Below are 56,611 nucleotides of genomic sequence, written 5' to 3'. Positions count from 1 at the left end.
AACTGCAACAGAGTGAATATAGCGCCGGCGGCCCGTTCTATCGCTTAAGTCAATGGTTGACGCAGCATGCTGCGCAGTATGGTTTCTTTTTACCGTATCGCGAGTTTCAGGGCGGGGTCGCGGCTGAACCCTGGCATCTGAGCTATCAACCGCTGGCCACGCGCTGCCAACGGGCGCTGACGCTGGAACAACTGCGCTTAGTGCTGCAACAGCACCCTATTGCCGAACAACAGACTGTACTGGCACATTTACCCGAGCTGTACCGGCGCTTTATCTGTAACATTTGCGAGGCACCAAAATGAACTGGCCATTATTCTGGGCGCTGTTACTGGCCTTTGGTTTTATTATCGGCAATGTGCTGTTGGTTAAGCACTCAGCCAAAATGAAAATGCCGCCGTTAAAAGCCCTGCCAGAAGCCTTACCGAAACAACCGATGCCAGCCGATACCACGGCGGCAGCGTCAGACTCTGCCACCTCTGCTTCAGCACCAGCCGCATCCGCTACGACTGCTCAAAAGCCGAGTAGCCCTGAAGAAAGCGCTGCAGCTGATCGCGCAGATTAGGCGGGGTGCCTTTGATCACCAGGGTATCGGTTTTCAGATCATAACTAATTCGCTCGCCGAGCAGCTTTTCATCAAAGCTGAGCGATAAGCCACCGCCGGCACCGTTAAATTTTACCAGCTTTTTCAGCTCTTTAACCTCTACCGGGAACTGCTCCGCTACTGCCAGCTGTTGCTCGGCACAATAGTGCAGGAAGCCGTTTTCCTGCTCCGGATCGACCACGGCAGACAGCTCAGCTAACACCACTTCTTGTCCGGCTTTCGCACGCTCTTCGCAATAATCAAATACCTGGCGCCTTGCTGCGGTTTTTTCTTCCGGCGCAAATTCTGCCGCCCCCAGATATTCCTCCACCGAAGCTAACACCAGTTGACTGTTTGCTTTGGCATCAGTGCCTTCGGCACAACCCAGAAAATCCAGAAAGAAATCCGCGACCTTACGTCCGGCGCGGCCGCGGATAAAACTGATGTAATGCCCCTGCTCACGATTTACCGCATATTCGGTCAGATCCAACCGCGCTGCCAGCTGCATCCGGCTGATATCCAAATGGCGGGAAGTTGCCAGCTCCAGCTGCTCAGTTAATTCAAAGTGATCTTTGCTGCCCAGCAGGCAGATCAATAAGAATTCGCTGGCCAGGTAGCGGTAATGTGCCAGCAGTAAATAACCGGTCTCCGGCAGTTGATGCTGGGATAACTCCTGCACTAGCGCGTCGGTGGTAGCACGGCTAAACCCCAGATAATCACTGTTGCCGCTTTGCCAGTCAGCCAGCGCCAAAGCCACCTTGGGTGACTTTTCAGTTTCAAAGGCAGCGTAGCCTTTGGCCGGCTTGCCGTTATAAGCCAGGTGAAGCTGCTCGACCAAATTCGCTACGGCACCACTACGCCCTATCAGTGCTTCCCGATAGTGGGCCTGATGCTCACCACTGTCTGTTAGCGCAATATAATTAATGGCCAGATGCTGCATCTCTACCGACATAAATTTTCCTGTTTATTCTGAATTCTGTTACTATTCTATCTGTTTATGCGTCTTTAATCTGAGTAATCCATGCCGATTGTATCAAAATATTCCAGTAGCCAGATTGAAAAGCTGGTCAATCAACTGCTCGACACCCTGCACCAGCAACACGCCACCACTGAGCTAAGCCTGATGTGTTTGGGTAATGCGGTTAGCCATATTATCAATACCTCTGTGCCGGCAGCGCAACGTGCTGCGGTCGCCAGCAGCTTTAGTCAGGCTCTGACTGACGCCATTCAAAGCGACAAGCATTAAGCCTTATGGTGCTGGAACAAAACCTGTCCTTAGTCAAAAAAGTTAACCGGTTACTAAACTGGGGACACTGGTTTACCTTTTTCAATATTTTGCTGGCACTGGTGATAACTAGCAGTTTCTGGTGGTCAGAGCCCCTGCCACAAACGGTGTTGGGCAGTGTGTATCTGCTGGTTAACTGGTTAGGGCATACCGCATTTCTGTGCTTTATGTTCTTTATTCTGACGATATTCCCACTGTCGCTGATCTTTCCTTATCAAAAACATGTCCGCGGCCTGGGCGCAACTCTGGCCACCATTGGCATGGTATTGCTGATTTTTGATGCCTATGTCTATAACCAGCTTGGGTATCATCTTGGTAGTGCATCTTTCGACCAAACCCTGGCCTTACTCAGGGCGCAGGTGGTCACTAACTTGCGCAATTTTGTATTAATTGTCACGCTGGTCGGTGCGCTGTTGCTAACGCTGCAGATCTGGTTAAGTAACTTTTGCTGGAAAAAAATCAGCCGCCTTTCGGCCTCAGGTATCGGTCAACCGGCTTTGGCTCTGTTCTTTGGTAGTTTTATGCTTAGCCATCTGCTGCACATCTACGCCGATGCCCGCTTGAATTTTGATATTACCCGCCAGGATAATGTGCTGCCGTTTTCCTACCCGGCCACAGCGAAAAGCTTACTGGCACGCTATCAGTTGGTAGATTTAACCGAACGCGCCAAACGCCAGGCCGATAAGCTCAGTCTGGAACACGCTAATCGCAGCAGTCAGCTGTTAAGCTGCCAGGCCGGCGCTACCGAACCGACCTTATTATTGGTTACGGCCAGCATCACAGCGGAGCAATTGACCTTATTACAGCAACAAGGCCTGCGCAGCCATGATCAGCATTTCGCTCCAAACAACGCTGCTGAAGCGCTGTTAAACCTGCTGTACGGTCAGTTTAAAGCAACAGCGGATGCCGCCAGCGCACTGCAGACGATACCGGCCTGGCTCAACAGCGTTAATACCTCTGATGTGCAAGTGGTTAACCGCACGCCAGAGCTGAATTCGTTATTACCCTGGGCCAACACAGCGCTTACCCCTGCCAGGCTAAATATCGTATTTGATGCGGACTTTTCCCGGCATTGGTCAGAATACCAGCAATTTAGCCGGCTAATCGTCGTGCCGTTACATAGTGAAAATGCCAAGTTTCAGCTGGCGCCGGTTACAGCCTATCTGCGCTGGCCGGCGCTGTTAAGTCAGGCCCGGCAACATGGTAGTCAGCAACTGGACTGGTTACCGACCTTATTGGGCAGTATTGGCTGTGAAACGGAAAACCGCTGGCTGGGAGACAATTTATTTCAGCCGGAAACCCTGCCCAAACTGAATATCAGTCAGCAGGATATTATCAGTATCCGCAAAGATAAGATGATGATCTTGCGCCAGGACGGCAGCTACGGCGTCTGGTCGGCGGGTACCCTGGTGCCGCTTAACGATCCGCTCAATGTGCCTATGCTGGTGGACGCCTTAAAGCGACTCGAGGAATAAGCCGTTACTGTAACGAGGTCGGAGCCTTAATTCTTGGCCGGCGCCCCGCCAGCTCTAATTCAGCCAAATGATACAGGTTGGTTAACGCAATTGGCGGTGGTGGCTCGGCAAAACATTCGATATAAGCGACTTCTGCTTCCTTGGTCAGTTGCTGAAAAATTTGATCATACACACTAAAGCCGTCGTAGCTAAAAGGCTCATCTAGCTCTGCCACTTTCAGCTCCTGCTGGCGGCGCATAAAATAATTCATCAAAAACTCGTACTGCTTAATATCCAGTAATTGCCGACAATCCACCTTGCCACCTTTTTCTCTATTGCACGAACCTGCGCGAACCTTGCCATTTTACGCTGCCCGAGCACGAAAGATTCATCACATTTTCTGATTAACACAATTTTATTTATTCACTTTAATTAATAATGAGAACCGCTATCATTTACTTAAGCAGATGATTCGGGAGACCCGTTATGATTAAAACCATTACCTTTGCCATTATGCATTTTAGTATTGCCTTTGGCGTAACTTACCTGATCACCGGTGATTTGGTGTTAGGCGGTCTGGTGGCCATTATCGAGCCGGCTGTTAACACCGTGGGCTACTTCTTTCACGAGAAAATCTGGCAGAAGTTTGATCGGAAAAAAGCACCCGCTACGCCGTTATTGACTAAAGGTTTTATCAAGTTATAGCCCTGCTGCTGCGATTATGCAGCAGCAAAGCGCTAAAACCGCTATACTAGCCGCTATTTGATTGTAATAAGGCAAAAATAGCGATGATGTCACTGGGTACCCTTAATACCCTAACCGTAAAGAAACAGGTTAAGTTCGGTTTTTATTTGGATGGCGCAAGCTGGGGCGAAATTTTACTGCCCAACAATGTCGCGCCTGCGGGTTTACAGCCAGGTCAGCAACTGAATGTGTTTCTGTATCTCGACTCCGAAGATCAATTAATCGCCACTACCGAGCGTCCGAAAGTGATGGTGGGCCAGGTTGCCTATTTACCGGTCGTCGCCAGCACTAAAGTCGGTGCTTTTTTAGATTGGGGCCTGAAAAAAGATTTGTTGGTGCCCTTTAGTGAACAACAAACTCCACTAAAAGTCGGCCAGCACTATCTGGTGTATTGCTATGTTGATGTCAGTAACCGCATTGTCGCCTCAACCAAGCTGGATCGCCATCTGCATAAAACCGCTGCCCCCTATAAAGAGGGTGACAAGGTGGAAGTGATTATCAGTGAGCAGACCGATCTCGGTTACAAAGCCGTCGTTAATCATCAGCATTTTGGCGTGTTATATAAAAATGAAGTATTTAAGCCGCTGCGCCGCGGTGACAAGCTGACCGCTTATGTTGTGAAGGTTCGTGATGATGGTAAGCTCGATTTACGGCTAAACAAAGCCACTTTTGAGCAAGCTAACGTGCTGGGTAACCAGATCTTAAAGCAGTTAAAAGCGAACGGCGGTAAACTGGCGTTAACCGATAAGAGCGCGCCTGAGCTGATTTATCAGCAGTTTGGCGCCAGCAAGAAAGCCTTTAAACAAGCCATCGGCACCCTGTATAAAGAGCGCAAAATTGTGATCACTGAACAAGGTTTGCTGTTAGTACCGGAACAACCGGCTGCTGATACCTGACAGGGTTAGTTTTAAACAACAACGCCGGCAATAATGCCGGCGTTGTTGTTTCTTTAAAGTGGGTTAAAACACACTGCGGTTCTGCGGTTTACTGAGCACTAAATGCACCGCACTGGTGGCGCGCTCACGAAAGCCCCCCTCGCAGTAACACAGGTAAAAGTGCCACAGCCGGATAAAATTATCGTCATAACCCAGCTGATGCACTGCATCACGCTGTGCCATAAAATTATCACACCAGTCTTTTAACGTTCTGGCGTAGTCAAAACCGATGTCCTGTACCTGACGGATCACCAGATCGGTTTTATTGGCTACGGCACTGGCCATCCGGCTAATTGAGGGTAAACAACCGCCCGGAAAAATATAGCGTTTAATAAAGTCGACCTCACGCACATACTGTTGATAACGGTGATCGACCATCGTAATCGCTTGCAGCACCATAATGCCGTCTGACTTTAACAGGCTGCTACACTTTTCAAAGTAGTTATCCAGGAAATCATCGCCGACGGCTTCGATCATTTCAATGGAGACTAACTTATCGTAGGTACCGGTTAGTAAGCGATAATCTTCAAATAGTAAGGTGATTTTATCCTGCAGGCCAAGCTCAGCTATCCGCGCCTTAGTATAATCGTATTGTTGCTGTGAAATCGTGGTGGTGGTGACTTTACAACCATAGTGCTGGGCGGCATAGATCGCCATACTGCCCCAACCGGTACCAATTTCAAGCAGGTGATCAGAGGCTTTTAACTGCAAACGTTCACAGATCTGCTGTAACTTATGCTGTTGTGCCTGCTCTAGTGTACTGTCTGCCGTTGGATAGACCGCGCTGGAATACATCATGCTCGGATCCAGAAACAGCTGATACATGGCATTACCCAGATCATAATGGGCAGCAATATTGCGTCTGGACTGTGAAATCGTGTTGCGGTTACGGAAATTCAGCAGCTTAAGCATTGGCCGGCTTAAGCGCGCCCAGGTGGAATCCATCTTATCCAGAACATCAAGGTTACGAGCAAAGATTTGCACCAGCGCAGTTAGGTTATCGCAGCGCCAAAAACCGTGAATATAGGCCTCGCCCCCGCCCACTGAACCGGCCAGCACCAGTTTTTGATAAAAAGCCGGATCGGTGACCGTAATAGTTGTGTTTAATTCGGCATCAGCATCACCAAACTGCTGTGCTTCACCGGCTTCTATCACGGTAATACTGCCATGGCGTAACTGACTTAAAAAATTCAGGGTAAATTTGCGACACAGCCGGTCAAACCAGCCTAAATTATCAAACACCGCTTTTTCGCTTAGCGATAAACTCATGACTCAGAACCTCAGGATTTAGGATAGGCATACACCGGAACGCGTTTTATCAAAAGCTTCAATGCCTGCCAGTAGATGCGACTCATAATCTGTACGCTTTGCCACGGCTGCCGGATCAGGATCCGCCGGCGTACCGCCTGGGTCAGCGCAAAGCGTTGTAATTTAAACCAGGCGCTAAATACCGCCTGCTGTTGCTTTAAATTGGTAATACTGCAAAACAACTGTTCGGTAGGCGCCTCAATTTGCCAGCGATACTCCATATCCAGCGGATTAAACGGCGAGACATGAAAAGCTTTTTGATGCTGATACTGCTGCTGTTCGCTACTTAGCGTCTGCAGATAATAGTGCCGCTCATTCCACGGCGTATTGGTGACCTCACAGAGCAAATAACGCAACTCACCACTGTCGTTATAGCAGTAGTACAGCGTCAGCGGGCTAAAATAAAGCCCCAAACTGGCCAGTGGTGACAGTAAAAATACCTTGGCGATTGGTTCAATACCACCCAGCAGCTGCACCTTATCGCGTACCGCCTGCGCTAAATCAGCATCACCCGCCAGATAATCGGCACGGCGAAAACTAATGGCACCAAACCGCTCAGCCTGAATACCCACCGCGGTTAAGCTGGCAGGGGTCAGTTGGCTGCAGTCCAGCCAGTAGGCAGCATAGGGATAATCAAAACCATGCTGCTTTGGCAAAAAGCGTTTATGACCGACCCGGCCACAATAGACAGCGTGACCGGGCTGCATCAATAGTCCACTCCCAACAGGGCGGCAACGTCAACTGCGCTACGGGCGCCATCTTCATGAAAGCCGTTATACCAGTAGGCACCGCAGAAATAGCTATGCCGCTGACCGTTAATTTGGCTGCGTTGCTGCTGACAAGCCAGGGTCATATGGTTATACACCGGATGGGCATAGTGATAGATCCCCAAAATCTTATCCTTAGCAATACGTTGGGTATTATTCAGCGTAACACAAAAGGTGACCGGTGCCTGCAAACGCTGCAGAATATTCATATTGTAAGTCAGGGTAGCGCGATCGCTATGCTGGCTGTCCAGGTTATAGTTCCAGGAGGCCCAGGCGGCTTTACGCACCGGCAACAAAGAGGTGTCGGTATGCAACACCACCTCATTTTCCTGATAGGCAATACCGCCGAGAATTTGCTGCTCCTCGTTACTTGGATCCTGCAACAGCTTTAATGCCTGATCGCTATGGCAAGCAAACACGACTTTGTCATACTGCTCGGTATGACCGTCCGCAAATTGAATGGTCACGCCCGTCTCGTCACGGCGTACACCGCTGATCTGCTGATTTAAGCGAATGCTATCAGTGCCTGCCTTTGCCAGCAGTGCGTCAACATAGCTTTTAGAGCCGCCTTTAATGACCGCCCACTGTGGCCGTTCATTGACATTAAGCAGACCATGATTGTTAAAGAAACGCAGGAAAAAGCGCACCGGAAATTTTGGCATTTCGGTCAAACCGGCTGACCAAATCGCCGCGCCCATCGGCATTAAATAGTTATCTCGAATACCTTTACCAAAGCCATGTTTATCCAGAAAGGTACCGAGATCCAAATCTAGATCCGCATGATCTTCAGCAACCAACTGCTTACCAAGCTTGTTAAAGCGCACAATCTCCAGCAGCATTTTCCAGAACGATGGCCGCAGGATATTTCGCTTCTGCGCAAATAACGAGGCGAAGTTATTGCCGTTATATTCCAGATTATGTTGGGTATTTTTAACGGAAAAGCTCATCTCAGTAGGCAGCGATGCCACACCAAGTTCGGCAATAAACTTATTAAACACCGGATAGGTCCAGTTATTAAACACAATAAAACCGGTATCGATAGGATAGGTTTTACCTTGGTATTCCACCAGCTTGGTCGCGGTATGGCCGCCCAGATAATCATTGGCTTCCAGCAAGGTCACCTGGTATTTTTGCTTCAGTAAATACCAGCTGAGCATACCGGCGATACCGCCACCTATTACTGCTATACGCATAAGATCCCTTATGAAATACTTATCATCAATTTAAGTGACATAAGCTGCGACTATTAGCTCGCAGCGATTTTTTGTTTAACCTGCCGGGTTAACCAGCCCAACAGCGGAATATGCTGATAGACCATTTCAGTCAGATCATAGTAATCGCGGTGATAACAAATCCGGCCATCCTGCCAGGCCAGCTCGGTGCTACCGTGCACCAGAATTTCCTGCCCTTTGGCAAAGGCCGGGTGACTAAAGCGCATCTGCCAGCTCAGAAAACCCCGCTCGCCCTGACACAGGCCGCTTACCGGCGTAAAGCGGGCATAATTTAAGCGCTGATAACCATGAGCCAGATAGTGTTGTAACGCCGAGCGGCTATTAATTTCATGCACCGGATCAATAAACTGTACCTGTTCCGCATAATAGTCAGCGATGGCATCCAGACCATTCGCAGACAGACTGTTATAAAAATCTAAAAACGCTTGTAGTTTAGGGTCAAGCATCGACTGCCTCCGCCGCCTTACCTTTTACTGCTGCAAACAGCGCCAGCGTCTGTTTACGGGCCTCATTATGATCAACTATTGGCTTTACGTAGCCTTTGGGGGTAACCAGCCGGTGTGGCCAATGTAAATCCTTGCCAGTTTTCGCCGAGAGCTCTGGCACAAATCGCCGGATAAAGTCACCGCTAGGGTCAAAACGCTCACTTTGGGTTACCGGATTAAAGATCCGGAAATAAGGTGCCGCATCCGTGCCGGTAGACGCGGCCCACTGCCAACCGCCATTATTGGCCGCAAAGTCACCATCGAGTAGCTTTGACATAAAATATTGCTCGCCCCAGCGCCAATCAATATGTAAATCCTTAACCAGAAAGCTGGCAGTAATCATCCGCAGCCGGTTATGCATCCAGCCGGTTTGATTCAGCTGGCGTATGGCGGCATCCACGATCGGATAACCGGTTTCGCCGCGACACCAGGCAGTAAAGCGTGCCTGCTCGTTTGGCCATCGGATCAGATCGGTCTCCGCCTGAAACGCGCGGTGTTTGATTAAGTGAGGAAAGGCGACCAGGATATGCTTATAAAAATCGCGCCAAATCAGCTCAGACAGCCAGACCGCCGCGCCGCTTTTCTCCTGCCACATCGCCTCTTTGGCCTCCAGTTGCAACCGGGCGACACACTGCTGTGCTGATATCACGCCGATGGCTAAATAAGGCGATAACTGTGAGGTACCGGCAATGGCCGGAAAGTCCCGCTCTTGCTGATAAGCGCTGACCCGCTGCTGACAAAAACTGCGCATCCGCGTCAGGATCTCCGCTTCGCTAACCGGCCAGTCGCCTGAGCTCTGATCCGGCGCTTGCATCGGCGCTAATGCCGGTAGCGACAATGTGTGTTCCGTCTGCAGCGTAGGCTTCGGATAACACTGAATACCGTCGGACGCCAGGCGCTGTAACCAGTTGCGCTTAAAGGGGGTAAAGACCTTATAGATCTCGCCTTGCTGGGTGCGGATACTACCAGGCGGCATAATGCAAAGCCGGTCAAACCAATGTGCGGCGACACCCTGCTGTGCTAATAAGGCGCTAACCTGCTGGTCGCGCCGCTGCTCGCGCAGTTCATATTCAACTTGCGCATACAGCGCCTTAACACCAAGCGGCAATAACGCTGCGATTAGTGGCGCGCAGCTGGCATAGTCAGTGCCCTCAACTGCCAGCAGAGGAATATTCAACGCCGCCAGCTCTGTTTGCATCGCCTGCACGCGACGACGCAGCAGGTCCTGACGCAGCGGCGCCATCTGATGCGCGTTCCAGCTTAGTGGTGTGGCGATAAACAGTGCCAGCACAATGCCCTTGTCATGCGCTGCAGCACTGCAGGCGGTATGGAGTGCCTGATTATCATAGACACGCAAATCATGTCTCAGCCAGACCAGATGTACAGGTGTTTGCATCAGGCGCGTAATCCTAATTGTTCCGGATAAGGGGCAAAATAACTTTGCTGTTGTAAGTATTGGTTTGGATAGCGCCGCAGATGATGCTGTAATAAGGTCACCGGCGCTAACAGTGGTACGAAGCCACGGCGGTAGCGATCAATCAGTTCGCTTAATTCAGCACGGCTGGCTGGCTCCAGCACTTTCTTAAAAAAGCCCTGTAAATGCTGCAGCACATTGGTATGCTGTTTACGACTGGCAATTTGCCGCATCGCCTGCATTAACTCCGTCAGATAGCGCAGCTGCAACTCTTGCGGCTGAAATAACTTGGCTTCAGCGACCAGACGCCCCAGTTGCCGGTATGCTTGCGGACTATGCGCCAACAGCTGGAATTTATAGCGGCTGTGAAACGCCACCAACTTACCAATACTAAAGCCATCGCGCATACTTTGCTGGTAGTCATAACAAGCAAAAACCCGGGCGATAAAATTCTCCTTTAACGCCGGATCCAGCAAGCGGCCATCTTCCTCCACCGGTAACCAGGGATAATGCTGCATCAGCTGCCGGGTATAAAGCCCGACCGCTTGTTTCCCCAGGTTATTACCTTCGGCATCATAAAGTTTTACCCGCTCCATGCCACAGCTTGGTGACTTGGCGCACACAATGTAACCACTTAAATCTGCCAACTGCGGCAGCAGTTTAGCGGTGAAGCTCAACATCTGCTCGGTGTAATCCAGACTATTATCGCGGGTTTGCACTAAACGGATCTGCTGCTCAGCATTATACTGCAGGCGAATTGGCGGTCGCGGCACACTCATGCCAATGGCTTGCTCCGGACACACCGGCACATACTCCACCAGTGGCTTTAACTGCTGCGTACAAAAGGTTGAAGCTTTATGCCCGCCATCAAAGCGCACTTGCGCGCCCAGCACACAGGCACTGATGCCAATTTTAACTGCCATATTCTTTAACCCATAACTGACTTGTTTTCTTTACAGCACTGTAGTGCAAACGGATCAATCATCTTGAAAAAAAGCAAAAAAAAACGGTAGTTAGTTACCTAACTACCGTCTTTGTCGAAGAACAAGCCCTACTTCTTACTGGTGCCTGTCTCAACCCGCGACTTTAATTTCTGTCCCGGGCGGAAAGTCACCACGCAGCGGGCCGAGATCGGAATGTCTTCACCGGTTTTCGGATTGCGTCCCGGTCGTTCATTCTTCACCCGCAGGTCGAAATTACCAAAGCCGGAAAGCTTAACCTGTTCGCCCGACTCCAGTGCCGTCCGGATTTCTTCAAAAAAAGCTTCCACTATCAGCTTGGCATCGCGTTTGCTCACGCCAAATTTGGTAAACAGACGTTCTGCTAAATCAGCTTTGGTAAGCGCCATCTTTAATCCCTCAACGTTGCGTCGAAATCATCTTTAAGCACGCTAACCACTTGATTTACCACTTGTTGGATATCTTTATCCTCAAGGGTACGCGCCTTATCCTGCAAGGTCAGCGCGATCGCCAGTGACTTAAAGCCGTCTGCGACACCCTGACCGGTGTATACGTCAAACAATTTTAGGTCAACTAACTGATTTACGCCAACTTTTTTTATACTAGCAACAATATCGGCAAAATGCACATCAGATTTCACGACAATCGCCAGATCGCGACGGTTCGCCGGATACTTCGACAGCTCCTGCGCCTGTACTATGTGCCGCTCGCCAAGTGCAGCCAGTTCTAATTCAAACAGATAGGCTTTGCCTTTAATCCCCAGCTTGCGCTCGGCTTCCGGATGTAAGGCCCCCAGATAACCTGCCGCCTGATCATTGACCCACACTTGCGCGGTTTGCCCCGGATGCAGTGCACTGTGCTCAGCGGCGCTAAAGCGTACCTGCTCATTGGCTGACAGTAAGCCCAATAAGGCTTCTACATCGCCTTTGATATCAAAGAAGTCTACTGGCCGCTCAGCAATACTCCAGTGCTCATTGGCCAGTGAACCGACAATCACACCGCCAATCACCGGTACCTGACGCACACCACCTTCTGCTGTCGCATCAGGAATAAACTTCAGGCCATATTCAAATAAGCGTAAACGGTTTTGCTGCCGGCTTTGGTTATATTGCACGGCCTGCAGTAAACCTGGCCACAGGTTAAGCCGCATTGCCGACATATCGGCTGAAATCGGGTTGGGCAATACCAACGCATCTACGCCCGGGAACAGGCTTTGCTGGACCTTAGGATCGACAAAGCTATAAGTGATGGCTTCCTGATAACCACGGTCAACCAGTAGCTGGCGCATGGTGTCAACACTTAAGGCGGCTTCTTTAAAGCTGCGCATTTTCAGGGCAGCTACCGGCGCAACATTCGGAATATTGTTATAGCCATACACCCGCGCCACTTCTTCAATCAGATCTTCAGCGATACTGATATCAAAGCGATAGCCCGGTACCAGAACCTGCCAGCCGTCCACTGTCTCAGTGACCTTTAAACCCAGCCGGCTTAGAATATCGCTGACTTCTGTTTTCGCGATCTGATGCCCCAGAATACGGTCAAGCTTAGCTTCCGTTAACAGGATCGGGGCTTTTTGTGGTAAATGCTCAGGCGCCACCGCTTCGACCACCGGACCGGCTTCGCCACCGACAATTTGCAGTAACAGCGCCGTTGCCCGCTCCATCGCCGTGCGTTGCAGCTCAGGATCAACACCGCGCTCATAACGATGTGACGCATCGGTGTGCAAACCGTATTGCCGTGCTTTACCAGCAATCAGCTGCGGTGCAAAGAAGGCGCTTTCCAGGAAAATATCCGTCGTTTCCGCCGTTACACCACTGTACAAGCCACCGAAAATACCGGCCATCGCCAGTGCTTTCTGCTGGTCAGCAATCAGTAAGGTATTGTCTTGCAGCGTGACCTCGTTGCCATCGAGTAACGTCAGTTTTTCACCGCTGTGAGCAAAGCGCACCTGAATATCACCGTCCAGCTTCGCCAGGTCAAAGGCATGCATCGGATGACCGAGCTCCAGCAGCACATAGTTGGTGACATCCACTACCGGATCAATACTGCGGACACCACAGCGGCGCAGTTTTTCGGTTAACCAGAGCGGACTTAATGCACTGAGGTTAACATTACGGATCACCCGGCCTAAATAGCGTGGACAAGCCGCCGGTGCCAGCAGCTGAATGGCTTTGCTATCACTGATAGTGGCTGGCACCGCGGTAATTTCCGGCTCACAGACGCTCAGTTTATTCAGTACTGCGACTTCCCGCGCCAGCCCCTTAATGCCCAGACAATCGGCACGGTTTGGCGTTAGGTCTACTTCGATACTCAAATCATCCAGCGCTAAATACTGGCGCAGGTCCTGACCGATTGGCGCATCGGCCGGTAACTCAATAATGCCGTCTGAATCATCCGCCATGCCAAGCTCAGAGAACGAACACAGCATGCCATGCGATGGCTGACCGCGTAACTTAGCCTGTTTAATTTCAAAGTTACCCGGTAACACGGCACCAACGGTAGCAACAGCCACTTTAAGACCAAGACGGCAGTTTCTAGCACCGCATACGATATCCAGTAGCTCGGCGCCACCGATATTTACTTTAGTTACCTGCAGTTTATCCGCTTCCGGATGCTTACCACACTCGACGACTTCGCCCACTACCACACCGTGGAAATCACCAGCAACCTTGTCCATGCCGTCCACTTCCAGGCCGGCCATCGACAACTGTTCAGATAAGGCTGTGCTATCCAGTGCCGGATTCACCCATTCCCGTAACCAGGATTCACTAAATTTCATTGCTTGCTACTCCGCTTATCTGAACTGCTTTAAGAAACGAACATCATTTTCGAAGAAGGCGCGCAGATCGGTCACACCGTAGCGCAACATCGTCAGCCGCTCTACGCCCATACCAAAGGCAAAACCGCTATACACTTCAGGGTCGATACCAACCGAACGCAACACATTCGGGTGCACCATACCGCAGCCCAATACCTCCAGCCATTTACCATTCTTACCCATCACATCCACTTCGGCGGATGGCTCAGTAAAGGGGAAGAACGACGGCCGGAAACGGATTTTTAAGTCTTCTTCGAAGAAGTTATGTAAAAAGTCATGCAGGATACCTTTGAGCTCGGTAAAGCTGACATTTTTATCCACCATCAAACCTTCCACCTGGTGGAACATCGGGGTGTGAGTCATGTCGTAATCGTTACGATACACGCGGCCGGGTGAAATAATCCGCAGTGGTGGCTGTTGCTGCTCCATAGTACGGATCTGCACACCCGAAGTCTGGGTGCGCAACATCAGCTTCGGATTAAAATAAAAGGTATCGTGATCGGCCCGAGCCGGGTGATGCTCCGGAATATTCAGCGCATCAAAGTTGTGGAAATCGTCTTCAATTTCCGGGCCCTGCTTGGTTTCAAAACCCAGCTCAGCGAAAAAGCTTTCGATCCGCGCTATAGTGCGGCTGACCGGATGTAAACCACCTTGCTCCAGGCTACGGCCTGGCAGGGTAACATCAATTTTTTCCTGTGCCAGTTTGGCCAGTAATTGGGCTTGTTGCAGCGCATCACGCTTCTCATTCAGCGCGTCCTGAACCTGCTGCTTTAACTCGTTAATATGCTGGCCGGCCAGCTTACGCGCTTCCGGATCCATCGCGCCTAAAGATTTCAGCAGCTCAGTAATGCTGCCTTTTTTGCCCATAAAGGTTACGCGAACCTCTTCCAGAGCCGGAATATCGTTAGCCGCAGCTACTGCGGCCAGCGCTTCTTGTAATATCGCTGACAGGTTCATGGTTATCCTCAGTGTCACCAGGATTGATCAATTTCAAAGCCGCTAATCATACAATAAAAAGCGGCCGCCACGCAGTGCACGTTAAGGATTTTTTTGGACTTTTTCAGTAAAACGGCGTTTAACCGGCTTGCAGGGTTTCGCGGATAAAGGGGATGGTCAGCTTACGCTGATGCACGATGGAAGCTTTATCCAGCCGATCCAGGATACTGACCAGCGAGCGGATATCCCGATCATGATGATTCAGCAGATAACGCGCCGCTTCATCCGGCAACTCAATACCGCGCAAGCGGGCCTTTTGTTGCAGCAGTTTCTGTTTATCGTCATCACTTAATAACCGCAGCTGAAAGCTGGTGCAGGCATGTAAGCGCGACACCAGATCCGGCAGGGTAATCCCCAGCTGTTGTGGCGCCTGATTACCGACAATGATCAGGGCTTTGCCTTGTTCCACCAGGCGGTTGTAGAGATCAAAGATCGCGACCTGCCAGTGCAGCTCGCCGGCAATGGCCTGAATGTTATCCAGGCAGACCAAATCCAACTGCTCCAGATTATCCAGCAGCCGGGGACTGAGCTCTGCCATATTCTCCAAGGTCAGTAACTGACTGGTAAGGCCCTGCTCCTGCGCCTGCACACAAGCGGCATACAGCAAACGCGATTTGCCGCTGCCACTGGCACCGAACAGATAAACCGGTGCCTGGCCAGCGGGTTGTCGCAGGTAATGCTTTAAAAAATTGACCGCCGGGCTCTCTGCCGCCGCATAAAAGCTATCCAGGGTTTCATCCTCTGGCAGCGTCACCGCCAGCGTAAACTGCAATGGCTGCATTCAGGGACGAGTTAGCTGATAAACGGCCAGGGGCGCATCTGTAACCACCGGCGCCGGATTAGCCCAGTCAAAAGCTGGCGGTGCACTATTGTCGGTTAACAGCTGCAGGCTGGGTTCAAAGTTAAGCAGTTGCAGTAATTGCGCTGGTGATATCTGAATCGTCAGCTGCAGCTCGGTTTGTTGCTGGCCCTGACTGAGCAACTTTACCTGCTTAATGCCCAGGGTTGCAGCCAAGGTCCGCTCCAACAGCACTACATCCCGCAAACTGCTGGTACCCTGCACCCGGATCCGCACCTGCTGCTCGGCCGCCGGATCCAATAAAATGGCATATTGCCGCGCCAACTGCTGACTGAGCAAGGCGGCATAGTCACGCAGTAAGTTCTGTTGATCGGTGCCGGTTAGCTCATCACGCTGTTGTTGCCCGGCCTGCTGGCGGATCGCTGTCAGGCGCCACTCGGTATCGCTGCTCTGCTCCAGTAATAACAGCACCACTTCATTGACCCGATAACGACTGCTGGCCAATAAAATCGGCTCCCAGAAGCCGCCCCAGACGTCATTTTCGGTTAGGTTTAATAAGTCATCGATATCATAAAGCGGCAAGGTTAAAGGTAGCGCCTGCTCTGCCATCACCTGGGTCAGGGCTTGCAGCCAGGGATCATCACTCTGCCGTACAAAACGGCGCTCGCTGCCGGCTTGCTCAACGATCCAGAACAACATTTCCGGCCGCTGACCGCCCCAGATCGGGATCTGAAGTTGCTGCAGCAAAGTCCGGATCCGGTCGGCATCCAACAGTACCCGCACCCTGTTACCGGCTTCGCCTCTGACGGCTTCAAACTGTTTCACATAGCTGGCGGCATTATTCAGCTCAGCACGTAGCTCGGCACGCTGCATAATATCCGGGTTACCAGTGACCCGAGCCAGGATCTGTGTCAGTGCTTCCCGTTGCCATTGTTGCTGAGTTTGCTCGGCACTCACTTCAGCCTGATACAGCTCAGGCTTAGCCATTACAGCGCTGCTGAACAGCAACCAACTGCTTAACAGCACACACCAAATTTTCTGCACCATGCACACTCCTGTTTTCTTTACTTCAGCAACGGTGTTACCGACTAGCTAAGCACGATAGAATAAAGCCACCTGACGGTGGCTTTATTCTGACGGTATTACCCGAGATTCACGCCTAAGCGTTGCGCCACTTCCTCGTAGGCTTCAACTACGCCGCCAAGGCCCTGGCGGAAGCGATCTTTATCCAGTTTTTTGCGGGTTGCTTTATCCCACAGCCGGCAACCGTCTGGTGAGAACTCATCACCCAGCACGATTTGGCCCTTAAACAAACCAAATTCCAGTTTAAAGTCAACCAACAGCATACCGGCCGCATCAAACAGCGCAGATAATACTTCGTTAGCTTTGTAGGTCAGACGCTTCATTTCTGCCAGTTGTTCCGCCGTGGCCCAACCGAAGGACACCGCCAGTGACTCATTGACCATAGGGTCGTGCAACGCGTCGTTCTTTAAAAACAGCTCAAAAGTCGGCGGCGTCAACTGCTGCCCTTCGCTGACACCCAGACGGCGCACTAAAGAACCGGCAGCATAATTGCGGATCACGCACTCTACCGGAATCATCGTTAATTTTTTTACCAGTACTTCATCGTCACTCAGTAACTGCTCGGCTTGCGTCGGGATCCCGGCCTGCTCCAGCTTTTGCATGATAAAGAAGTTAAACTTGTTGTTGATCATGCCTTTGCGATCGAGCTGCTCAATACGCTCACCATCAAAGGCTGAGGTATCGTTGCGAAAGTGTAATACCAGCAGATTCTCGTCTGTAGTGTGATACACAGTCTTGGCTTTTCCACGGTACAGCTCTGTTGTCTTTTGAACCATTTTTTACTCCGGACGGCGGGCACTGAAAATCAGGCGCAAAGTATAATGGGCTTTGGCCTGTTCGCAAATGACTTTTTCACCGCAGCTTAGAATTCTAAACCGGCAGCGCGGATTGCCGCCACCATAGGTTCATACAACGCGGAAACCAGTGCCGGCGGCAGTGGCTCGCCACTCTTATCCTGCCAGGAAATCGCCGTACCTGTGCCGTTGTGGCGACTCAGCACTAACTGATATTCGCCATCTTCCAGCGGCAGGCTCAGCGGCGCATCCCGGAAGGTAATAGTGCGCCAGATGCCGCGTGTTGGTTTGGTATAGCTGACATAATAAGTCATCACCGAGCGGTCAAAATCCGTTACCGTCAGGTTTAATTCCGGGAATAACAACTCCAGCTGTGACCAGGTCACATCTGTTGGCTGGCGTGTGATCAGCGCCGGGTTACCCGCCTGATCCAAGCCCGGCTCCAGCGATACTTCCGCTACGGCCAGACGTTGCTCACGGGCAGCTTGCACTTCGGCAATCGCAACCTGATTAATAATGCGGTTTAATACGTTCACTTCGTTAGCCTTGGCGTCCTGAACGCTGAGTTGTTCACCGGCGACAAAATATTGATGTTCCAGTAATGTCGAGGTCATGCTCAATGAGCGGCCATGTGGCCGCGGCGCCAACTCAATTTGGTAGCGAACCTGATCAACCGGATTCTCACTCTTCCATAACCAGAAGCCTGAGCTACGTGAACGCTGGATCCAACCGGTTTCATAACGTAAGCCGGCGTCGTCGAGTTGGGTCAACTCAACCTGTTGTGCCGCAAAAAAATCCCGTAATTGTTGCTGAATAAAGGGCAATAAATCGCCGGTAAGATCGTTACGTTCAAACCACACCCGCGACAGTTTTTCTTCCTCTTCCAACCGGCTGCTACTGGCGGTAGCCAGGATCAAGGTAGGTGGTTTCTTGTTAGCGATCTGACCCGATACCGGTGCCACCGCAGGGATATCAAAAGCAGCAGGCTGATTCGGTTTGGCTAAACCTTCAGGAATACGCAAACTAACCTGCGAGGTACTTGGGGTTTCTGTTGTTTCTTTGTCAAAAAAGGCGCAGCCACCTAACAGCACGCTGACCGCCACACATCCTTTAGCCCACTTTTGCACCTATACTACTCCTGCTTCTCAATACCGGCTTGTTGTAATGCCTGTTCGATTGTACTTTGATAAATTGGTTCCAACTGCGTCAACGGCAAGCGCAGAAAATCTGACTGGATCAGCCCCATCTGCAGCAAAGCCCACTTGGTTGGGATCGGGTTGGATTCGATAAAAAGATCGCGATGTAACGCCTGCAGCCGGCTATCCAGTGCTTTAGCCGTTGCGGCATCACCCTGCGCCGCAGCACGGCAAATTGCTGCCATCGCCGCCGGTGCGACATTGGCAGTCACCGAGATCACGCCATGACCACCTTGTAACATAAATTCGGCGAAACTGGCATCATCACCGCTGAACAACAAAAAGTCGGCCGGACACAGGGCCTGCAACTCAGCCAAACGGGCCAGCGAGCCCGTTGCTTCTTTAATACCGACGATATTAGGCACCTTCGCCAGCTCGGCAACCGTTTCGGCTTTCAAGTCGACACCGGTCCGCCCTGGCACGTTATATAAGAAAATCGCTTTATCAGTAGCCGCAGCTACCGCCTGAAAATGCGCCAGCATGCCTTTTTGGGTTGGCTTGTTGTAAAAAGGCGTAACCGTAAGATAACCGTCTATCGGAAGATCAGCAAAAAACCGGGTTTTCTCAACCGCCTCAGCAGTCGACATAGCGCCGTTTCCGACCAACACCGGGATCCGTCCGGCAACCTGCTGACACACCTGCTTTAATGCCGCATGCTGCTCTGTCAGACTCAGCGTCGCGGCTTCACCTGTGGTTCCCATAATGACCAGACCATCGCTACCCTGCTTCAGGTGAAAATCGACCAGTGTGTGTAAACTGTCATAATCTACCTGCCCCTGTGCGGTCATGGGGGTGATCAGTGCAACGAAACTACCTCTGAACATCTTAAGTTGGCTCCACGAATAAATTTACGGCCGCCTATGTTAAAGACAGAACCCCGGAAACACAAGGAGACTGTTTACCGGCTTGCATTGCCGCTTCGAGCAGTGACTTTAGATGACACTATGCTAAACTGCGACACCTTTATTTCCAGCGACACCATAGGAAAACTATGCCCCAACAACTGGTTGTGACCGCCATTGGCCCAGACCGCACCGGCATTGTCAGTAAACTGGCGCGACTGGTTACCGAATGTAACTGCAATATAATCGATAGCCGGATGGCAATCTTTGGTAGTGAGTTTACCTTTATTATGTTACTGGCCGGCGATCTGGCCGCCATCAGTCGCATTGAGCATTTATTACCCGCTCTGGGCTTAGAGCTTGATCTGACTACCATGACAAAACGTACAACAGGCCGTCCGCGCACCCAGGTGGTTGCACATTATGTGTTGGACTATAGCGGTCCAGATCGGGTTGGTACGCTCGGCGCTATTACCGGTTTGCTAGCCAGCCACAATATTTATATCGGCTCACTGCAATCTGAAACCTTTACCGAGCAAGACAAAATAATGATGCACACCCAGATGACACTGGAGCTACCCGAAGGCGTAAACGCCAGCATTATTGCAACAGAATTAACCGGTTTAATGCAGCAACTTGGCCTGAGCGGACACTTTCAGGCCCAACAATAAGGATACATTATGCAAACACTGACTGCCGGCCAGCAGGCGCCCGACTTTACGCTGCCCGATCAACAGCAACAACCAACCAAGCTGTCAGCCTTACTGCAACAAAGCAGAGTGTTACTGTATTTTTACCCGAAAGCGATGACCCCGGGTTGCACAGTACAAGCCTGTGCGCTGCGCGATAGCAACGCCGAACTACAGGCGCTCGGTGTCACTGTGGTGGGTATCAGCACCGATGCCCCCGCCAAACTTGCCAAGTTTGCCCAGCGCGACCAGCTGAATTTTCTGCTGCTCGGCGATGAAACGCATCAGGTTGCAGCAGCCTTTGGTGTTTGGGGACCCAAGAAGTTTATGGGCAAAGAGTATGATGGCCTGCATCGTGTCAGTTTCCTGATCAATCAGGACGGCAGCATCGCTAAGGTATTTGATAATTTCAAAACCAGTAACCATCACCAGGTGGTGCTGGACTACCTGAAGTCTTAATTCGCCGCTAAACCGGGTCAAGTTACCGGATCTTGCTTGGGCAGCAGTTCACCCTGCTGCTAGTATCTGAAACGATATCAAATGGCAGCCTGGCTGCTCGCAACAGGAGCTGAATATGAACAAGACGTTACGTCTCTCACTACTCTCTTTAGGTTTACTCGTCACCTCACTAAGCGCAGTGGCGCAACAGCTGAACACCGAAAAGGCCACACTGCAAATGGATACCGTAGCAACGGGTCTGGAACATCCGTGGGGATTAGCCTTTTTACCAGACGGTCGCATGCTGGTCACCGAACGTAACGGCAATCTTCGTTATGTCAGCGCCAATGGCGAGCTGAGCAAGCCGTTAACGGGTGTTCCTACCGTACTGGCCGCTGGTCAGGGTGGTTTACTGGATGTGATTTTACATCCGGACTTTGCGACCACCCGGCAAATTTATCTTAGCTATACCGAGCCAGGCGCCGAAAATACCAGTAGCACAGCCGTAGCGCTTGCTACCCTCGGTGAGACGGGCCTGAGTGATGTTAAAGTCGTCTTTAGTGCCCAGCCAAAATTCGCCAGCCGGCATCATTTTGGCAGCCGTCTGGTGGTAACACCGGATCGTAAGCTGTTCGTGACCTTAGGTGATCGCGGTGCCCGGCGCCATGATGCCCAGACCTTTGATACCCATCACGGCAAGGTAGTACGCCTGGAACTGGATGGCCAGATCCCGGCGGATAACCCTTATGTAAAGGACAGCGCGGTGTTGGATGACATCTGGTCTTATGGTCATCGCAATATTCAGGGCGCAGCGCTGCATCCGACGACCGCCGAGCTTTGGACCCATGAGCATGGTCCTCAGGGTGGCGATGAAATTAATATCGCCCGGGCAACACTAAACTATGGCTGGCCGGTGATCACCTATGGTGAAGAATACGGTGGCGGCAAAATCGGCCAAACCGAGAAAGACGGTATGGAACAACCACTGCATAAATGGACACCCTCGATTGCACCAAGTGGTATGGCGTTCTACTTAAGCGACGCCATTCCGGGCTGGCAAAACAACCTGCTGGTAGGCTCGCTGCGTTTCGGGCAACTGGTGCGCTTAGAGCTGGATGGCGACAAAGTCAGTCATGAGGAACGTATTATGATCGGGCAGCGGATCCGCGATGTCCGTCAGGGTCCCGATGGCGCTGTTTATCTGTTAACCGATCAGGCCAATGGTCAACTGTTACGGTTACGGGCAGCCGCTAACTGATGCCGGGGCCTAGTCTAAAACCTGTTACCGCCAGCATTATGCTGGCGGTATCGTCTGGCGCTCTGGCTCAGACGCCTGAAGTCATTGTTATTACCGCCAATGCCCAGCAGCAACGCTGGCTGGATGCCGCAGCAAGTATCGAAGTCCGCGCTCTGCCCCGCAGTGGCCTGTTAATTGATAGTGGCCAGTTACTGCAGGGTATTCCGGGCTTACAGGTCGACAGCCGCGCGAACTTCGCGCAGGACACCCGGCTGAGTATTCGCGGTTTTGGCAGTCGCAGCGCCTTTGGCGTGCGCGGGATCTATTTGTCACAGGATGGTATTCCAATTTCCGCGCCCGATGGTCAGGGGCAATTATCCAGTGTGTTACTGGATAATATTGCCGAAATCGAGGTGTTACGCGGGCCACTGGCAGTACTTTATGGTAATGGCGCTGGCGGGGTCATTGCCTTGCGCACCGCAACTGAGGCCACGGCACGCGCCGGGACAGCGCTGGCAGTCAGTCAGCAGCATCAGCAATACCAGTTAGCGGGCCGACAACAGCTCGGCCAGCATCAGCTTAGCCTGGCGGCAAAGCACTTTGAAAGCGATGGCTTTCGCCCGCATTCTGCCGCCCGCAAGCAACAACTGCAGGGTCTCTGGCAAACACAGCTTTCAGACTCGCTAAGCGCCAGTCTGCGACTGGACTTCGCCTACGACCCCTTATTACAGGATCCGCTCAGCCTCACGCCAACACAGTGGCGCGCCGATCCGAAACAAACCGTGAGCCAGGCACAACAATTCGATACCACGAAAAGCACCCGGCAACGCCAACTTAGCCTGGCTCTGCAACAAAGCGGTCACAGCCCCTGGCAACTGGCGCTATGGCGCGGTGAGCGTGAAGTCACGCAACGCCTCGCCTTTACCGGGGCAGCCATTACCTCAGCTGGCGGTGATATAGCACTGGATAGGCAATATCAGGGCGTGAATGGTCAATATAGCTGGCGCCTTACAGACGTCCTGCAAAGTACCGTAGGTGGTGCCTGGGTAAGTAGTGATGATGAGCGCCAGGGTTTCGTCAACAATTTTGGGCAACGTGGTGATTTGCGCCGCGATGAAACCAATCTGGCGGAGAATCGCGATCTGTTCTGGCGTTTGCACTGGCAAGCAACAGCAAAGCTAAGTGTTGATGCTGGTTTGCGTTATACCGAGCTGAGTTATCAGATCCGGGACCGTTTTATTCAGGGTGCTAACCCGGATGATAGTGGCCGTAAAAATTACTATCAACAGGCGGCCGCTATGGGCTTGAATTACCGGCTCAATGACTCGTTGTCCTGGTTTATCAGCACAGGACTGGGGTTTGAAGCCCCGACCCTGGCAGAGCTGGCATATAAACCTGAGGGAAGTGGCCTGAATCTGGCACTGCTGGCCAGCGAAAACCGCCAGTGGGAGAGCGGTGTCAAATATGCTGCCAGCCGAGCGCGTTTTAGTGTCAGTGCCTTTAGCATCCGCAGCAGCGATGAGTTACTGGTTGCCAGCTCAGACAACGGCCGTACCAGCTTTCGTAACGCCGGTGCGACCGCCCGCCAGGGACTGGAGTTTTACTGGCAGCAACAACTTACACCGGCCTTATCACAGCAAGTCGCACTAACCTATCTGGATGCACAATTCGATAGTGCCGAACTTGCCGGCAAGCGTATTCCCGGTGTCGCCAGGCTGGATAGCCACTGGCAATTAAGCTGGCAACCCTGGTTAACCAGGCCGCTGTTTCTGGAGTGGACCAGCCGTTACCGCGATCAGATCGCGATTAATGATCAAAACAGCGACTTCGCCCCGGCAAGCCTTAGCTTCGATCTGTCACTGCACAGCACGCAGCAACTGGGGCAATGGCAAGTACGCAGCTGGCTGCAACTGCAGAATCTGACCGACCGCAATAATGTCGGCGCTGTGGTGGTGAATCAAAGCAATGGCCGGGCCTTTGAAAGCGCGCCTGGCCGGCAGCTCAGTGCCGGTATCAATCTGGATTACTTGTGGTAAATTGTGGCAAGCCATGGTAAGTACTTTTTGCTAAGTCGCCTGATAACACCTCAGGTATGATAAGGCTTAGCAACGCATCATGAGCATAAGCAGTGCCAACGCACTGCTTATGCTGCGACAGGAGCCGGTCAGGCGGCAGATTCGGTCGGATGCAGCCGCTCAGACCAGGCTTTGGCCGTGGCTTTGACCAAAGACGCCAACGGGATAGCGAAGAATACCCCCCAGAAGCCGAACAAGCCGCCAAAAAACAGCACCGCCACGATAATATAAACCGGATTAAGATCGACCACTTCGGAAAATAGCAACGGTACCAGTACATTACCATCCAGCGCCTGAATAATGGCATAGGCCAGCATCAGATAGCCAAATTCCGCGGTAAAGCCCCACTGGAACAGCGCCACCACTGCCACCGGTAAGGTGACGACGGCAGCACCGATATAAGGAATAAGGACGGATAAACCAACCAGGATCCCCAGTAACAGTGCGTAGTTCAGCCCAAACAAGTAAAACACCAGATAACTGACGGCGCCGACAATCAGGATCTCAAGCATCTTGCCGCGGATATAGTTCATGATCTGCACGTTCATTTCATGCCAGACCTGGCCAATCAGCTTACGCTCGTTCGGCAGGAACTGCACAAAGCCACTGATCAGCTGTGCTTTATCTTTTAACATAAAAAACACCATTACCGGCACCAGCACCAGATAAATCAGCAACGCTACCAGATTGACCAGTGACGCCAGTGACATCGACAGCATCTGACGGCCAAAGGCCATCACCCGCTCTTCAACCGAGTGCATCAGTAACAGGATCTGCTCGTCACTGACCATGCCAGGCAGTAACTCTGGCAGCTCGAGCAAATAGGTCCGGCCCAGCTCAATCATCTGCGGCAAGTCTTTTAGTAGGTTCCGGCCCTGATACCAGGCCAGCGGCACTATCCACATTAATACTAATGTCAGTACCCCCATAAACCCCAGCACCACAACGGATGTACTCAGAGTACGGCTGAGTCCCATGCGGCATAATTTTGAAACCGGCCACTCCAGCAGATAAGCAACAGCAATCGATACCAGTACTGGCGCCAGCATCCCGCTTAACCAGTAGATGCCAAGAAAACCCAAAACCAGGATCAGAAATAAAGTAACAACCTGCGGATCAGAAAACTTATTGGTGTACCACTTTTTTAGCCAGTCGAGCATAATCGCCAAAACCTGTAAGTTAAGTGCCTGCCAGTATAACAAGTTCCGCTAAGAATACATCGCTCAGTATTAACAATTCAACGCAGCCATTTTGCGTTCCAACCACCAGCACGAACCCTTCGGGCAGCGTTTGGCTGGCGTTTCTACTGCGTTATCGCTTGTTCATGTAGAATAACTACACATCACAAGCTCTGCCTTGTATAAACACCAGCCAAACAGCTGCAAAAACAAGCAGCAAACGTCAACACGCCCTAGCAAGTGATTGAATAAGATAAAGTAGGCAGGTTAGTATGCCCCCTGGTTTTTTGTTGCCGAAGCCGCGATTACACTGAACTTAACGCCGGTGACATTGCCAAAGCTTCAGCTTGTAGCAGCATTCTCCGGAGAAAGGGTTGCCTTATTATGCAAAACCCCGCAGTAAAAACTTTTTTTGCCATCTGTTTACTCAGTCTGAGCTCATACGCCCCTTTTGCGCAGGCGCAAAGTCAGTTACCGGATATCGGTGGTAGCGCCTTCTCTACTCTGACCCCGGAGAAAGAAAAGCAGCTAGGTGATGTCCTGATGCGACAAACCCGCGGCCGACTGCCGATGGTTTATGACCCGCTGCTCGATGAATATATTAATGCATTGGGTAACCGCCTGGTGGCACGGGCTAATGATGTCAAATTCCCGTTTAAGTTTTACTGGGTCAATAATCGTCAAATTAATGCTTTTGCTACGCTGGGTGGCAATATCGCCTCTCATACCGGCACCCTGGCAGTAGCGGAGAGCGAGAGTGAATTTGCCTCGGTGATGGCGCATGAAATTGCTCACGTTACCCAGCGTCATATTGCCCGCTTTGTCGAAGCACAAAATCAGCGGGCGCCGCTAACCATTGCCGGTTTACTTGGCGCCATAGTACTGGCGACCGTTAACCCGGAAGCGGGTATGGCCGCAATGATGGCGTCACAGGGCGCGGCGCAGCAAAGTGCCATTAACTTTACCCGCAGTAATGAACAGGAAGCAGACCGGATCGGCATGACGATCCTGGCGGAAGCGGGCTTTGATCCCAATGCAGTGCCGACCTTTTTCGGTCGTCTGGCCGAGCAAAGCCGCTTTGCCAACCAGCAGCTGGCATTTTTACAAACACACCCGCTGTCCCAAGCGCGGGTGGCCGATACCCGCTTACGCGCCCAGCAGTTCCCACAGCGTTTTGTACCCGATAGCATGGACTTTACGCTAAGCCAGGCCCGGGTGTTAGCCCGTTATCATCACAATACCCAGGATGCCTTGGTGATTTTCAAGCGCCGGCTGGCTGAACCTGGGGGAAATACCCGGGCGAACCGCTATGCCCTGGCCATTGCCTTACTGGACGGCAAAGACTATGCCGCCGCGCTGGAGATGCTAAAACCTTTAATGGAACAAGATCCGCATAATCTCTATTATCTGGACGTTTACACCGATATCTTAATTGGCCAACAGCGTTTTGATGAGGCGCTGGAGCGCTTACAGCAGGAGTATCTGCTGCGCCCCAACAACCAGGTTGTGACGCTAAATTACGCTAATGTCGCGGTTAAAGCCGGTAGCTATCCGCTGGCCATCCATCTGCTTCGGAATTTGTTGTATCATAAAGACGATAATATTCTGGCCTATGACTTATTAGCTGAAGCCTATAAAAAGCAGGAAGATTTCGCCCGTTACTATGAGGCACGAGCCGATCTGTTCTATCAGATGGCCAATTATCCGAAAGCGATTGACGATTTGAACGAGGCGCTAAATCATCTTAAGCCGGAAGCCCGGTTGGAGAACCGGCGCCTGGAAGCCAAAAAGCGCCAGTGGCAGGCTGAATTTGAGCGCTTACAACGGATGTGATCGCGGTTATCCCGTTAACTGTAATTTGAATAAAAAGAGTATCCTATGATTACCCTCTACCATAACCCACGCTGCTCAAAAAGCCGCGATGCCCTGGCACTGCTGGAACAAAGCGGCAAAGCCTTTACGGTGGTTGAGTATCTGAAAAACCCGCTGACGCTGGCTGAATTGACTACTTTACTGCAGAAATTGCAGCTGCCGGCCCGCGCCTTGCTGCGCAGTAAGGAAGAAGAATTCCAGGCACTGGGTCTGGCTGATCCCAGTCTCGATGATAAGGCGCTGCTTGCCGCCATCGCCGCTCATCCGCGTTTGATGGAAAGACCGGTGCTGGTCGTGGCAGAGCGTGCCGCTATCGGTCGGCCACTTGAGCAACTTCAGGCCTTGCTGCAATGAGTGCTCAGGTTCTGGTTTTGTATTATTCACGCCATGGCTCAGTCGCTGCCCTGGCAGAAAAAATCGCCATCGGCGTGCAGCAAGCCGGCGCCGAAGCGCTGCTACGCAGTATTCCTGGCTTCGGGCAGCAGGACAGTGCACGACACCCCCAGGTGCAAGCCAGCGAGCTGACAATCTGTGATGGCCTGGCCTTCGGCAGCCCGGTGCGCTTTGGTAATATGGCGGCTGAAGCCAAAGCCTTTTGGGATGGCACGACCGCCAGCTGGCTGAAAGGTGAGCTGATTAATAAGCCGGCCGGTGTCTTTACATCGTCCGGCAGCTTACATGGTGGCAACGAAGCCAATTTACTAAGTATGATGTTGCCATTATTACATCACGGTATGCTGCTAATGGGGATCCCCTATTCCGAACCCGAACTGCATAAAACGCAAAGTGGTGGCACCCCTTATGGTCCAAGCCATGTCAGCGGTATGCAACAGGATCCCCAACTGACCGTTGACGAGCAGCGGCTGGCGCTGGCATTTGGCAAACGCCTGGCGCAGCTGAGCCTGGCGGTAAAACAACAAGGATTAACCTTATGACAGCACCCGCTGCCATCCCGATGGCTGCTGATACGCAGCGTTATTTATTACTAGGCCGCCTGGGGTATTGGGGGCTTTGGCTGTTGATCCCGCTCTGGCAAATTTGGCTCTCCCCGGTCAGCTATGGTGACGATCAAGCGTTAAAACCAAGTCTGCTCAGTACCTTACTGTTACTGTGGTTGCCGCTGTGGTTACCGATGTGGGGTATTATCAAAGGCCATGCCTATACCTTTGCCTGGGCGAATTTTATTGTCATGTTGTACTTTCTGCACAGCCTGACCAATTTATGGGTCAGCACTGGTAGTTATTTCTGGTTTTCGCTGCTGGAGCTGTTGCTGGCTTGTCTGATGTTTTATGGCTGTACTTATTATGCCCGCAACAGAGGCAAAGAACTGGGGCTGAAAATTCCGAAACTAAAAGACGATCCGGTACGGCGCAATTAATTTAACCGGCCTGCGATCTGCAGGCTGCTGCAAAGCGTAACAGATGCAGTGTCTCATTATTAAGCTATTACGATGAACGAACAACTGGCTCTGTTTCCTTTAGGAAGTTTTCTGTTGCCACGCGGCAAAATGAAGTTGCGGGTGTTTGAGCCGCGCTATGTGCGGTTGGTAAAAGAGGCCGTCAGTGGCAAACGGCCTTTTGCTATGGCCACGCTGAATCCGCTGGTCAGTCAACAGCACCCGGATCGGATCCTGCCACTGGTCTGTAAAGTCAGCGTTGATGATTTTGAAACCCTGCCCGACGGCTTACTGGGGATCACCATCAGTGGTATCAGCCGACAGCGTATCATCCGGCGCTGGCAGGAAGACGATAAACTGCATGTGGCCGAAGTAGCGCCGGAAACAGACTGGCACAGCGTTGAGCTTAGCACTGAGCTTAACCAATTATCTGCTGCCTTTGCCGAGCTGTTGCAGGAGTATCCGCAGCTAGCCGCACTCTACCCGCAGCCGCAGCTAACCGATGGCGCCTGGCTGGCTGGCCGCTGGCTGGAGTTATTGCCCATGCAGCCGGCGCTGAAGCTTAAACTGGCGACTCAGGACCCGCAAAGCTGTTTACAGCAATTACAGCACTGGCTGGCTCATAACGCCTGAGCCTTACTCAATACCCAGATATTTATGGACCTGCACACTGAGCTGCCAGTTATTGGCAATGCAGCTGGCGATGGCCAGTTCAGTAGCGCGTTTTTGCTGACTAATTGGCTGCAGATAGACCAGCTTATCCTGCAACTGATGCTCAGACAGCAAGGCTTGCAACTCCTCTATATGCTTTTGCATCGCCACCGGATGTTTAATTTCATTGGCACGCGCTAACGCACTGGCGAGTACCTTATAACCGCCCGGCATATTAATTTTCGGCGACACTGTGACCCAGGTGCTGTCAGGCGCTTTCACCTCAAAGGTGCCGCTGGTTTCAATCTGAGTGCTGTAACCGGCCTGATGCAAGGCTTCACAAAGCGGATATAAATCATAAAGACAGGGCTCACCACCGGTAATAACTACGTGCCGGGCCTGATAACCTTCAGCAGCAAACAACGCCAGCAACTGTGCCGGGCTCAGCTCAGCCCAGGCGGGTGTATCACTGCGTTTTGCCAACATAGCCTCAGGGCTGGTTTTCAGTTCCGGATCCAGGGTCCAGGTATGTTTGGTATCGCACCAGCTACAGCCTACCGGACAACCCTGTAGCCGCACAAAAATCGAAGGCTTACCAGTGTAGCGGCCCTCGCCCTGAATGGTCTGAAATACTTCGTTTACCTGATACACCCTACCCAACCTTGTGTTAATCCGCCACAGCTGATGCAGCCACAGCATTCTTCAGCTATACTACGCGGCCCGATTTTCCGGCATTATACAAGAGAGAGCTGCTGATGACGCAAAAAGTTGTAGTGATTTATTCCGGTGGTATGGACTCCTACACGGTGTTACATAGGGCGCTGCGGGATGGTCATGACGTCTATGCGTTGTCCTTTAACTATGGTCAGCGTCATGTCAAAGAGCTGAAATGTGCTGAACAGGTCTGCCGTGAACTGGGTGTTAAGCATAAAATTGTCGATATTTCAGCAATTAACCAGCTATTAAGCGGCTCCTCGCTAACCAGTGATATCGAGGTCCCGGAAGGCCATTACGCCGCCGATAATATGAAGTCGACCGTGGTGCCAAACCGCAATATGATCCTGTTATCGCTGGCCGTCGGTTATGCTGACTCTATTGGTGCCCGCGCTGTTTATTATGGCGCTCATAGTGGTGACCACTTTATTTACCCGGACTGTCGGCCGGAGTTCGTGCAGAAGATGAATGATGTTTGCCAGATCGCCAACTATCAGCCGGTCGATATTGTCAGCCCGTACCTACATCAAACCAAGATCGAAATATTAAAAGACGGCTTGGCGATGGGCCTGGATTACAGCAAAACCTGGACCTGTTACAACGGCCGCGAGAAAGCCTGCGGCAAGTGCGGTTCCTGTCAGGAGCGGCTGGAAGCCTTCGCACTGAATCAGGCGACTGATCCACTTCAATATGAATAGCTTATAACTTAGAGCAAAACGGCCTTGTTAGGGCCGTTTTTCATTTTATACTGTGTCGTTTTTCATTTTATACTGTGTCGTTTTTAGCTGACTTGAGGTCAATGATGTTTAAATTCTGGTTTGCGATCCCTTTCTGGCAACGGGTATTAGGAGCGCTGGTGTTGGGTGTACTGGCCGGCGTCGCCCTGGGCGAGCAGGCTACGCTGTTTAAACCGCTGGGAACGCTGTTTATCAACGCCATCCGGATGCTGGTCGTGCCGCTGGTGTTTTTTGCACTGATCAATAGCATTACCTCGTTAGCCGATCAGCACAAGATGCAGCGGCTGGCACTAAAAACTGTTGCCTTATTTCTGGCAACGGCCTTGGTCGCCAGCTTAATTGGCCTGACAGTGGGTAGCCTGATGCAATGGGGCTCAGATCTGCAACTGACCGCGGTTGAAGTACGCGAGCGGGTGATCCCGCCGGTATCTGAAGTAATCACCAGCCTGATCCCCACGAACCCGGTAGAGGCACTGGCGGAAGCCAAGGTATTACAGATCATCGTATTTGCGGTGCTGTTTGGTATTGCCATCAATCAGGTGGGCGAAAAAGCCGAACCGATGAAAAAACTGGTTAATGCCGGTGCCGAGATTATGTACGCCATTACCCGGATGGTACTGCAACTGACTCCCTTTGGCGTCTTCGGTCTGATGGCCTGGGCTGTCGGGAGCTTTGGTTTAGCCACCCTGCTGCCACTAACCAAGTTTATTGTCGCTATCTATCTGGCCTGTCTGCTGCATATGGCCATCGTTTACGGTGGTTTGGTCAAGCTATACGGCGGTATGGGCTGGCGCGCCTTTTTTAAGGCGGTATTACCGGCGCAGCTGGTCGCGTACAGCAGTGCCAGCAGTTATGGCACCTTACCAGTGAGCTTTAAAGTCGCAACCGAAGATTTGAAAGTATCCAAAAATTACGCCAGCTTTGTACTGCCGCTGGGCGCAACCATCAATATGGATGGTTGTGGCGGTATTTTCCCGGCCATTGCCGCGATCTTTATTGCCCATCTGTATGGGATCCCGTTACAAACCACCGACTACCTGCTGATTGCCGGTACCGCAACCCTGGCGTCGGTTGGTACTGCCGGCGTGCCGGGTACCGCAATGGTGATGCTGACTGTGACGCTGAGTGTGGTCGGTCTGCCACTGGAAGGCATTGCCTTTATTGCAGCTGTCGATCGGATTGTCGATATGATGCGCACCGCCACCAATGTCACCGGCGATCTGATGGTGGCCAGAGTGATTGGCCAGCAAGAAGGCTTGCTGGAAACGGACGATGCAGCCACCAATTCCGCAGAGCCAGCCTGATGAGAATTAGTGTTGGCATTAAGTCGCTAAGCCGCCTGCCGTATCAGGCCGCCGCCGTGCTGCGAAACAGCAGCTACCCCGGCCTGTATAGCCTGATCATCGACGCTGATGAAACTGAGCTGGACCAGCTGCAACAGCAACAAGAACAGCAACTGCCGGTGCTGTTAACTCTGAGTTTGTGGCAGGCTGAACTTGCTGCGACTGAAAGCTTACCTGAGGACGCCGCAGCGCTGTACCAGCCACTGGCGGCGTTACCTGAAGTCTGGCTGCAAGGCCAGGTGGCCGGGCAGCTCAGCGCCGACAGTGCCCTGCTGCAACTTGAGACAGAACTGACGCCGCTTATGGTCTGGTTTAGCGCGCCGATTGCGCTGGAACAAGGTAACAGGCTTTGCGTTAAAGGTGAGCTGCACGCGACCTTGGCATTTGCAGCAAACTAAATAACTGCACCAAATTCAATAACCGCACCAAACAAAATAACAGCGCCGGCACTTGCGCCGGCGCTATCTTTATTTGCGGCTAAGTTATCAAGCGGCAAATAAGCGCTGATGCAGTTGTTTCACCACACCCGGCCCATCGCTGTCCTGGACCAGAAAACACAGGTTATGTTTTGAGGCACCATGGCAAATCAGCCGCATATTAATGCGTTCCAGCGTACTGAACAGCTCACCCGACACCCCTTTGCTGCTGTGTAAATGATTGCCAATAACCGCGACCAGACTCAGGCCGGTTTCCACACTGACTTCACAAAAGGTTCTGAGCTCATCCAGAGCCGGCTCCAGATTGTTGCTAAAAGCACTGGTCATGCCGCCCTGATCTAAGGTGAGTGCCACGCTGATTTCAGAGGTCGTAACCAGATCCACTGAGATCTGATGCCGGCTCAGCGTATCAAACACCCGGGTCAAAAAACCGGGCGCATGCAGCATTGCCGGGCTTTTTACCGTAATTAAGGTTTGTGATTTACGCAGCGCTATCGCGCGATACGGCGGCCTCTGCTGTACCTCTTTCGCGATCCAGGTGCCCCCCGCTTCCGGCTCCCGGCTGGAGCCGACAAAGACCGCGATATTCTGCCGCATCGCCGGTAACAAGGTTGCCGGATGCAGCACCTTGGCACCAAAGGTCGCCATTTCAGCCGCCTCATCAAAGCTGATTTCCGGGATACAACGAGCCTCTGCAGTTAGGCGCGGATCCGTTGTAAAGATGCCAACCACATCGGTCCAGATCTGTACCGTGACAGCCTGCAAGGCTTCGGCCAGCAATGCGGCGCTATAATCAGAGCCGCCACGCCCCAGCGTTGTCGTTTGTTCAAACTCGTCGGCACCAATAAAGCCCTGAGTCACGATCCGCTGCTCCTGTAACAGCGGTGCCAGATGCACCGCGGCTAAGTCAGCCAGAGCGTCGATTTGCGGCTCCGCCTTACCAAAGCGGCTATCGGTGCGCATCACCCGGCGCACGTCAAAACACAGCGCTGCCTCACCGCGTTCGGTGAGAACCTGAGCAAACAGTACCGAACTTAAGCGTTCACCAAAAGACTGGATTAAGTCTTTGTGGGCACTACTATAAACTGCGCCACCGTTTTCAATCAGGGCTTTTAACTCGCCCAGTAGCAGCTCAATCTGAGCGGCAACGGCGTGCGGCTGCTGCAAGCGGTTTAATACTTTGAGCGTGATCTGTTCAATACCGGCGTAAGCATCGTAGCGCTGCTGTACCTCGGTAGTCTTGGTTATATCCACCAGCAGGTTGGTCACGCCAGAGCTGGCACTGACTACCACGACACGGATATGCTCGTTGGCAAGAATAATATCAGCACAGCGCGACATCGCTTCGAAATCAGCTACGCTGGTACCACCAAATTTGGCAATAATGAGTTTGGACACGGGGGTCTCTCCTTAACAAAACAGATAAGCAGAGCATGGCATTTGCTAACGAGCAAAACGAGAAATGAAACAGACCGTTGCTGTAACTAACAAAGGCCAGAAGCTCTCCACCAAAACATCAGGTGACAGTCCTAAGGATTCAGCCTTAGCAACCGGGTGCACAACCACTATCTGTTGCTTACCCTCGGCGCTAAACCCCCTCTTCTATGCTACGAGTGATAGTGCTCTGACATAGAATACCTGGCTAGCGCGCCTCTTCTGGTCTATCGAATACGATTGACGGTGCGTACTTTAACGCGTTCTGCAACTAAAAGCAAACGGCCTTTTAGCCATCTAAACGTAAAGATGCCTTTTATTTTGGGTGCCGTCAAGTGTAATCAGTAAATAATTTGTATCCTGGCGCCAGCAGGGTTAACAACAGGCGACAATACAAGCAAAAAGGTTGGCGCCTTTACCTTTATCTTTGGTAAGGGCCTGGCTCAACCTAGGCATACTGCTTTTGGATCTGTTGTAAACGCGCTAAAAAGCGCTCCATCTGCTGCTCATCTGTCGCGTCGGCGTGCCATTTATTATGAAAACCCAGCGTCAGCTGCACTACGCCATCCGAGAAATAGGCTTCATAACCGTCAAAGCCCTGGCTGACGCTAATACCATCCAACACAAAGCCGGCGCCATGTACCGTTTGCTGGGGCTGGCCGTACTTTTCAATCTTGGCATACAGATTAAGTAAAAACTTTCCATCTATCTCATTTTGCATGGTCATGGTCCTGAGTCGGTCGTTGCGGTTTGAACCCAATACGCATCCGCGGTATAGTTTGGCCCCTAATCAAGGAGAATAACATGAAAAAAACCCTGCTTTTGGCCGCCCTGGCCACAGCCTGCTCTGCTCAGGCTAACATTGTGCAACCAGCGCCGCTGGTGTCAATTCCCACCCATGATGCCTTTTTTAATAACTTAAAAGCCTTATGCGGTCAGGCCTTTGCTGGCAAGCTGGCGGTGGATAACCCACCGGCACCGGGTTTCGAAGGCGCACTGATTATGCATGTACGCCGCTGTACTGACACTGAATTACAGATCCCTTTTCACGTTGGCGATAACCACTCCCGCACCTGGATTATCACCAAAACCGGTTCTGGCTTGTCATTAAAGCATGATCACCGTAATAAAGATGGTTCGCACGATGACCAAACCATGTATGGCGGCCATACCGTCGATGCCGGCTGGCCAACAGCGCAATCCTTTCCGGCCGACCAGTACTCAAAAGAGTTATTTGCCGCCCGTGGCATCCCACAATCCATTGGCAATACCTGGCAGATGTTTATCCATCCGCAACAATTCAGTTACCGTCTGGTGCGCGAAGGCCGCGAATTTCGGGTAGACTTTGACCTGACCAAGCCGGTCGCACTGCCGCCAACGCCCTGGGGCTATGCCGACTAAGTTACCCGGCGCTGGCTAATGCCAGCGCTTTTTAACATCACACAACACCAAGGAAAAACCGATGTTGAACCTGAAACACCCTGCACTGCTGCTTGCTGTATCTGCAGCTGTTGCGCTGTCGGCCTGTGGCAAACCGGCAGAGCCGCCAACCAAGGCCGTGCAACCTACCGTCGCGGAGCTGGTCGATACCGACTTTAACCCCAAGCTGGCGGAATATATTAAAACCCTGTCTGATGATAAATTCCAGGGCCGGGCGCCCGCCACCAAGGGCGAAGAGCTGACCGTCGCTTATCTGGAAGAAAACTTTAAGCGGATCGGCTTAAAGGGTATCGATGCTGACAGCTACAAGCAGCCGGTATCCCTGGTACAGATCGATCCGAAACAGGTTTCTGCCATGACCTTGAGCGGTGGTGGTGAGGCTCTGCCTGCCAGTCTTGCATACCGGGACGACATGTTTGCCTGGACCACCCGGGTAACGGAAAATATCAGTGTTACTGACAGTGAGATGGTATTTGTCGGTTACGGCATAGTGGCGCCGGAATATAACTGGAACGATTACGAAGGCCTGGATGTCGCCGGCAAAACCGTAGTGATGTTTGTCAACGATCCGGGCTTTGCCACCCAGAACCCTGAGCTGTTTAATGGCAACGCCATGACCTACTACGGTCGCTGGACCTATAAATTTGAAGAAGCGGCCCGTCAGGGCGCGGCGATGGCGTTAATTATCCATGAAACTGACGCTGCCAGCTATGGCTGGGGCGTCGTCGCCCATGGTTCACCGGTAAAATTTGATTTAATCAAAGAAAACAAAAATATGGACCGTGCCAAGGTTGAGGGTTGGGTAACCACCGAAACGGCGCAAAAACTGTTTGCCAATATTGGCAGCGATATTGAGACCTTGCGTAAACAGGCGTTGTCTGGCGAATTTAAACCTGTGCCGTTAAACGTTAAGGCGTCAATCAGTGTTGAAAATAATCTGCGCGAGCTGCAGTCCAGCAACGTGATTGGCTATATCGAAGGCAGCAAATATCCGGATGAGTACATTCTGTATATGGCGCATTGGGATCACCTGGGCATGGATTTCTCCAATCCAACCAACAAAGTATTTAATGGTGCCCAGGATAATGCCAGTGGCACCGGTGCAGTCATTGCGCTGGCTGAGTACTTTGCCCAGCAACCGCAGCCTGAGCGTTCGGTGGTCTTTATGTTGGTGACAGCAGAAGAGCGTGGTTTACTCGGCTCGGCCTGGTATGCCGAAAACCCGGTATTCCCACTGGAGAAAACCGTCGCCGCCATTAATATGGATGTGATGAATGTGTACGGCCCAATGAAAGATATGGTGGTGGTTGGTCTGGGCAATACCGATTTAGAGGAAATCCTGGTCAAATATACCGAACAGCAAGGCCGCTATGCGGTAAAAGAGCCCAATCCGGAAGCCGGTATTGCTTACCGCTCTGATCACTTTAGCCTGTCGAAAAAAGGCGTGCCTATTCTGTATGCCAAAGGCGGTAATGATCATTACCAGCATGGCGCTGAGTGGGGCGCCAAACAGCGGGCCGAATTTAACAGCTGTTGTTACCATAAAGTCACTGACGAATGGGACGACAACTGGGATCTGCGCGGTGCACAGCAGGACCTGTTCCTGTATTTCCGGGTCGGTCATGAACTGGCAAACAGCCGGCATTGGCCAAACTGGTATCAGGGCAATGAGTTCCGCGCCATCCGTGACGCCTCAGCGGCTGCCCGGCAATAACACCTTTATCCAGCAGGCAAAGCAGCGCAAGCTGCTTTGCTATCAGTTCAGAGCAGATTCAGTTAGCATTGCCTAAAGTCTAAAGACGCCTCTGTCAGGGAGTTACTATGCGTCGTCTGCTAAAATCCGTTTTGCTATTGCTATTAGGGTTACCGCTGCTGGCGGTACTGGCGTTCGCCTATCTGCAATGGCAACTGGATAAAGCCGGCGTGCGAGATCTGTCTTTCCAGCTCCAGAAGGTATCGCTGCATCAGCTGCATCTGTCTGAACTTAGCTTTCGACTCGACGCCCCCCAGCCCGCGACACTTCAGCTGCAGGATGTGCAGCTCAGCTGGTCCTGGCCCGCTTTTTTCCGGGTACAGGCTGAAAGTGTCCATATCGCTGAAACCCGCTTACAGCTGTTTGCCCCGGCTAGCCCCGCAACACCGCCTGAACACCCGTTTAGTCTGAATACAGATTGGCGGCTACCTGCCTGGTTACCAAAGCAGATCACCCTGCCAGATATCCAACTGCTGCTACCCTGCCCGGCGCTACAATGTGAAGTCAGTGCAGCCGCATCGCTCAGTAATACGGACAACGAACAGTATTTGCTGCAGGTACAGGCCAGCTCACCAGAGCTCGCTCAGGCGCTGCGGCTCGATGTGCAGTATCAACAGCAAGACAACCAGCAAGCACTGCAGGCTACACTGCTATATCCCGAGGTGCTGGCCCTTAGTCTGAAACAACAACTCGATAGCGAACGTCAGGCGAACACTGAACTGGCACTGGCCATCTCGCCACTACCAACTGAGCTACAAAACTGGCTGGCCAGCTGGCAATTGTTACCTCCGGCAGAATGGTTGGCCGAGTTTACCCAGCCGCTACAATTTTTTGTGAATGCAAACTGGCAATTACCACAACAGCTACAGCGCAATAGCGGAATACCGCTGCAAGATGCACAGGTCAACGCCCTGTTAAGAGCGCCAAGTGCCTTTGCCCTGCCATTTGGCACAGTCCAGGGCGAGGCCGGGCTTGCGCTGGCTATTACGCAGGGTGAAATCGAGAATTGGCAGCTCAGTGGCGATCTCCAGCTGAGTCATTATCTGCCACCGGCGCTGCAGGCTGCCCTGCCAGAAACGGCTGCACCGCTGTATATCAGGCTAAACACCTCAGGCGACTCCGCCAGCCTGGCGTCACTTCCGCTGCAATTGACGCTAAGCGCTGCTGCACCGCTGGCACTTGATGCGCAGCTTACCGCAGAGCTTAGTTTAAGTCCTGAGCTTAAATTAAGTGTACCGGAGGCGGAGCTGGCTGTGGCACTGGCACAATTCACGCCCTCGCCTGAGCTAAAGTTAGCCGGCACAGCGCTTAAAGGACGCTTCAGTCTGCTATGGCAAACCGATAACTGGCAGCTTCGCAACCTGACACCTCTCAGTCTGCACAGTCAGCTGGATTACGCCGATATCCAAAGCCAGCTTGAGCTTAGTGCCAGTGAACTCAACCTGAGTCAGCATGGCAACAACACGCCGCTTAATCTGAACAGTCAGCTTAGCGTAAAGCTGGGACAACTCGTTCATCCCTTATTACAGCGACAGGACTGGCAGTGGGAAAGCACGTTCAGTGGTAACAGCAATAATCTGGCGCTTAACGGCAAGCTGGAAAATAGCGCCGGCTTAAGTGCTCAACTGCAAGCACAGGCTGCTTTTATTAGCGCCACACCGCAACTGCAACTGCACTGGCAATTAGCCGATATTTTTTTACTGGCCGGCAATCCATTAGCAGCGACGCTGAAAGATTGGCCTGAGCTATTAAGCCTGCAGCGCGGCCGGATCCTGGCGTCCGGCGAGCTGGCGGTCACAGCGCAACGACCGCGGTTGCAGCTGCAAGCAGAATTACGCGAGCTAGCCGGGCTTTACGATCGTACCCTGTTTAATGGTCTAACCGCCCGTTTAACCGCGCAAAGCGACGCGGACTCGCTACAGCTGCACTTACCGCAGCTGAGAATTGCGCAATTAAATCACGGTATTGAGCTGGGCCCGCTGCTGGCCGCAGCCGACTATCAGGCAAGTTTGACGGCACCTGGCGCCGGCACGCTCAGCCTGCAACAGTTTGAAACCGATTTTTTACTCGGCAAAGTGCAAATCCGTCCGCAGCAGTTTCAGTTGGCAGCAGACGAGCAACAGGTGGTGCTGCAACTGAATCAGCTCGATCTGACGGAACTGCTGCGCCAACACCCAAGCACTGAAGTAAAAGCCCGCGGTAAAATCAGCGGTGAAATTCCGCTACGCTGGCAGCAACAGCAATTTGAAGTTGCCGCCGGCGTGCTGGCGGCCGAGCAACCCGGTGGCTGGCTGCAATACAAAAATCCAGCGGCAGCCGCCAGCAACAACCCCGGCATGAAGCTGGTTTTTGAAGCACTGGATGATTTTCATTTCAGTGAGTTACAATCTGAGGTCAGTTACAGTGGTAGCGGCCGGCTTCAGCTGGCGTTAAAACTTCAGGGCTATAATCCAGCAGTACAGCAAGGTCGCGCTATCAACCTGAATATCACCCTGGAAGAGGATTTACCAGCGATGCTGGCCAGCCTGCAGCTGGCAAGTAAACTTAATGATACCCTGACTAAAAGAGTGCAACAGTATATTCAACAACAACAGGCAGCCCGCAAGGCGGCAGGAGACAAACCATGAAGAGGCAAGCGCTGCCAGCGCTGATACTACTGGGACTGGCCACAGCCTGCACCCCAAGAGTTGAGGTTGCACTGGCCAATGAACCGATCAACATCAACCTGAATGTAAAAATTCAGCATGAGATTTTTATCAAGGTCGACAAGCAACTAGATGAGTTGTTTAGCGATGCCAGTGGCCTATTTTAAGGAAACCTGAAGATGCAAATGCATAAGTTAATAACGAGAGCGTTGCAACACAGCCGGTTACTCTTCCTCAGCCTGCTGCTGGCCTTTAGCTTGCCAGTACTGGCGATGAATTTGCAACAGGCGATGGCGGCACTGCCTAATGCTAAGGCGCAGGGCCTGGTTGGCGAGCAACCGAATGGCTATCTGGGCGTGGTACAGGCTGGCACTGATACAGAGCTGCTGGTCAAGCTGATTAACGATGCCCGCCGCGCTGAGTATAACCGGCTGGCCCGTGAAAATAATATTGCGGTCAGTGATGTCGAAGCGATGGCCGGTCAAAAAGCGATAGAGCGCACCGTGCGTGGTCACTTTATACTGCTGGATGGCAACTGGATCCAAAAACGCTGATTTTTGCGCCAGATCAAACTCCCGGCAGAAAAATCCTGCCGGGCATTCGACTTTAGTCGCATATTTGCCCTGTCGCTTATGCTGTACCATGCTTAGTTGGTCTTAAACCCACTAAGAGGTAGTAGCATGAATGCTATTTTCTTGATGTTAATGGGCCTGGGTGCCATGGCACTTGGCTATTTCGTCTATTCAAAGTTTATCTGCGAAAAAATCTTTAAAGTCGATCCGAATTTCCGTACGCCAGCGCATGAAATGCAGGATGGCGTGGACTATGTACCCACCAATAAATATATCCTGTGGGGTCACCATTTTACCTCTGTTGCCGGTGCAGCACCGATTATCGGCCCGGCTATCGCCGTGATCTGGGGTTGGGTGCCGGCATTCCTGTGGGTGGTATTTGGTACTATCTTCTTTGCCGGTGTACACGATGCCGGTGCTATCTGGGCCAGTAGCCGCAATAAAGCTAAGTCGATTGGCGCTTTAACCGGCGATATCGTTGGCAACCGTGCCCGCAGCATTTTTATGATTGTGATCTTCCTGGTGCTGCTGATGGTCAACGCGGTATTTGCCGTCGTAATCGCCAACCAGCTAATTAGCTTCCCCAGTGCTACGGTGCCGGTTTGGGGGGCGATAGTGGTCGCGCTGATTATCGGCCAGCTGATTTATCGTAAATTAATTGGCCTGCTGATGGTGACAATCATCGGTGTCGTCGCACTCTATGCCATGATTTATGCCGGTCCGATGTTCCCGTTGGCCTTACCCACTGAAGTGATGTTTGGCCTGAATGACCGTCAGAGCTGGATTATCCTGTTATTTGTCTATGCTGCCATTGCCTCGCTGTTACCGGTTTGGGCCCTACTGCAGCCACGGGATTATATTAACGGTATTCAACTCTTTATCGGTCTGGGTCTGCTGTATGCAGCGGTTATTTTCGCCAGCCCGGATATTGTCGCGCCTGCGTTTAACACCGAGGTACCGGAAGGTACGCCGTCTCTGATCCCGCTGCTGTTTGTCACTATTGCTTGTGGTGCCATTTCCGGTTTCCATGGCCTGGTTTCCAGCGGCACCACGTCCAAGCAACTGGATAAAGAGCCGGATGTGCGTTTCGTTGGCTACTTCGGCGCTATTGGTGAAGGTTCATTAGCTCTGGCTGCCATTATTGCCGCAACCGCTGGTTTCGCGACCCTGGCAGATTGGCAGGCAATTTATCACAGCTTCGGTCAGGGTGGCGTCGGCGCCTTTATCCGTGGCGGTGCAAATATTTTACAGGACGGTATCGGTTTAGACATGGTGCTGGCGCAAACGCTGTTGACGGTAATGGTCGTGCTGTTTGCCGGTACCACTATGGATACTGGTCTGCGCTTACAGCGCTATATCTTCCAGGAATGGGGTAGCATCTACAATATCAGTTGGATGCAAAAAGCTGCCCCCGCTACACTGCTGGCTGTAGGTAGCTGTTTACTGCTGGCCTTTGGTGCCGGTGGCGACGGCTCAGGCGGTATGCTGATTTGGCCTTTATTCGGTACCACTAACCAGTTACTGGCCGGTCTGACCCTGTTGGTGATCACTGTGATGCTGGTCAAGCTGGGACGTCCGATGTGGTACACGCTAGCACCACTGATGTTTCTGCTTACCATGACTACCCTGGGCTTGTTAATCCAGTTAAAAGCCTTCTATGATAAAGGCGACTGGTTCCTGTTTACGCTGGATATTATTATCCTGGTAGCCGCGATACTGGTGATCCTGGAGTCAGGCTCAACCCTGACTAAACAGATCAAAGCCAACAAAACAGCGAAAGCATGAAACTGGATTTAAAGCTCGACAACCTTAAGGCCTGGTTCCGCCAGGCCAACTTCTACGTCGAGGAGGTTTACAATGCCCCCTACCGCTCGGCGATCGCCCGGGCGCAGCGGAAGCAGGATGACCTCTTTATGTTACTGATCTTCTCTGAAATGATGGGTGTGCCCAATCCCGCCAGTTATTACACGCTGGAGCTGCAACCTTTGTTATTGGAGCGCTTCCATGACTGGCATCTGCGGATGGGTATGGAACACTCGCCACTGGATAATTTTAAATGCTGTTAACCGATAAAAAAGTCCTGCTGGTCGGCGGTAAAGGTGGGGTTGGCAAAACCACGGTGTCCTCTGCGCTGGCCGTATTGGCCAGTGAACGTGGCAAAAAGGTGTTGTTGGTCTCGACCGATCCGGCGCATAGCCTGGCCGATGCCTTTGGCCGCGAGCCTTTTGGTGACCGAATCACCCGCCTGGCCCCTAATTTGGACGGCCTGGAACTGGACCCGGATCGGGAAGTCGAGCAACATCTGGCGAAAGTGACTGCGCAGTTAAAGCGCTTTACCCGGCCAGAGATGTTTAGCGAGATTGAGCGACAGATGCGGCTTACCCGTCAATCGCCTGGCGCACAGGAAGCGGCAATGCTGGAGCGGATTGCGCATACCATTGAGCTTGGCCTGACCGACTATGATTTAGTGATCTTTGATACAGCCCCAACCGGCCACACGCTTAGATTACTTAGCTTACCCGAAGCCATGGCGGCCTGGACTCAGGGTTTACTGAATGCCAATCAACGTTCCGCCAAGCTGGGCGAAGTACTAGGGCATCTGACACCTAAAGGCGGCCGCGATATCACCAATCCACTGGCAGATCCGGCTGAACATGCCACTGCCGGCATGGATGAACGTAATAAAGCCATTACCGAAACTTTATTAAGCCGGCAACGTCTGTTACAACGCACCCGCGAATTACTGCTGGATAAACAACGTAGTGCATTACTTTTCGTATTAACGCCGGAAAAATTGCCTATTCTGGAGACTGGCCGCGCAGTAAAAACGCTGTTGGATGAAAAATTACCGCTGGCAGGTCTGGTGGTGAACCGCATCCTGCCAGCGCATGCTGATGGTGAGTTTCTGGCGCAGCGTCGTTTACAGGAACAGCAGCATCTGGCGCAAATCGAGCAACAATTTAGTCAGTTGCGCCGTTATAAAGTGCCGTTACAAGCCACCGATATTCAGGGTATTGACGCCTTAAGCCGCATGGCCACCCTACTGGCAGCCGCTGGGCTTTGACTATCCTTCAGGCCCATAACACACTTAATACCAGCAGGCTGATAAAACCAAGCAGCGCCATACTGTTATAGATGGTAATTGTCAGAACATATTTCAGCAGGGTTTTTGCCCAGCCCTGCTGATAGTAGATCTTTTGGAACAAAAACAAATACAGCGGGATCCAGCACAGTAACAACCAGATCAGCTTGTTACAGATTGTCGTTAACACGGCCCAGCTGCTATAGTCAGCGGCCAGTTGTAACAAGACTATTGCCGCCAGCATATGCAAAATAAAGCTATGGCTGTGTAAGGCGACAATCAGGTGCTCCATATAAAAGCGACCGGAACGCCAGTAAAGCAGCTTTAGCATTAACGCAAACAACGGCAAGAACAACAGCATCATCTGCGGTGCTAATGAAAAAAACTTATTAATCGCCAGCTTAGGCTGATTGGCCAGTTGTTGCATCTTTTCGTTATAGGCTTGCTGTTGCGCTAACGTCAGAAACGGCAGACGGAATAGTTCCAAATCATGGTCCTCCTGCCAAACACCCTGCTCTACCAGCTGTTGTTTAACGTCGGCCATCACCTGTTGTTGCTGCGCCACACTCTGTGCATCTTGCGGCTGGTTTACCACCACACTGTTGGAAAATAACGATGAAAACAGCAGAAAGGTCAGCACTGAAGTAAATAAATACAGCCGCAGTGGCGGCACATAGGGTACCCGGTGGCCATTTAAATAACGTTTACTCAGATAGCCCGGCCAGAACCACAATGGCAACAAGGTTCGCCACAACCGGCTATCCCAGTTACTGAACTCACCAAAAAACTCAGTAAGTACCCCGCTCAGATTACGGATATAACTCTTTTTTTCCTGGCCACAGTGGTGGCAAAACGCCCCCTGCAAAGGTTGCGCACAGTTATCACAACATCCTTGTTCCGGCATAATTTCAGCAACATTAATGAAAAATTGAATAGCAGCTAAGGGCGTGTTGACGTTTACTGCTTAGATTTTGTTCGCACTGGCGGCGCTTTGGTCGCGAAACGAGGAACGCAGTTTAGTCATTCTAAATAAGTGACGAGTGACAAAGAGCAAAGCGTCGCCAGCGCGAACCCTTCGGGCAGCGTTTGGCTGGTGTTTCTACTGCGTTATCGCTTGTTCATGTAGAATAACTACACATCACAAGCTCTGCCTTGTATAAACACCAGCCAAACGGCTGCAAAAACAAGCAGCAAACGTCAACACGCCCTAGAACACCGATCAGTTTAAAAATTATACAGGGATCGACTTTGTAACGTCTCTATGATCAAATGCGCAAATTGTTTCATTCAGAGTATTTGATTATGTCCTCATCACGTCAGTGGGATTGCCCGGTAGAACTGTCAAAAAAAGAGAAGTTTATCTGCTCTAAACTTAAGAACTCCGGCAAATTATTTGTGTTTCTTCGTGAGCAGCGCCATCGAATTTTTGACGCTCAAATGGAGCAACAATTGCTAACCTTGTATGCTGACCATCCGATCGGTAAACCTCCTGTGCCTGCGGCATTACTTGCGATGGCCTCATTGCTGCAGTGTTATGAACAAAAATCCGATGCGGCAGCCACGCTTGAAGCCATGTTTGATGTGCGATGGCGCATGGTTCTTAATTGTCTCTCACTTGATGATGAAATCGCCCCTTTTTCTCAAGGAACATTGTGTGATTTCCGGCATCGTCTGGTCAGGCACAATATGGATGAAGTGCTATTAGAGCATACGGTGAATATCGCCAGAGAATTTGGGGGCTTTGGTCACACACAACTTCGGATTGCCCTTGATTCCGCGCCATTACAAGGCGCAGGGCGTGTTGAAGATACCTTCAATCTGGTGGGCCACGCATTAGAACTCTTGGTCAGTTGCGCAGCAAAGATCCGCATGACGACAGAAGAGCAAATCCAGCTTGAAGCCGGCACACAATTGGTCGGGAAAAGTAGTATAAAAGCGGCGCTGGACATTGACTGGTCAGTTGCAGCGGAGAAACAGAACGCTATCAATACCTTACTCAAGGATGTGTTACAGCTTCAGCAGTGGCTTAGTACACAGGCTCCCTTGGTGTCCGAGCATAAGGAGCTCCAAGCCTGTTTGACCTTGCTGGACACGGTGCTATCTCAAAATATTGAGCCCGATCCTGATGGTGGAAGCAGGATAAAGCAAGGTGTTGCAGAAGACAGACTTATATCGCTTCATGATGGAGCAATGCGACATGGTAAAAAGTCCAGCTCCCGAACAATCAATGGTTTTAAACAGCATATAGCCGTTGATATAGACACGAAGCTGATACTTGCCACTTGTGTGCGGCCAGCTAATGAACCGGAACATAAAGCGGCAGAATGGCTCAAACCTAAGGTACTAAAGGTGGGAGAAGTTAAGGAGCTCAGCATTGACCGTGGTTATCTAGCCGCGTCGTGGACAGTGGAATTGTTTCATCTTGGTCATAAGGTAATAGCTAAACCCTGGACGTCGACCAATAAAGGGAAGTTCAGTAAAAAGGAGTTTGAAATAGATTTACTTAACCGCCGTGCGGTCTGTCCCGCAGGGCATAGTGCCGGATTTAGTCGTGCAACGCCGACTCAGATTCGATTTGGTAAAGAGCGCTGTGATAAATGTGCGTTGAAACCACAATGCACAGATTCAAAAACAGGCAAAACACTAACATTACATGTCAATGAAGAGATGTTACAAGGTCTAAGAAGGTTCGTTGAGACACCAGAAGGTCGTGCTCAAGCAAGGGAAAGAACCAAAGTAGAACATGCACTTGCATCTATTTGTAACCGGAAAAAACACAGGGCAAGATACATTGGATTAAGATTAAACGAATATGATCTCAACCGCACAGCAGCCATCACCAATTTACATATTAGCATGGCCATGGCTGCTTAGTTTTTAAACTATATGGTGCTCTAGTAAATCACTTTTAGATCACAAGCTTCCGCGACTTTATCGCAATTAGCACACTGTTCAACGTGTTTGGCAGTAATATTTTCTTGCGTATAATTTCAGCATTCCTTAAAATGCGCCCCAACGAAAGGCACGGCATCCGAAAGGGTGCACACGCAAAGCTGCGGATCTAAGGGGAAACCTACGATAGCCGGGCTGCCATGACCGAAACTGGTCTGATATGCTGCGACTCCGGATGTCGATTGTGTCTTTCGCTGGTATTAAAACTATACTTAAGCCTGATCGTAAGGTACAACCTAGGAGTTTGTTATGAAATGTAAACTGTTAACCCTTGCTGCTGCCATTGCTGCTACAGCTTTCGTCAGTTCTCCTGTTGCCGCAAACGATCAACTGGCACAGTCAATTTGTTCTTATGTTGCCGCTGATAACCGCAACGCCCTGCGTAAAACCCTGTCTGATAACCGTTTACGTCTGAGCAACGTTTACTCAGGTATTCAGTGCGACGGTTTAACCTTAGTTCGTTTCGCGATTAAAAGCGGTGCTAACGATACCGCCGACTTTATTATTAAGCAGTTACCCGGTAGTCAGGTTGCAGCCTCAGGCGATATCGAATGGGCGCAAAGTAATGGCTTTGGTAGCTCACCGGTAATCGAGTCTCTGCAAGCCCGTGCTGGCGGCTAAGTCTGGCATCTTGCTTAAATAACGGCACCTTGGGTGCCGTTTTTATTTCTGTCCCTCCAGACGATACTTTTGCCGCATCACCCGCCCCGCTACCTTAACTTTATGATCGCTTTATGCCACTCTGCTATTCTCGTTAACAGAATAATAAGATTAAGGATCAGCCATGCTTTATTTTAAGCCCAGCCTGCTGGCACTCGCCCTGGCCAGTTTACCGTTACAGGCCGACACCCCGGCCACCGATTGGCAGGTTAATGCGCCGCAGGGAGAATTTAGCCAGGTTGATATTCAGGTCCAGCAAGGTAGCTGGATGAATGTCAGTGTAAGCCCGGATGGTAAAACCATCGTTTTTGATTTGCTGGGTGACATCTATAGCATGCCGATCAGCGGCGGAGCCGCGACTGCCCTGACCAATGATATCGCCTGGAATATGCAGCCGGTATTTAGTCCGGATGGCAAATATATTGCCTTTACCTCTGATCGCGATGGCGGCGACAATATTTGGATCATGCGCCCCGATGGCAGCGAACCCAGAGCCGTCACCAAAGAAAGCTTTCGTCTGTTAAATAGTCCAGCCTGGAGTCCGGACGGTCAGTTTATTGTCGCCCGTAAGCACTTTACTGCCAGTCGTTCTCTGGGTGCCGGTGAAGTCTGGCAATACCATATCAGTGGTGGCAACGGTGTGATGCTGACAGAGCGGCCGAACGATCAGAAAGATCTTGGCGAACCGGCGTTTTCACCTGATGGCCAATATATCTATTTTTCGCAGGACGATACGCCGGGTAAAACCTTTCATTACAGTCAGGATTCAGAAAGCGGTATCTACGCTATTAAGCGCTTTGAGCGCGCAACCGGCAATATTGAGGTATTACTGGCCGGTGCTGGTGGTGCCATTCGTCCGACCCCATCTCCGGACGGTAAATATCTGGCCTATATCCGGCGGGTCGATTTCCAAAGTACCTTGTTTTTATATGATTTAACCAGTGGCGAGCATATTAAACTGTACGATGGTCTGGACCGTGATATGCAGGAAACCTGGGCTATTCACGGCGTTTACCCTACCCTAAGCTGGACACCCGATAATCAGCAGTTAGTGTTCTGGGCCGGTGGCGAGATTAAAACGCTGCGACTCAGCGATAAAAGCGTCAGCACTATTCCGTTTAGCGTCAATACCAGTAAACAGATCCAAACCGCGCTCAGAGTAAAACAGGATCTGGATCAGTCACAGTTTGATACTAAGATGTTGCGCTTTGTTCAGGTTTCACCGGATGGTAAACAAGCCGTCTTTACTGCTCTGGGCCATTTGTATATCACCGAACTGAACAATCCCAGACCGCGGCGTTTGACCCGGCAAACTACCGATTTTGAATTCTATCCGCAGTTCTCGCGCGATGGCCGTGAGCTGGTCTATGTCAGTTGGAATGATCAGACACAGGGTGCAGTCAATATTCTGAATTTACGCAATAACCGGGTGACCAAGCTAACCACCGAGCCTGGTAAGTTTATTGAACCTACCTTTAGTCCGGATGGCCGCACCGTGGTATACCGTAAAATTGGTGCCGGCAGCCTGCTGCCAAAACAATGGTCAATGAATACCGGTCTGTATAAAGTCAGTAACCGTGGCGGCGAAGCTGAGCTGATTGCCCGCAATGGCCGCGCTCCGATGTTTGGCGCCGGTAATGACAAGGTCTATGCGATGGACTTTGGCAGCGCCCCCAGATTGATCAGTATTGATTTGACCAAACATACGCAACAAACCCTGTACAGTGCCAAGTTTGGTACCGAATTTAAGCTGTCGCCGGATGGTAAATATCTGGCTTTTGCCGATCGCTTTAAAGTCTTTGTCACCCCCTTTGTCGAACGCGGCCGGCCAATTGAAATTGCCGCCAACGATAAGCAATTTCCGGTTAAACAGCTGTCGGTGCGTGCCGGCGAGTACATTAGCTGGGCCGGTGATAGCAGCAGCCTGTACTGGAGCCTGGGGCCAGAGCTTTACCAGCAGCAGGTCAGTGGCTTGTTCGATCTGTCGGCAGCGAAAAGCCCGGAGCCCAAAATCACCCAGTTAGGCTTTTCGGCGCCCGTTGACATACCACGTGGTAGCGTCGCTTTTGTCGGTGGTCAGGTTATCACCATGCAGGGTGATAAGGTATTACAGGATGCGGTGGTATTGGTCCGCGATAACAAGATTAGCGCCGTTGGCAGCCGCGACGAGATCGCTATTCCCAAAGACGCCAGGGTGTTTGATATTAGCGGTAAAACCCTGATGCCTGGCCTGTTCGATGCCCATGCGCATGGCAGTCAGGGCGTGCAACAAATTACCCCACAGCAAAACTGGCAAAACTATGCGGCCCTGACGTTCGGGGTGACCAGTATTCACGATCCCTCGAATGATACCCGCGAAATCTTTAGTGCCAGCGAGCTACAGCGTAGTGGTCAGATTGTCGGACCACGGATTTTCTCCACTGGCACCATCCTCTACGGTGCCGAAGGTGCCGGCTATACTTCACATATCGATAGTCTGGACGATGCCAGGTTTCACTTAACCCGGTTACAAAAAGTGGGCGCCTTTAGCGTCAAGAGCTATAACCAGCCGCGGCGCAACCAACGGCAGCAGGTGATCCAGGCCGCGCGCGAGCTGAATATGATGGTCGTGCCGGAGGGCGGCTCTCTGATGCAGCATAACCTGACGATGATCGTGGATGGTCACACCACCATTGAACATGCGCTGCCGGCAGCCAGAGTGTATCAGGATATCAAGCAGCTGTGGCAGGCCAGCGGCACCGCCTATACCCCCACGCTGAACGTGGCCTACGGTGGTATCTGGGGTGAAAACTACTGGTATGACAAAACCGAGGTGTGGAAACATCCCCGCCTGAGCCGCTATGTACCTATGGATCAATTGGCACCCCGTAGTATGCGCCGGCCCACCGCTCCCGAGCATCACTACAATCACTTTAATGTGGTAAAAACCGCGAATGAGCTGAAGGAGGTTGGTGTTGTCGCGAATATCGGCGCCCATGGTCAGCGCGAAGGTCTGGGAGCGCACTGGGAGATCTGGATGTTTGCCCAGGGTGGCATGACCGCACTGGAAGCGCTGCGAACCGCCACCCTGAACCCGGCGATCACCTTTGGTATGGACCATCAGCTGGGCAGTATTGAAGTGGGTAAACTGGCTGATTTAATTGTGATTAATGGCGATCCGTTGCAGGATATCCGGGTCAGCGATCAGGTGATTTATACGATGGTCAATGGCCGGCTGTTCGATGCCGAAACCATGCACGAGATAGGCCTGCGTGAGCGGCAACGCCAACCCTTCTACTTTGAAGCGCATTAATCAGGTTGACCGTGGGATAGCCGGTGGCAGCAATGCCGCCGGCGAGCTTATTCTGGCCGCTGAGCCAGGAGCATCCCGAGATAACAACAGCAACAGCCGCCGATAACAGTCAGCAGCAGATAGCTGCCGGCTGCGCCGTAACTGGCGGCACTATATAGCTGCAACAGCTCGAAACTAAACAAGGAAAACGTGGTAAAACCACCACAAAAGCCGGTCAGCCAGAATTGTTGCTGCCAGGCTGGCATCGGATAACGACCACCGGGCTGACTGACGATCGCTAACCAGCCAATTAGCAAGGAGCCCAGTAAATTAACCATTAACGTTGCAAAGGGCCATACTGTTACCCCGACCCAGGCGCCAAGACTAAGGCGACAGGCCGATCCCAGACCCGCTCCCAAGGCGACCGCCGCCGTATCTTTCAGCTTTACCATAACTGCTGCCCGCACCAGCTACCAAATAGCAACAGCAACAGGCCACCGCCGACGCTAATGCCAGGATAAAGCAGCGCCTGGCGCAAAGCGCGACTGCGCCACAAGATCACAGTTTGTAAACTTAACGAAGAGACAGTGGTAAAACTGCCCAGGGCTGCTAATGCCAGGATCTGCCATTGCGCCTGACTCAGCTGCTGCAGATCTTTACCGGCCCATAACAGGCCAAACAGAAAGGCGCCACTCAGATTTACCACTAGGGTTGGCAGCGGGAAAGGCTTGGTCCAATAGGCCGCAAGCAGATTGGATAATAAAAAGCGGCACACGCCGCCTACAGCAGCGGCCAGCAGCATCGCCAGATACAGCACCGGCAACTCCTTTGAAAAAAACCTATCTTGACCAGCGCCAGCGCTAACGTCAAGTTTAGTCTGTGTTTTGTACCGGCGTTAATAGCAACACCAGTTGATTGCGCTGCCCTTCGGCATCGAGACTATCATAAGGCAGCACCAAATCGGCTTTGCCATCAGCATTCAGATCAAACACTCTGACCCGACTGGCATCGCGCGGCAAGGTTAACTGCACCTTGTCGCTGTTGCGGCTAAACAGGCGACTGCGATCCGGCGCAAAAAAGCGCAACTCAGTGCCCGCTTCCCCCATCACCAGATGTTTACGGCCATCACCGGCCAGATCCATCAGCTCGAATAGCGGCATATCAAAACGCAGGTTACTGATACTGACCTCAATTTTTGCCTGTTGCCGGAAGTTAGCTTTCGCAGGATAACGCCTGTCTGCAGATAACAGATAGAAATCCACATCCAGATTAGCGCTGCCACGCAATAACACCCGCACAATGGTGCCGACACCAATCTTAGTGGTTGGAATATAAAAATCTTTACGACCATCGCCGTTAAAATCGGCAATCACTACTTCGGTCGGGACCGAATCAACCGCAATCTCGGTATCCGGCGCCGCACTGAAGCTTAGCCCCTGCTCGGTCGCGCTGGCAAAATACACCAGAAAACGCGCACTGCGTTCCAATGCATCAGCAATTTGCTCGACCCGCAGCACCAGGTCCGGCAAGCCATCGCCGTCGAGATCCGTGATCTCCTCCAAACTGACAATCCGCTGCCCGCTATAGCTACGTCCGGCATCTGAACGCTGGTCGGCTTGTTGCTCAGTTGATAACTCCAGCGGCCAACCCGGTTGCCAGGGCTCGGTACTAAAGCTACCGTCTGCCTGCTGTAAAAAAACCTGCACCTGAGCGCCCTGCACAAAGAGAAGATCCGTCATGCCGTCCAGGTTAACATCCAAGGTATAAAAGCGGCGACCACTGTAGTCGGCGCGGTTATTATTCCAGGTTTGCACCCGGGCGCTAACAGGTAACGCAAAGTGGCGGAAGCTACCGTCCGCTTGCTGCCGGTACAGGTGATAAAACTGAAAATCCGGCAGTAAAATATCACTCAGGCCAGAGCCAAGATCCACAGTAAACTGCCGTTCGCGTAACCGCACCGCATCAACCACCCGAAACATTGACTCGCTCTGCAGCAGCTTGCGCCAGTTAAAGCGGCCGTCCTGCTGCTCCAGCTGCAAAATGCCATCGGTCGTCAGCAACAACAGTTGCTCATCCTGATAGCCAGCCAGTTTGCCGCGGCTAAAATACTGTGCCTGCGGCGGTACTTCGATACTACGGGTTTGATACGAGTTTAAATCGACCTGAGTCAGCCAGCGCTCATATTGGCTAAAGCCAGAAACCCACAGCTGTTGCTGTCCCGGTAAATGCACCAGGCTGCCGTTAGCCGGATGCCCCAAAGGCACGGTAATTTTTTCCAGCGGAAAGGCCAACAAGGATGGCGCGACCAACAACAATGGCAGCACCAGATAGCGTGCCCAACGCAAACTCTGCTTCAACATACGGGATTCCCTGATTAACTCTATTCCAGTACGGCTTTCGTCAGAAAAAAGTTTGAAAAAGTTCAGTGCCTTAACAAAATAAAGCCCCGCATTGCGGGGCTTAGTTACGACAAGCAGCGCTGAAAAGGCGCCAGCGTTATTCGCCTAAACGCGCCTTGATAATATTAACCAGCGGATTGTCAGCAAAGCCATTCGCGGTTGCCCAGGCCTCATAATTGGCATCAGCCAAAACCTTTGCCGGCATTTGTTTGACAATAAAGGTACCGGTATCCAGGGCATCGCGGCGGATCGCCAGTTGTAACAAACTTTCGTTATTGCAACGCACACCACTGTAGATATTACGCAGATTTAACTTATTATCTGCCAGTACCTTGCGTACCTGATTACGATTATCTTCGGCTACGAAGCCACAAAGCGAGGCGGAAATTGCATCATTGGCCAGAGCACTGGTACTGCACAGTAAAGCCGTGGCGATAAGCATTTTTTTCATATTATGTCCTGTTGGGTTATGACACCAAGTTGAATATAACGCCATTATAGGTTATTGCCAGTATTGGCGGCATAATTATCCCCGACATTTGAGCTAAGTGATTGAATAACAATCAAAGCTGTTTCAATAATCTGGCCGGGTTACCGCCAACAACAGCTCGGGCCGGTACGTCTTTTACCACTACCGCACCGGCGGCAATCACTGCCCCCTCACCAATACTGACACCGGGACAAAGGATGGCACCACCACCAATCCAGACATCGTTAGCAATCTGTACCGGCAGTGCCTGCTCCACACCACTGCGCCTGGTTGCAGCATCGAGCGGATGATTAACGGTATAGATCTGCACCGCAGGGCCAACAAACACATGATGGCCAAAGGTGACTGGCGCAACATCCAGGATGGTACAGTTAAAATTCAGAAAAACATGATCGCCAAAAGAAATGTGTTTGCCGTAATCACAGTAAAATGGCGGTTCAATAAACACCTGCTCGCCGACTGTCGCAAATAACGCCTGTTGCAAACGACGGCGAACATTATGCTGCTCGGGTTGGGTTTTATTAAACTGCTGCGTCAACTTTCGCGCCTCAAGCCGCAGCTCGCGCAAGTTTTTGTCCAGCGGATCATACCAGGCACCGCTTAGCATTTTTTGATATTCAGTCATCTTGGCAATAGTTCAGATTTATCAGGAGCATCAGCTAATGGTACCTCAGAACAGCACTAAATTGCGGAAGTTTTACCTACGAGCAAAGGCTGCAGCTGCTGTCAGGATAGTGCGAGGGCGAAAAAAAGCCCCGGCACAAGGACCGGGGCAAAGTTCAGCTTTGGTTGAAATATTCGCTTAGCGGGCGTTGGTACTTTCGAAGATCTTATCCGCCGATGCCGCCACAAAACCGGTATACAGCAAGCCATTCGCCAAGGGGTAACGACGGGCAAACTCATAGAAACAGCTTGGAATGGTCGCCTCGGTATCGCTGAACTTAACGGTAACTAAATCCGCCAGCGTCGACGACTGTTCCAGATACACCTGTGGCGTACCTTTGATCTCGCCACCTGACGTATTCAGCAGGAAGCCGGCATCTTTCAGTGCCTGATTCACCTGCTCAAGGCTATCGAAGTTCTGCAGATCATTGACGCTTACCGTAAAGTGATTAGCGCGATAACCCCAGGCCGCAACCCAGGCAGCATATTCACTTTCTGCCAGCAGTTTTTCATAGGTCGCCTGGCTGACTTGCCAGTGGGTACCTGAGTACAGGAAATTATCTGCCATGACCGCTTGCTCAGGGATCTGCGCCACTAACTGCTCAATGGTGGCTTTTAACTCAGCTGAACATTTTTCCAGCAGCAATTCGGAGATAAACACCTTGGGTAAGGTGCGATCGGCGTGCTCAAAATGCTTGGCGTAGAGTTTCTTTGCTTCAAAGTGATACTCACCACACTCTTCATAACCCAGTGCCAGGAAGTGGGCAGCCAGCTTGTCTAAAGATACTTTAGGCAGGTTAAAGGTGCGCAGCGCGATATGATCGTTAATCACATCATCTTGCTGCGAAGAACCCAGTAGTTGGTGCACTTTTTTGGCCGACGGGGTGACGCTCAGGTAGTCTTGCCATAAGTTATCGAATAACGCTTTTACATCAGTATGCATAGCAACTCCGCTTCGGGTTCAGTAGTTCAATATAATCAGCTGTAGTAGTGTAATGTACTGGCCGCGTTTAACGCTGATCCAGATTAATAAAACGGGCGAAATCGCCGCTTTCCAACTGCAAGACCTCAGCCATAGCCGGGCTTAGCAGCAAGAGTTGTTGCTCCGGGCAGTAATGCGCGCCTTTACCAAAGCTGGCCCGGAAATGCCGTACTGCAGTATTGGCAATTGCCAGAGTCGACTCACCCTGCACCTCTTGCACCTTAACCGCGACTTTGCGGCTTTGCGCCACAGAGCGGATATCGGTTAGTTGAGCTTCTACAGTGGGGCCGGCGTCAAATAAATCCACATAGCCGCGATGGCGGAAGCCCTCGGCTTCCAGCATTTTTAACGCTGGCTTGGTATTTTCATGCACCAAACCGATCACCTGCTGTGCTTGTTGCGGCAACAGGTCAACATAGATCGGGTGCCGTGGCATCAGCTCAGCGATAAAGGACTTTTTCCCCACACCAATCAACTTGTCAGCGGTGGGAAAATCGATGGTTAAAAACAGCTTTTGTAACCAGTTCCAGAACGGCGGTATACCGTTTTCATCGGCCGCACCCCGCATTTCAGCAATCACCTTGCTGGCAAAACGTGTCGGATGCTCTGCCATAAACAGAAAACGTACTTTCGATAAAAAGCGACCGGCATGGTTACGACGATAGCTTTCGCGCAGGAACAAGGTACAAATTTCTGACGCGCCGGTGTAATCATTACATAGCGTTAAAGTTTTCAGCTGGTTAAGGACATTTAGTTCGGCGCTATGATGAATAATGGTATTTTGCTGAAAGTGATAAAGCGGCGTATGTAAGCCAACTGCCGCTTCGATGCCGGTAGTGCCTACGATATCACCGCTACTGGTGTCTTCCAGCACAAATAAATAGCCCTGATCGCCCGGCTGATTAACCTGTGCCGCAAAGCTATGTTCAGCATGGGCAATTTTTTGCCCCAGCCGCTCATCATGATCAGGTAACGAGGTAAAACCCGGGCCGGACTCAATGGCAATGCGTTTTAACGCGGGAAAATCGGCAGCGGTAATAGGCCTGATCACTAACATTTAAAGGCGCCCTGAGAATAGCAACGGTCAATGCCGTCCGGATGTCGGCTATTATAGTTGGCAAAAAAATCAGATTGCAGTGGCATTTTTTGCAATTTAATCGATAATAAATGCATTCTGATAAGATATTTTGACATTATGCTAAATAAAGAAGATGAAAAACTGCTAGCACTGTTACAGCGCGATGCCCGGGCCAGTATTTCGGATCTGGCGCGTGCGCTGCAGCTATCCCGCACCACAGTACAAAACCGGCTACAGAAGCTGCAGGATAACGGCATCATTAAAGGCTTTACCGTTGAATTGGGGGAAAGTTACCTCAGCAACCTGGTATCGGCGCACGTCAGCATTAAGGTCAAACAAAAACTCACCGCCCGTACTAATGTCGAGCTACGGCAAATGCCACAAATTGCCGCCCTCTATGCGATCAGCGGCGAGTATGACTTGATTGCCATAGTCCAGGCGCAAACAACGGAGCAGCTTAGTCACCTGCTGGATGATATTGGTAATCTGGAAGGTGTGGAACGCACCACCTCCTCGGTGATCCTGGAAACTAAGTTCCACCGCTAATCAGGCACTTATCCACAGCACTTTTCTATCCACAGCACTATATGAACGCCTCCTTTGCAAGGGTTTTTAACGTGTGCTGAGTTTGGATGGGCTGCGGCACTATATCCGGTCTTATTAATGCGGGGCGCGCCCCCGCTGACCCTAATGATTTCCGCGACTTTAGTCCTTACACTCCGGACGGTATTT

The 56,611-nt window shown here is 51.6% G+C and carries 58 protein-coding genes and 2 riboswitches (1 of these 60 cut by a window edge); of the genes, 30 read left to right on the top strand and 28 right to left on the bottom strand.

Annotated elements, in window-relative coordinates; genetic code table 11:
• Positions 1-302 carry the final stretch of a M15 family metallopeptidase gene (locus AEST_RS16695; protein ID WP_008610485.1) on the top strand. 391 nt of this gene lie to the left of the window's left edge, so only the last 302 of its 693 coding nucleotides appear in the window; its start codon lies off the left edge, out of view; its stop codon occupies positions 300-302.
• Positions 299-562: a DUF2897 family protein gene (locus AEST_RS16690; protein ID WP_039925731.1), complete on the top strand. Its 264-nt coding sequence runs from the start codon at positions 299-301 to the stop codon at positions 560-562. The genes AEST_RS16695 and AEST_RS16690 overlap by 4 nt, the downstream gene beginning before the upstream one ends.
• Here the strand turns inward: AEST_RS16690 and yejK are convergent.
• Positions 501-1,532: a nucleoid-associated protein YejK gene (gene yejK / locus AEST_RS16685; RefSeq protein WP_008610484.1), complete on the bottom strand. Its 1,032-nt coding sequence runs from the start codon at positions 1,530-1,532 to the stop codon at positions 501-503. The two genes, AEST_RS16690 and yejK, sit on opposite strands and share 62 nt — an antisense overlap.
• Positions 1,533-1,601: 69 nt before the next feature.
• Here yejK and AEST_RS16680 point away from each other — a divergent pair, with 69 nt between their 5' ends.
• Positions 1,602-1,826: a YejL family protein gene (locus AEST_RS16680; RefSeq protein WP_008610482.1), complete on the top strand. Its 225-nt coding sequence runs from the start codon at positions 1,602-1,604 to the stop codon at positions 1,824-1,826.
• Positions 1,827-1,831: 5 nt separating this feature from the next.
• On the top strand, positions 1,832-3,340 hold the full coding sequence (locus AEST_RS16675) for a DUF3413 domain-containing protein (RefSeq protein ID WP_008610480.1): 1,509 nt from the start codon (positions 1,832-1,834) through the stop codon (positions 3,338-3,340).
• A gap of 4 nt (positions 3,341-3,344) precedes the next feature.
• On the opposite strand, the gene AEST_RS16670 is transcribed toward AEST_RS16675, so the two are convergent.
• On the bottom strand, positions 3,345-3,635 hold the full coding sequence (locus AEST_RS16670) for a hypothetical protein (protein WP_008610479.1): 291 nt from the start codon (positions 3,633-3,635) through the stop codon (positions 3,345-3,347).
• A 170-nt stretch (positions 3,636-3,805) separates the two neighbouring features.
• On the opposite strand from AEST_RS16670, the gene AEST_RS16665 reads away from it, so the two are divergent.
• Both AEST_RS16665 and AEST_RS16660 read left to right on the top strand, forming a co-directional pair.
• The gene (locus AEST_RS16665; RefSeq protein WP_008610476.1) at positions 3,806-4,024 is read left to right on the top strand and encodes a DUF2061 domain-containing protein; all 219 of its coding nucleotides are present in this window, start codon (positions 3,806-3,808) and stop codon (positions 4,022-4,024) included.
• An 83-nt stretch (positions 4,025-4,107) separates the two neighbouring features.
• Complete coding sequence (locus tag AEST_RS16660; RefSeq protein WP_008610475.1) at positions 4,108-4,959, top strand: CvfB family protein; 852 nt, start codon at positions 4,108-4,110, stop codon at positions 4,957-4,959.
• A gap of 63 nt (positions 4,960-5,022) precedes the next feature.
• On the opposite strand, the gene AEST_RS16655 is transcribed toward AEST_RS16660, so the two are convergent.
• The 14 genes from AEST_RS16655 to dapA form a co-directional block, all read right to left on the bottom strand.
• Positions 5,023-6,267: an SAM-dependent methyltransferase gene (locus tag AEST_RS16655; protein ID WP_008610474.1), complete on the bottom strand. Its 1,245-nt coding sequence runs from the start codon at positions 6,265-6,267 to the stop codon at positions 5,023-5,025.
• Positions 6,268-6,278: 11 nt separating this feature from the next.
• The gene (locus AEST_RS16650) at positions 6,279-7,013 is read right to left on the bottom strand and encodes a DUF1365 domain-containing protein (protein ID WP_008610473.1); all 735 of its coding nucleotides are present in this window, start codon (positions 7,011-7,013) and stop codon (positions 6,279-6,281) included.
• Entirely contained in the window at positions 7,013-8,266 is a 1,254-nt protein-coding gene (locus tag AEST_RS16645; protein ID WP_008610472.1) for an NAD(P)/FAD-dependent oxidoreductase, read from the bottom strand. Before AEST_RS16645 ends, AEST_RS16650 begins: the two co-directional genes overlap by 1 nt.
• A gap of 53 nt (positions 8,267-8,319) precedes the next feature.
• Entirely contained in the window at positions 8,320-8,751 is a 432-nt protein-coding gene (locus AEST_RS16640) for a nuclear transport factor 2 family protein (protein ID WP_008610470.1), read from the bottom strand.
• Positions 8,744-10,186, bottom strand: coding sequence for a deoxyribodipyrimidine photo-lyase (gene phrB / locus AEST_RS16635; RefSeq protein WP_008610468.1), 1,443 nt, complete (start codon positions 10,184-10,186; stop codon positions 8,744-8,746). The genes AEST_RS16640 and phrB overlap by 8 nt, the downstream gene beginning before the upstream one ends.
• Positions 10,186-11,127: a YbgA family protein gene (locus tag AEST_RS16630; protein ID WP_008610467.1), complete on the bottom strand. Its 942-nt coding sequence runs from the start codon at positions 11,125-11,127 to the stop codon at positions 10,186-10,188. The genes phrB and AEST_RS16630 overlap by 1 nt, the downstream gene beginning before the upstream one ends.
• A 128-nt stretch (positions 11,128-11,255) precedes the next feature.
• On the bottom strand, positions 11,256-11,552 hold the full coding sequence (ihfA, locus tag AEST_RS16625; protein ID WP_008610466.1) for an integration host factor subunit alpha: 297 nt from the start codon (positions 11,550-11,552) through the stop codon (positions 11,256-11,258).
• A gap of 2 nt (positions 11,553-11,554) precedes the next feature.
• Positions 11,555-13,942 carry a phenylalanine--tRNA ligase subunit beta gene (gene pheT, locus AEST_RS16620; protein ID WP_008610464.1) on the bottom strand — a complete coding sequence of 796 codons (2,388 nt, stop codon included), beginning with the start codon at positions 13,940-13,942 and terminating at the stop codon, positions 11,555-11,557.
• A 15-nt stretch (positions 13,943-13,957) separates the two neighbouring features.
• Complete coding sequence (gene pheS, locus AEST_RS16615) at positions 13,958-14,938, bottom strand: phenylalanine--tRNA ligase subunit alpha (protein ID WP_008610462.1); 981 nt, start codon at positions 14,936-14,938, stop codon at positions 13,958-13,960.
• A 118-nt stretch (positions 14,939-15,056) separates the two neighbouring features.
• Positions 15,057-15,758 carry a DnaA regulatory inactivator Hda gene (hda, locus tag AEST_RS16610; protein WP_008610461.1) on the bottom strand — a complete coding sequence of 234 codons (702 nt, stop codon included), beginning with the start codon at positions 15,756-15,758 and terminating at the stop codon, positions 15,057-15,059.
• Positions 15,759-16,823 carry a DUF2066 domain-containing protein gene (locus AEST_RS16605; RefSeq protein ID WP_008610459.1) on the bottom strand — a complete coding sequence of 355 codons (1,065 nt, stop codon included), beginning with the start codon at positions 16,821-16,823 and terminating at the stop codon, positions 15,759-15,761.
• 95 nt (positions 16,824-16,918) lie between these two features.
• Positions 16,919-17,635: a phosphoribosylaminoimidazolesuccinocarboxamide synthase gene (purC, locus tag AEST_RS16600; RefSeq protein WP_008610458.1), complete on the bottom strand. Its 717-nt coding sequence runs from the start codon at positions 17,633-17,635 to the stop codon at positions 16,919-16,921.
• Positions 17,636-17,721: 86 nt separating this feature from the next.
• A complete protein-coding gene (gene bamC / locus AEST_RS16595) occupies positions 17,722-18,780 on the bottom strand; it encodes an outer membrane protein assembly factor BamC (protein WP_008610457.1) in 1,059 nt (352 codons plus the stop codon).
• Between the two features lie 5 nt (positions 18,781-18,785).
• On the bottom strand, positions 18,786-19,673 hold the full coding sequence (dapA, locus tag AEST_RS16590; RefSeq protein ID WP_008610456.1) for a 4-hydroxy-tetrahydrodipicolinate synthase: 888 nt from the start codon (positions 19,671-19,673) through the stop codon (positions 18,786-18,788).
• Between the two features lie 167 nt (positions 19,674-19,840).
• Between dapA and AEST_RS16585 the strand changes: the two genes are divergently transcribed.
• From AEST_RS16585 to AEST_RS16570, 4 genes are all read left to right on the top strand, one after another.
• Positions 19,841-20,362: a glycine cleavage system transcriptional repressor gene (locus AEST_RS16585; RefSeq protein ID WP_008610455.1), complete on the top strand. Its 522-nt coding sequence runs from the start codon at positions 19,841-19,843 to the stop codon at positions 20,360-20,362.
• 9 nt (positions 20,363-20,371) lie between these two features.
• The gene (bcp, locus tag AEST_RS16580; RefSeq protein ID WP_008610454.1) at positions 20,372-20,839 is read left to right on the top strand and encodes a thioredoxin-dependent thiol peroxidase; all 468 of its coding nucleotides are present in this window, start codon (positions 20,372-20,374) and stop codon (positions 20,837-20,839) included.
• Between the two features lie 115 nt (positions 20,840-20,954).
• The gene (locus tag AEST_RS16575; protein WP_008610453.1) at positions 20,955-22,076 is read left to right on the top strand and encodes a PQQ-dependent sugar dehydrogenase; all 1,122 of its coding nucleotides are present in this window, start codon (positions 20,955-20,957) and stop codon (positions 22,074-22,076) included.
• Positions 22,076-24,091, top strand: coding sequence for a TonB-dependent receptor family protein (locus AEST_RS16570; RefSeq protein WP_008610452.1), 2,016 nt, complete (start codon positions 22,076-22,078; stop codon positions 24,089-24,091). Before AEST_RS16575 ends, AEST_RS16570 begins: the two co-directional genes overlap by 1 nt.
• 128 nt (positions 24,092-24,219) lie before the next feature.
• On the opposite strand, the gene AEST_RS16565 is transcribed toward AEST_RS16570, so the two are convergent.
• Positions 24,220-25,290, bottom strand: coding sequence for an AI-2E family transporter (locus AEST_RS16565; protein ID WP_008951990.1), 1,071 nt, complete (start codon positions 25,288-25,290; stop codon positions 24,220-24,222).
• A 402-nt stretch (positions 25,291-25,692) separates the two neighbouring features.
• On the opposite strand from AEST_RS16565, the gene bepA reads away from it, so the two are divergent.
• The 5 genes from bepA (at position 25,693) to AEST_RS16540 (ending at position 29,209) form a co-directional block, all read left to right on the top strand.
• The gene (gene bepA / locus AEST_RS16560; RefSeq protein WP_008610450.1) at positions 25,693-27,141 is read left to right on the top strand and encodes a beta-barrel assembly-enhancing protease; all 1,449 of its coding nucleotides are present in this window, start codon (positions 25,693-25,695) and stop codon (positions 27,139-27,141) included.
• Between the two features lie 45 nt (positions 27,142-27,186).
• A complete protein-coding gene (gene arsC, locus AEST_RS16555) occupies positions 27,187-27,534 on the top strand; it encodes an arsenate reductase (glutaredoxin) (RefSeq protein WP_008610449.1) in 348 nt (115 codons plus the stop codon).
• Positions 27,531-28,115: an NAD(P)H:quinone oxidoreductase gene (gene wrbA / locus AEST_RS16550; protein ID WP_008610448.1), complete on the top strand. Its 585-nt coding sequence runs from the start codon at positions 27,531-27,533 to the stop codon at positions 28,113-28,115. The genes arsC and wrbA overlap by 4 nt, the downstream gene beginning before the upstream one ends.
• Positions 28,112-28,558 (top strand): DUF2069 domain-containing protein, encoded by a 447-nt coding sequence (locus AEST_RS16545; RefSeq protein ID WP_008610447.1) that lies wholly within the window; start codon positions 28,112-28,114, stop codon positions 28,556-28,558. Before wrbA ends, AEST_RS16545 begins: the two co-directional genes overlap by 4 nt.
• A gap of 72 nt (positions 28,559-28,630) precedes the next feature.
• A complete protein-coding gene (locus tag AEST_RS16540; RefSeq protein ID WP_008610446.1) occupies positions 28,631-29,209 on the top strand; it encodes an LON peptidase substrate-binding domain-containing protein in 579 nt (192 codons plus the stop codon).
• Between the two features lie 3 nt (positions 29,210-29,212).
• Here the strand turns inward: AEST_RS16540 and queE are convergent, their stop codons facing one another.
• Positions 29,213-29,878 carry a 7-carboxy-7-deazaguanine synthase QueE gene (gene queE, locus AEST_RS16535; protein WP_039925736.1) on the bottom strand — a complete coding sequence of 222 codons (666 nt, stop codon included), beginning with the start codon at positions 29,876-29,878 and terminating at the stop codon, positions 29,213-29,215.
• A gap of 104 nt (positions 29,879-29,982) precedes the next feature.
• Here queE and queC point away from each other — a divergent pair, with 104 nt between their 5' ends.
• From queC to AEST_RS16520, 3 genes are all read left to right on the top strand, one after another.
• Entirely contained in the window at positions 29,983-30,639 is a 657-nt protein-coding gene (gene queC / locus AEST_RS16530) for a 7-cyano-7-deazaguanine synthase QueC (protein WP_008610444.1), read from the top strand.
• Between the two features lie 104 nt (positions 30,640-30,743).
• A complete protein-coding gene (locus AEST_RS16525; protein WP_008951984.1) occupies positions 30,744-31,982 on the top strand; it encodes a dicarboxylate/amino acid:cation symporter in 1,239 nt (412 codons plus the stop codon).
• A complete protein-coding gene (locus AEST_RS16520) occupies positions 31,982-32,419 on the top strand; it encodes a hypothetical protein (RefSeq protein ID WP_008610442.1) in 438 nt (145 codons plus the stop codon). Before AEST_RS16525 ends, AEST_RS16520 begins: the two co-directional genes overlap by 1 nt.
• A gap of 87 nt (positions 32,420-32,506) precedes the next feature.
• On the opposite strand, the gene lysC is transcribed toward AEST_RS16520, so the two are convergent.
• Both lysC and AEST_RS16510 read right to left on the bottom strand, forming a co-directional pair.
• Complete coding sequence (gene lysC, locus AEST_RS16515; RefSeq protein ID WP_008610441.1) at positions 32,507-33,856, bottom strand: lysine-sensitive aspartokinase 3; 1,350 nt, start codon at positions 33,854-33,856, stop codon at positions 32,507-32,509.
• 92 nt (positions 33,857-33,948) lie between these two features.
• A riboswitch (Lysine riboswitch) is annotated at positions 33,949-34,122 on the bottom strand.
• A 218-nt stretch (positions 34,123-34,340) separates the two neighbouring features.
• Positions 34,341-34,613, bottom strand: coding sequence for a DUF3081 family protein (locus AEST_RS16510; protein WP_008610440.1), 273 nt, complete (start codon positions 34,611-34,613; stop codon positions 34,341-34,343).
• 83 nt (positions 34,614-34,696) lie between these two features.
• Here AEST_RS16510 and AEST_RS16505 point away from each other — a divergent pair, with 83 nt between their 5' ends.
• The 8 genes from AEST_RS16505 to AEST_RS16470 all read left to right on the top strand — a co-directional run bounded on the left by AEST_RS16505 (position 34,697) and on the right by AEST_RS16470 (position 43,366).
• Positions 34,697-35,293, top strand: coding sequence for a hypothetical protein (locus AEST_RS16505; protein ID WP_008610439.1), 597 nt, complete (start codon positions 34,697-34,699; stop codon positions 35,291-35,293).
• Positions 35,294-35,354: 61 nt separating this feature from the next.
• Entirely contained in the window at positions 35,355-37,046 is a 1,692-nt protein-coding gene (locus AEST_RS16500) for a M28 family metallopeptidase (RefSeq protein ID WP_008610438.1), read from the top strand.
• Between the two features lie 107 nt (positions 37,047-37,153).
• Positions 37,154-39,712, top strand: a complete 2,559-nt coding sequence (locus AEST_RS16495; RefSeq protein WP_008610436.1) for an intermembrane phospholipid transport protein YdbH family protein — start codon at positions 37,154-37,156, stop codon at positions 39,710-39,712.
• Positions 39,709-39,897, top strand: coding sequence for a YnbE family lipoprotein (locus tag AEST_RS16490; RefSeq protein WP_008610433.1), 189 nt, complete (start codon positions 39,709-39,711; stop codon positions 39,895-39,897). Before AEST_RS16495 ends, AEST_RS16490 begins: the two co-directional genes overlap by 4 nt.
• Before the next feature lie 12 nt (positions 39,898-39,909).
• Positions 39,910-40,284: a YdbL family probable chaperone protein gene (locus tag AEST_RS16485; protein WP_008610431.1), complete on the top strand. Its 375-nt coding sequence runs from the start codon at positions 39,910-39,912 to the stop codon at positions 40,282-40,284.
• A gap of 126 nt (positions 40,285-40,410) precedes the next feature.
• A complete protein-coding gene (locus tag AEST_RS16480; RefSeq protein WP_008610430.1) occupies positions 40,411-42,087 on the top strand; it encodes a carbon starvation CstA family protein in 1,677 nt (558 codons plus the stop codon).
• A complete protein-coding gene (locus AEST_RS16475) occupies positions 42,084-42,368 on the top strand; it encodes a cory-CC-star protein (protein ID WP_008610429.1) in 285 nt (94 codons plus the stop codon). The genes AEST_RS16480 and AEST_RS16475 overlap by 4 nt, the downstream gene beginning before the upstream one ends.
• Entirely contained in the window at positions 42,359-43,366 is a 1,008-nt protein-coding gene (locus tag AEST_RS16470) for an ArsA family ATPase (RefSeq protein WP_008610427.1), read from the top strand. Before AEST_RS16475 ends, AEST_RS16470 begins: the two co-directional genes overlap by 10 nt.
• A 7-nt stretch (positions 43,367-43,373) precedes the next feature.
• Here the strand turns inward: AEST_RS16470 and AEST_RS16465 are convergent, their stop codons facing one another.
• Positions 43,374-44,288, bottom strand: a complete 915-nt coding sequence (locus AEST_RS16465; protein ID WP_008610426.1) for a DUF3667 domain-containing protein — start codon at positions 44,286-44,288, stop codon at positions 43,374-43,376.
• Positions 44,289-44,686: 398 nt separating this feature from the next.
• On the opposite strand from AEST_RS16465, the gene AEST_RS16460 reads away from it, so the two are divergent.
• The 3 genes from AEST_RS16460 to AEST_RS16450 all read left to right on the top strand — a co-directional run bounded on the left by AEST_RS16460 (position 44,687) and on the right by AEST_RS16450 (position 50,288).
• The gene (locus AEST_RS16460; RefSeq protein ID WP_039925223.1) at positions 44,687-46,258 is read left to right on the top strand and encodes a transposase; all 1,572 of its coding nucleotides are present in this window, start codon (positions 44,687-44,689) and stop codon (positions 46,256-46,258) included.
• Positions 46,259-46,395: 137 nt separating this feature from the next.
• Positions 46,396-46,479, top strand: a riboswitch (cyclic di-GMP riboswitch).
• A 106-nt stretch (positions 46,480-46,585) separates the two neighbouring features.
• Positions 46,586-46,957: a DUF3718 domain-containing protein gene (locus tag AEST_RS16455; RefSeq protein ID WP_008610425.1), complete on the top strand. Its 372-nt coding sequence runs from the start codon at positions 46,586-46,588 to the stop codon at positions 46,955-46,957.
• Positions 46,958-47,120: 163 nt separating this feature from the next.
• Positions 47,121-50,288, top strand: a complete 3,168-nt coding sequence (locus tag AEST_RS16450; RefSeq protein WP_008610424.1) for an amidohydrolase family protein — start codon at positions 47,121-47,123, stop codon at positions 50,286-50,288.
• A 47-nt stretch (positions 50,289-50,335) separates the two neighbouring features.
• On the opposite strand, the gene AEST_RS16445 is transcribed toward AEST_RS16450, so the two are convergent.
• The 7 genes from AEST_RS16445 to astA all read right to left on the bottom strand — a co-directional run bounded on the left by AEST_RS16445 (position 50,336) and on the right by astA (position 55,858).
• On the bottom strand, positions 50,336-50,719 hold the full coding sequence (locus tag AEST_RS16445; protein ID WP_008610423.1) for a fluoride efflux transporter FluC: 384 nt from the start codon (positions 50,717-50,719) through the stop codon (positions 50,336-50,338).
• Positions 50,713-51,084, bottom strand: a complete 372-nt coding sequence (locus AEST_RS16440; protein ID WP_008610422.1) for a fluoride efflux transporter FluC — start codon at positions 51,082-51,084, stop codon at positions 50,713-50,715. The genes AEST_RS16445 and AEST_RS16440 overlap by 7 nt, the downstream gene beginning before the upstream one ends.
• A gap of 55 nt (positions 51,085-51,139) precedes the next feature.
• A complete protein-coding gene (locus AEST_RS16435; protein WP_008610420.1) occupies positions 51,140-52,627 on the bottom strand; it encodes an FG-GAP repeat domain-containing protein in 1,488 nt (495 codons plus the stop codon).
• Between the two features lie 136 nt (positions 52,628-52,763).
• Positions 52,764-53,117 carry a DUF3718 domain-containing protein gene (locus AEST_RS16430; RefSeq protein ID WP_008610419.1) on the bottom strand — a complete coding sequence of 118 codons (354 nt, stop codon included), beginning with the start codon at positions 53,115-53,117 and terminating at the stop codon, positions 52,764-52,766.
• 112 nt (positions 53,118-53,229) lie between these two features.
• Complete coding sequence (locus tag AEST_RS16425) at positions 53,230-53,781, bottom strand: sugar O-acetyltransferase (protein ID WP_008610418.1); 552 nt, start codon at positions 53,779-53,781, stop codon at positions 53,230-53,232.
• Positions 53,782-53,958: 177 nt separating this feature from the next.
• Positions 53,959-54,762: a DUF1338 domain-containing protein gene (locus AEST_RS16420; protein WP_008610417.1), complete on the bottom strand. Its 804-nt coding sequence runs from the start codon at positions 54,760-54,762 to the stop codon at positions 53,959-53,961.
• A gap of 67 nt (positions 54,763-54,829) precedes the next feature.
• A complete protein-coding gene (gene astA, locus AEST_RS16415) occupies positions 54,830-55,858 on the bottom strand; it encodes an arginine N-succinyltransferase (RefSeq protein WP_008610416.1) in 1,029 nt (342 codons plus the stop codon).
• Between the two features lie 138 nt (positions 55,859-55,996).
• On the opposite strand from astA, the gene AEST_RS16410 reads away from it, so the two are divergent.
• Complete coding sequence (locus AEST_RS16410; RefSeq protein ID WP_008610413.1) at positions 55,997-56,425, top strand: Lrp/AsnC family transcriptional regulator; 429 nt, start codon at positions 55,997-55,999, stop codon at positions 56,423-56,425.
• The last annotated feature ends 186 nt before the right edge of the window (positions 56,426-56,611 follow it).

It is taken from the genome of Alishewanella aestuarii B11, assembly GCF_000280055.1.
In the GTDB taxonomy this organism is placed as follows: domain Bacteria; phylum Pseudomonadota; class Gammaproteobacteria; order Enterobacterales; family Alteromonadaceae; genus Alishewanella; species Alishewanella aestuarii.
Note: the sequence above shows the minus strand (reverse complement) of the source record. Positions and strands in the feature narration are given on the sequence as shown.

Excerpts from the sequence above, each read along its gene's own strand:
- AEST_RS16690 (WP_039925731.1), top strand. The coding sequence starts at position 299 with ATGAACTGGCCATTATTCTGGGCGCTGTTACTGGCCTTTGGTTTTATT.
- yejK (WP_008610484.1), bottom strand. The coding sequence starts at position 1,532 with ATGTCGGTAGAGATGCAGCATCTGGCCATTAATTATATTGCGCTAACA.
- AEST_RS16680 (WP_008610482.1), top strand. The coding sequence starts at position 1,602 with ATGCCGATTGTATCAAAATATTCCAGTAGCCAGATTGAAAAGCTGGTC.
- AEST_RS16675 (WP_008610480.1), top strand. The coding sequence starts at position 1,832 with ATGGTGCTGGAACAAAACCTGTCCTTAGTCAAAAAAGTTAACCGGTTA.
- AEST_RS16665 (WP_008610476.1), top strand. The coding sequence starts at position 3,806 with ATGATTAAAACCATTACCTTTGCCATTATGCATTTTAGTATTGCCTTT.
- AEST_RS16660 (WP_008610475.1), top strand. The coding sequence starts at position 4,108 with ATGATGTCACTGGGTACCCTTAATACCCTAACCGTAAAGAAACAGGTT.
- AEST_RS16655 (WP_008610474.1), bottom strand. The coding sequence starts at position 6,267 with ATGAGTTTATCGCTAAGCGAAAAAGCGGTGTTTGATAATTTAGGCTGG.
- AEST_RS16650 (WP_008610473.1), bottom strand. The coding sequence starts at position 7,013 with ATGCAGCCCGGTCACGCTGTCTATTGTGGCCGGGTCGGTCATAAACGC.
- AEST_RS16645 (WP_008610472.1), bottom strand. The coding sequence starts at position 8,266 with ATGCGTATAGCAGTAATAGGTGGCGGTATCGCCGGTATGCTCAGCTGG.
- AEST_RS16640 (WP_008610470.1), bottom strand. The coding sequence starts at position 8,751 with ATGCTTGACCCTAAACTACAAGCGTTTTTAGATTTTTATAACAGTCTG.
- phrB (WP_008610468.1), bottom strand. The coding sequence starts at position 10,186 with ATGCAAACACCTGTACATCTGGTCTGGCTGAGACATGATTTGCGTGTC.
- AEST_RS16630 (WP_008610467.1), bottom strand. The coding sequence starts at position 11,127 with ATGGCAGTTAAAATTGGCATCAGTGCCTGTGTGCTGGGCGCGCAAGTG.
- ihfA (WP_008610466.1), bottom strand. The coding sequence starts at position 11,552 with ATGGCGCTTACCAAAGCTGATTTAGCAGAACGTCTGTTTACCAAATTT.
- pheT (WP_008610464.1), bottom strand. The coding sequence starts at position 13,942 with ATGAAATTTAGTGAATCCTGGTTACGGGAATGGGTGAATCCGGCACTG.
- pheS (WP_008610462.1), bottom strand. The coding sequence starts at position 14,938 with ATGAACCTGTCAGCGATATTACAAGAAGCGCTGGCCGCAGTAGCTGCG.
- hda (WP_008610461.1), bottom strand. The coding sequence starts at position 15,758 with ATGCAGCCATTGCAGTTTACGCTGGCGGTGACGCTGCCAGAGGATGAA.
- AEST_RS16605 (WP_008610459.1), bottom strand. The coding sequence starts at position 16,823 with ATGGTGCAGAAAATTTGGTGTGTGCTGTTAAGCAGTTGGTTGCTGTTC.
- purC (WP_008610458.1), bottom strand. The coding sequence starts at position 17,635 with ATGGTTCAAAAGACAACAGAGCTGTACCGTGGAAAAGCCAAGACTGTG.
- dapA (WP_008610456.1), bottom strand. The coding sequence starts at position 19,673 with ATGTTCAGAGGTAGTTTCGTTGCACTGATCACCCCCATGACCGCACAG.
- AEST_RS16585 (WP_008610455.1), top strand. The coding sequence starts at position 19,841 with ATGCCCCAACAACTGGTTGTGACCGCCATTGGCCCAGACCGCACCGGC.
- bcp (WP_008610454.1), top strand. The coding sequence starts at position 20,372 with ATGCAAACACTGACTGCCGGCCAGCAGGCGCCCGACTTTACGCTGCCC.
- AEST_RS16575 (WP_008610453.1), top strand. The coding sequence starts at position 20,955 with ATGAACAAGACGTTACGTCTCTCACTACTCTCTTTAGGTTTACTCGTC.
- AEST_RS16570 (WP_008610452.1), top strand. The coding sequence starts at position 22,076 with ATGCCGGGGCCTAGTCTAAAACCTGTTACCGCCAGCATTATGCTGGCG.
- AEST_RS16565 (WP_008951990.1), bottom strand. The coding sequence starts at position 25,290 with ATGCTCGACTGGCTAAAAAAGTGGTACACCAATAAGTTTTCTGATCCG.
- bepA (WP_008610450.1), top strand. The coding sequence starts at position 25,693 with ATGCAAAACCCCGCAGTAAAAACTTTTTTTGCCATCTGTTTACTCAGT.
- arsC (WP_008610449.1), top strand. The coding sequence starts at position 27,187 with ATGATTACCCTCTACCATAACCCACGCTGCTCAAAAAGCCGCGATGCC.
- wrbA (WP_008610448.1), top strand. The coding sequence starts at position 27,531 with ATGAGTGCTCAGGTTCTGGTTTTGTATTATTCACGCCATGGCTCAGTC.
- AEST_RS16545 (WP_008610447.1), top strand. The coding sequence starts at position 28,112 with ATGACAGCACCCGCTGCCATCCCGATGGCTGCTGATACGCAGCGTTAT.
- AEST_RS16540 (WP_008610446.1), top strand. The coding sequence starts at position 28,631 with ATGAACGAACAACTGGCTCTGTTTCCTTTAGGAAGTTTTCTGTTGCCA.
- queC (WP_008610444.1), top strand. The coding sequence starts at position 29,983 with ATGACGCAAAAAGTTGTAGTGATTTATTCCGGTGGTATGGACTCCTAC.
- AEST_RS16525 (WP_008951984.1), top strand. The coding sequence starts at position 30,744 with ATGTTTAAATTCTGGTTTGCGATCCCTTTCTGGCAACGGGTATTAGGA.
- AEST_RS16520 (WP_008610442.1), top strand. The coding sequence starts at position 31,982 with ATGAGAATTAGTGTTGGCATTAAGTCGCTAAGCCGCCTGCCGTATCAG.
- AEST_RS16510 (WP_008610440.1), bottom strand. The coding sequence starts at position 34,613 with ATGCAAAATGAGATAGATGGAAAGTTTTTACTTAATCTGTATGCCAAG.
- AEST_RS16505 (WP_008610439.1), top strand. The coding sequence starts at position 34,697 with ATGAAAAAAACCCTGCTTTTGGCCGCCCTGGCCACAGCCTGCTCTGCT.
- AEST_RS16500 (WP_008610438.1), top strand. The coding sequence starts at position 35,355 with ATGTTGAACCTGAAACACCCTGCACTGCTGCTTGCTGTATCTGCAGCT.
- AEST_RS16495 (WP_008610436.1), top strand. The coding sequence starts at position 37,154 with ATGCGTCGTCTGCTAAAATCCGTTTTGCTATTGCTATTAGGGTTACCG.
- AEST_RS16490 (WP_008610433.1), top strand. The coding sequence starts at position 39,709 with ATGAAGAGGCAAGCGCTGCCAGCGCTGATACTACTGGGACTGGCCACA.
- AEST_RS16485 (WP_008610431.1), top strand. The coding sequence starts at position 39,910 with ATGCAAATGCATAAGTTAATAACGAGAGCGTTGCAACACAGCCGGTTA.
- AEST_RS16480 (WP_008610430.1), top strand. The coding sequence starts at position 40,411 with ATGAATGCTATTTTCTTGATGTTAATGGGCCTGGGTGCCATGGCACTT.
- AEST_RS16475 (WP_008610429.1), top strand. The coding sequence starts at position 42,084 with ATGAAACTGGATTTAAAGCTCGACAACCTTAAGGCCTGGTTCCGCCAG.
- AEST_RS16470 (WP_008610427.1), top strand. The coding sequence starts at position 42,359 with ATGCTGTTAACCGATAAAAAAGTCCTGCTGGTCGGCGGTAAAGGTGGG.
- AEST_RS16465 (WP_008610426.1), bottom strand. The coding sequence starts at position 44,288 with ATGCCGGAACAAGGATGTTGTGATAACTGTGCGCAACCTTTGCAGGGG.
- AEST_RS16460 (WP_039925223.1), top strand. The coding sequence starts at position 44,687 with ATGTCCTCATCACGTCAGTGGGATTGCCCGGTAGAACTGTCAAAAAAA.
- AEST_RS16455 (WP_008610425.1), top strand. The coding sequence starts at position 46,586 with ATGAAATGTAAACTGTTAACCCTTGCTGCTGCCATTGCTGCTACAGCT.
- AEST_RS16450 (WP_008610424.1), top strand. The coding sequence starts at position 47,121 with ATGCTTTATTTTAAGCCCAGCCTGCTGGCACTCGCCCTGGCCAGTTTA.
- AEST_RS16445 (WP_008610423.1), bottom strand. The coding sequence starts at position 50,719 with ATGGTAAAGCTGAAAGATACGGCGGCGGTCGCCTTGGGAGCGGGTCTG.
- AEST_RS16435 (WP_008610420.1), bottom strand. The coding sequence starts at position 52,627 with ATGTTGAAGCAGAGTTTGCGTTGGGCACGCTATCTGGTGCTGCCATTG.
- AEST_RS16430 (WP_008610419.1), bottom strand. The coding sequence starts at position 53,117 with ATGAAAAAAATGCTTATCGCCACGGCTTTACTGTGCAGTACCAGTGCT.
- AEST_RS16425 (WP_008610418.1), bottom strand. The coding sequence starts at position 53,781 with ATGACTGAATATCAAAAAATGCTAAGCGGTGCCTGGTATGATCCGCTG.
- AEST_RS16420 (WP_008610417.1), bottom strand. The coding sequence starts at position 54,762 with ATGCATACTGATGTAAAAGCGTTATTCGATAACTTATGGCAAGACTAC.
- astA (WP_008610416.1), bottom strand. The coding sequence starts at position 55,858 with ATGTTAGTGATCAGGCCTATTACCGCTGCCGATTTTCCCGCGTTAAAA.
- AEST_RS16410 (WP_008610413.1), top strand. The coding sequence starts at position 55,997 with ATGCTAAATAAAGAAGATGAAAAACTGCTAGCACTGTTACAGCGCGAT.